Origin of the sequence: Nocardioides sp., assembly GCF_036274455.1 — a bacterium.
In the GTDB taxonomy this organism is placed as follows: domain Bacteria; phylum Actinomycetota; class Actinomycetes; order Propionibacteriales; family Nocardioidaceae; genus Nocardioides.
The window spans coordinates 1-53,770 of sequence record NZ_DASUFR010000246.1 but is presented as its reverse complement, the minus strand read 5'-3'; the positions used below and the strand labels follow the sequence as shown (position 1 = coordinate 53,770).

Here is a 53,770-nt window from a genome sequence, read left to right as displayed (position 1 = left end):
CTGCACGACGACGGCACCCAGACCTACCTGGTCATGGTCGTCACCATGACCGCCGGCACCGCGGTGATCATGTGGCTCGGCGAGCTCATCACCGAGCGCGGCGTCGGCAACGGCATGTCGATCCTGATCTTCACCCAGGTCATCGCCACCTTCCCGGCCACGCTGTGGGCGGTCGGCAAGGACAAGGGCTGGTGGACCTTCACCCTGGTCATGGTGATCGGACTGGTCATCGTGGCCGCGGTCATCTTCATCGAGCAGGCACAACGCCGGATCCCCGTCCAGTACGCCCGGCGGATGGTCGGCCGCAAGATGTTCGGCGGCAGCTCGACCTACATCCCGCTGAAGGTCAACCAGGCCGGCGTCATCCCGGTCATCTTCGCCTCGTCGCTGCTCTACCTGCCGGCGATGGCGGCCCAGTTCAACCAGAACAGCAGCTCTGAGTGGGTCAAGTTCATCAACAACTACCTCGTGCGCGGTGACCACCCGGGCTACATGGCGTTGTACTTCCTGCTCATCGTGTTCTTCACCTACTTCTACGTCTCGATCACCTTCAACCCACAAGAGGTGGCCGACAACATGAAGAAGTACGGCGGCTTCATCCCCGGGATCCGGGCGGGCAAGCCGACCGAGGACTACCTGTCCTACGTCCTGTCCCGCATCACGTTGCCGGGCTCGCTCTACCTCGGTCTGATCGCCCTGATCCCCCTGATCGCACTCGTGATCGTCAACGCGAACCAGCGCTTCCCGTTCGGAGGCACGTCGATCCTCATCATGGTCGGCGTCGCCCTCGACACCGTGAAGCAGATCGAGAGCCAGCTCCAGCAGCGGAACTACGAAGGGTTCCTCCGCTAGTGAGCTACGAATGCGCCTGCTGATCATGGGCCCGCCCGGCGCGGGCAAGGGGACCCAGGCCAAGCACGTCGCCGAACGCTTCAAGATCCCGGCCATCTCGACCGGCGACATCTTCCGGGCGAACGTCTCCCAGGGCACGCCCCTGGGGATCGAGGCCAAGCGCTACATGGACGCCGGCGAGTACGTCCCCGACGAGCTGACCAACCTCATGGTCCGCAACCGGATCGACGAACCCGACGCCGTGTCGGGCTTCCTGCTCGACGGCTACCCGCGCACGCTGGCGCAGGTCGAGGAGCTCGACGGGATGATCAAGTTCACCGGCCACCGCCTCGACGCGGTGGTGGTGCTGACCGTCGACCGTGACGAGATCGTCTCCCGGCTCCTCCAGCGGGCCCAGGTCGAGGGCCGCGCCGACGACACCGAGGACGTCATCCGGCGCCGCCAGGAGGTCTACGCCGAGGAGACCGAGCCGCTCATCGAGATCTACCGCGACCGGGGCATCGTGATCGAGGTGGACGGCATGGGCGAGGTCGCCGAGGTCACCCAGCGCATCTTCGACGCCCTCGACGCCGTCCCGGAGTCCTGAGCCCCCTACCAACGATGGGCTGGCGGGACCGGGGGGTCGAGGTCAAGGCGCCTGAGCAGGTGGCGTCGATGCGCGCGGCCGGGCTGGTCGTCTGCCGCACCCTCGAGGTGCTCCGCGGTGCCGTGCGCCCCGGGGTGACCACCCGGGAGCTCAACGAGATCGCCGACGACGCCATCCGCACGGCCGGGGCGGTCCCGTCGTTCCTCGGCTACCAGGGCTACCCCGCCTCCATCTGCACCTCGGTCAACGACGAGGTCGTGCACGGGATCCCGGGCGACCGCGAGCTGCGCGAGGGCGACCTGCTCTCCATCGACTGCGGTGCGATCGTCGACGGCTGGCACGGCGACGCGGCCGTCACGGTGCCGGTCGGAGAGGTGGGCGAGGACCTGCTCACCCTGGTCGCCGACACCGAGGCGGCGCTGTGGGCCGGGATCGCCGCGGCGCGGGTCGGCGGCCGGGTCGGTGACATCTCCGCGGCGGTGGAGGGGCGGCTGCGCGAGGAGGGCCGCTACGGGATCGTCGAGGACTACACCGGCCACGGCATCGGCACCGCGATGCACCAGCCTCCCGACGTACCCAATGTCGGCCGGCCCGGCCGCGGCGCCCGTCTGGTCCCCGGCCTGGCCCTCGCGGTCGAGCCGATGGTCACCCTCGGCGGCCACGAGACCGAGGTGCTCGCCGACGAGTGGACCGTGGTCACCGCCGACGGGTCCTGGGCCGCCCACGTCGAGCACACCTTCGCGCTCACCGAGCGAGGCGCCTGGGTCCTCACCGCTCCCGACGGCGGCGAGGAGCGGCTGAGCGCCCTGGGGATGCCCTACGGCGGTGACTAGCCCTATAGGGTGACCTTGCGGGAGGGGAGTACTCCTTCGCCGCGGGATTCGTCAGCACGAGCGCGCGCCACCGATGACGGGGTGCGCTCCGGGCCCGCGGGCCGCGCCGGACACGAGTGACCGGGGTGGTGGAAGAGACCTTCGGTGGTCCTTTCGTCCCCTCACAGGAGTGTTCTTGTGGATGTCCCTGCTTGGCTCTGGTGGGCCACGATCATCGTCCTGGTCGGGTTCCTGCTTGTCGACGTACTCATCATCGGCCGCCGGCCGCACGTGCCGACCACCCGGGAGGTCTCCCGCGACCTCGCGTTCTACATCGGCCTCGCGGTCCTCTTCGGGATCGGCGTCTGGGTGTTCGCCGGCGGGGAGTACGGCGGTGAGTTCTTCGCCGGCTGGCTGACGGAGTACTCGCTCTCGGTCGACAACCTGTTCGTCTTCATCATCATCATGACCAGGCTGCAGGTGCCCCGGCAGTACCAGCAGACCGCGCTGCTGGTCGGCATCGTCATCGCCCTGGTGATGCGCGGCATCTTCATCGCCGTCGGCGCGGCGGCGATCAACCAGTTCAGCTGGATCTTCTACCTCTTCGGGCTCTTCCTGATCTGGACGGCGTACAAGCTTGTCAAGGACGACGACCTCGACGAGACCCAGTACGACGAGCCGCGGATCGTGAAGTTCGCCCGCGACCACCTGCAGGCCACCAGCGAGTGGAACGGCGTGAAGCTGTTCGCCCGGGTCAACGGCAGCCGGGTGATCACCCCGATGTTCATCGTCGTGCTCTCTTTGGGCGTGACCGACCTGCTGTTCGCGCTCGACTCGATCCCCGCGATCTACGGCCTGACCGACGAGCCCTACCTCGTGTTCACCGCGAACGTGTTCGCCCTCATGGGGCTGCGCCAGCTCTACTTCCTGATCGGTGACCTGCTCAAGCGGCTGGTCTACCTCTCCTACGGCCTCGCGGTGCTGCTCGCGTTCATCGGCGTGAAGCTGATCCTGCACGCGCTGCACGAGAACGAGCTGCCGTTCGTCAACGGCGGGGAGCCCGTGCACCGGGCGCCCGAGCTCCCGATCTGGGTCTCGCTGATGACCATCGTCCTCATCCTCGGCGTCACCACGGTCGCGAGCCTGGCCAAGGACGCGCGGGACCGCCGGAATAGCACCGAGTCCAGCGCTGGTTGACGTGGAGTGAGCTCGTTGTCCCTCTCCGTCCTCGACCTGGTGCCGGTGCGCACCGACCAGGCGACCGCCGACTCGGTGGCGGCCACCCTCGCGCTGGCCCGGACCGCGGATGAGCTCGGCTACCGCCGCTACTGGCTGGCCGAGCACCACAACATGCCGGCCGTGGCGGCCACCAACCCGCCGGTGCTGGTCGGCCTGGTCGCCTCGGCCACCGAGCGGATCCGGGTGGGCTCGGGAGGCGTCATGCTGCCCAACCACGCCCCGCTGGTCGTGGCCGAGCAGTTCGCGCTCCTCGAGGCGGCCCACCCGGGCCGTATCGACCTCGGCATCGGTCGGGCGCCCGGGACCGACCCGGTCACGTCGTTCGCGCTCCGGCACGGCGCCGGCGGCGTCACCGACGAGGCGGTCTCCCGGTTCCCGGAGTACGTCGACAACGTGCTGGCGATGATGGAGCCCGCAGGTGTCGGGCTCACGGTGGGTGGCCGCACCCATGAGCTGCGGGCCACGCCTGCGGCCCGGAGCGTCCCGACGATCTGGCTGCTCGGCTCCTCGGACTACTCCGCCCGGCTGGCCGCCGAGAAGGGCATGCCCTACGTCTTCGCCCACCACTTCAGCGGCTCCGGCACCGCCGAGGCGCTCGAGCTCTACCGGTCCGGCTTCCGGCCCTCGCCCGAGCTGGCCGAGCCCCGGACCTTCCTGACCGTCAACGCGGTGGTGGCCGAGTCCGCGGAGGAGGCCGAGCGGCTGGCGCTGCCGAACCTGCTGATGATGGTCGCGCTGCGCACCGGGGCCCCGCTCGGCCCGCAGCTGCTGGTGGAGGAGGCCGAGAAGGCCCTGGTCGAGGGCAGCGTTCCCGACGCGCACCGGGCGCTGATGGACGCCATGCGCTCCCGCTGGGTCGTGGGTGACCCCGCTTCGGCGCGGGCCGGGCTCGAGGAGCTTGCCGCGACGTACGCCGTGGACGAGGTGATGGTGCACCCGGTCGCCGCCGCCCACGTCGGCACCGATCCGGCCCGCAGCCCGGCCCGGGAGGAGACCCTGCGGCTGCTGGCCGGCTGACGGAGCCGCTGAATTGGGGTTTGGAGGCCCGCCGCACTAGACTGGTTCGTCGGCCCAACATGGGTCTGTCCTTGTGCGCCTCGCGGCTGCCCGGACACAGCGTACGACTTCGCTCAGAGCGGGTCAGACGTGTGCCGGGAATGAGACGCCTCGGACGGCTGCATGAGGTCCACCCCGACCGGAGACGGTCAGGGAGGTTCGCGGGCCGCCGGTAGACACAGTCGGACGACAACCACCAAAGGGAGACATGCCGAAGAAAGAAGGCGTGATCGAGATCGAGGGCACCGTCGTGGAGGCCCTCCCCAACGCGATGTTCCGTGTGGAGCTGAGCAACGGGCACAAGGTTCTCGCCCACATCAGCGGCAAGATGCGCCAGCACTACATCCGGATCCTCCCCGAGGACCGCGTGGTGGTGGAGCTCTCGCCCTACGACCTCACCCGGGGTCGCATCGTCTACCGCTACAAGTAACACCCCCCTCCAGCCGACCCAGAAAGGGCTGACATGAAGGTCAACCCGAGCGTCAAGCCGATCTGTGACAAGTGCAAGGTGATCCGTCGCCACGGCCGCGTCATGGTCATCTGCGAGAACCCGCGCCACAAGCAGCGCCAGGGCTGAGCAGAGCCTCACAACTCAATAGCCACCATCGTGATCGCTAGTCCGCCGTAGGCGGATGAAGCCACCTCCGGAGCAGACGGCCGGAGCCCGCACCGACGAGGTCCGGGACGCGACACGACCGACACCGCTGCGAACCAGGCAAGGAACCCACACATGGCACGCCTCGTTGGCGTCGACCTCCCGCGCGACAAGCGCATCGAGGTCGCACTCACCTACATCTTCGGCATCGGTCGAACCCGCGCCCAGCAGGTGCTGGCCGCGACCGGGGTCAACCCCGACGCCCGCGTCCACGAGCTCGGCGACGCGGAGCTGGTCAAGCTTCGCGACGAGATCGAGGCCAACTTCAAGATCGAGGGTGACCTCCGTCGCGAGGTCCAGGCCGACATCCGGCGCAAGATCGAGATCGGCAGCTACCAGGGCCGCCGGCACCGCCAGGGCCTCCCGGTCCGCGGTCAGCGCACCAAGACCAACGCGCGCACCCGCAAGGGTCCCAAGCGCACCGTGGCCGGCAAGAAGAAGGCGAAGTGATCTAGAGATGCCCCCCAAGACTCGCGGGACCGCCAAGAAGGTCCGTCGCAAGGAGAAGAAGAACGTCGCCCAGGGCGAGGCCCACATCAAGAGCACGTTCAACAACACGATCGTCACGATCACCGACCCGACCGGTGCGGTGATCTCGTGGGCCTCCGCCGGCACCGTCGGCTTCAAGGGCTCGCGCAAGTCCACCCCGTTCGCCGCGCAGATGGCCGCCGAGGCCGCCGGCCGCCGGGCGATGGACCACGGCATGAAGAAGATCGACGTCTTCGTCAAGGGCCCGGGCTCGGGCCGCGAGACCGCGATCCGCTCCCTGGGTGCCATCGGCCTCGAGGTCGGCACCATCCAGGACGTCACGCCCACCCCGCACAACGGATGCCGCCCGCCCAAGCGCCGGCGCGTCTGACCCCGAGACCACGAGGAGTTCTTAAACCATGGCCCGCTACACCGGCCCCATGACCAAGAAGTCGCGCCGTCTCGGTGTCGACCTCGTCGGCGGCGACGCGGCTTACGAGCGTCGTCCCTACCCGCCGGGCCAGCACGGCCGCGGCCGGATCAAGGAGAGCGAGTACCTCCTGCAGCTCCGTGAGAAGCAGAAGGCCCGCTACACCTACGGCGTCCTCGAGAAGCAGTTCCACAACTACTACACCGAGGCCTCGCGCCGTCCCGGCAAGACCGGCGACAACCTGCTCCAGCTCCTGGAGTGCCGCCTGGACAACGTGGTCTACCGTGCCGGCTTCGCCCGGACCCGTCGCCACGCCCGCCAGCTGGTGACCCACGGCCACTTCAAGGTCAACGGCAAGAAGGTCGACATCCCGTCGTACCAGGTCTCCGCGCACGACGTCATCGACGTCCGGGAGAAGTCGCTGGAGATGACGCCGTTCATCGTGGCTCGCGAGACCCACGGCGAGCGCCACGTCCCGGCGTGGCTCGAGGCGCTGCCGAACCGGATGCGGATCCTCGTGCACTCGGTCCCGGTCCGCGCGCAGATCGACATCCCGGTCCAGGAGCAGCTCATCGTCGAGTACTACTCGAAGAAGTAGTCGCGACCCCCACAAAATTCAACAGCCTCAACAACTCCGCCACCGCATGTTCGGGTCCGTCAAATAGCGGTCGGACCCGGAAAGGAAAGATCCAGTGCTCATTGCACAGCGCCCCACCCTGTCGGAGGAGTCCGTCGACGAGTTCCGCTCGCGGTTCGTCATCGAGCCGCTGGAGCCCGGCTTCGGCTACACGCTCGGCAACTCGCTGCGCCGCACGCTGCTCTCCTCGATCCCGGGTGCCTCGGTCACGAGCATCCGCATCGACTCCGTGCTGCACGAGTTCTCGACCATCGAGGGCGTCAAGGAGGACGTCACCGAGATCATCCTCAACCTCAAGGGCCTCGTCGTCTCTTCCGAGCACGACGAGCCGGTCACCATGTACCTCCGCAAGTCCGGTGCCGGTGACGTGACCGCGGCCGACATCACCCCGCCGGCCGGGGTCGAGGTCCACAACCCCGACCTCAAGATCGCCACCCTGTCAGACAAGGGCAAGCTCGAGATGGAGCTGGTGGTCGAGCGCGGCCGCGGCTACGTCTCCGCGGTCCAGAACAAGGGTGCCGACAACGAGATCGGCCGGATGCCGGTCGACTCGATCTACAGCCCGGTCCTCAAGGTGACCTACAAGGTCGAGGCCACTCGTGTCGAGCAGCGCACGGACTTCGACAAGCTGGTCATCGACGTCGAGACCAAGCCGTCGATCCGTCCGCGCGACGCCATCGCGTCGGCCGGCAAGACGCTGGTCGAGCTCTTCGGCCTGGCCCGGGAGCTGAACGTCGAGGCCGAGGGCATCGACATCGGCCCGTCGCCGGTCGACGAGCAGCTGGCCGCCGACCTCGCCCTCCCGGTCGAGGACCTCCAGCTGACCGTCCGCTCCTACAACTGCCTCAAGCGCGAGGGCATCCACACCGTGGGTGAGCTCATCAGCCGCTCGGAGCAGGACCTGCTCGACATCCGCAACTTCGGTGCCAAGTCGATCGACGAGGTCAAGGCCAAGCTGGCCGAGATGGGACTCTCGCTCAAGGACAGCGCGCCGGGCTTCGACCCGCACGCGGCCCTGGCGGCCTACAGCGACGAGGACTACGACGACGCGTACGTCGAGGACGAGCAGCTGTAACTCCATCCGAAATCGGCCCGTCCGGGCCGTCTACCCCGGTACCTGACACGGCCGGAGAGAAACGAGAGACACCATGCCCACTCCCAAGAAGGGTGCCCGCCTGGGCGGCAGCCCCGCCCACCAGAAGCTGATCGTCTCGAACCTCGCCACGGCGCTGTTCGAGCACGGCCGGATCACCACCACCGAGGCGCGCGCCCGCGTGCTCCGGCCGGTCGCCGAGAAGCTGATCACCAAGGCCAAGCGGGGCGACCTGCACAACCGGCGCGAGGTCCTCAAGACCATCCGCGACAAGTCGGTGGTGCACGTGCTGTTCACCGAGATCGCGCCGAGCTTCGCCGAGCGGCCGGGTGGCTACACCAGGATCACCAAGATCGGTCCCCGCAAGGGCGACAACGCCCCCATGGCGGTCATCGAGCTGGTGACCGAGAAGTACGACCCGAAGCCGGCTCGCAGCAAGGCCAAGGCCGAGCCGGCCAAGAAGGCAGAGCCCACCAAGCAGGTCGAGCCCGAGCCCGCAGACGAGGCTCCGACCGAGCTCGCCGACGAGGCGTCTCCCGAGGAGAGCGTGATCGCCGAGGCGCAGGCCGAGGAGGCCGAGGCTCAGGAGGCCGAGACCGCCGACGAGACCCCGGCCGACGAGGCCGAGGCCGACGGGGCCCCGGCCGACGAGGCCGAGGCCACCGAGGAGTCCGACGAGGACGCCGACAAGGCCTGAGCCGCCGAGCACCCGCTGACCCGCCCGTACCGCACGGGCGGGTCAGCGCATCTCGGGGCACTTGTGACGGATCCGTGGGTGGGCGGCCGCGCGCGTAGCACGCCGCAGCCCGCCCTCAAGGATGCCTTCGGCACCGCTGCGCGGCGCCTGCGGCGTCCTTGACGGCGAGACGCGATCCGGTAGGCGCGCGGGCACCCACGGATCCGTCAGAAGAGCCCAATCCGCGGTGCAAGTCGCCGAACCCGAACCTGGCGTACGCGCGCGGCCGCCCACTCACCCACCGGTCAGTCACAAGAGTCGCGTTCGGGGGTTGTCGCGGTCCCCGTGCTGGAGCATCGTGGGGTCGAGGAGGTGAACGATGCAAGCGAAGATCGGTGACCACCTTGTCGTGGAGGGGCGGACCGACCACGATCAGCGACGGGAGGGCGAGGTTATCGAGGTGCGCGGTGAGAACGGCGCGCCGCCCTACCTCGTTCGCTGGTCGGACGGCCACGAGGGGCTGACCTATCCGGGCTCCGACGCCCACGTCGTGGCGGCTCGCTGACGCACGACCCGCTGGACCCGTTCGTTGGCCGGGGTCGGCACGCCGTGCAGCCGGCCGAGCAGCACGATCTCGCCGGCCCGGTAGTCGACCTCGGTGTCCGGCCTGCCGCGAGCCAGGCTCTGGCCCAACGAGTTCGGCCCGTCCACGTCCGGTCTCGAGTGGAGCAGATTGCCGCGGCGGGCCAGGTCGTCCTGGTGGCTGACCAGCGGTACGCCGGCCGCGGCGAGCACCGCCTCGGCCTCGGCGCGGACCAGTGGCTTCAGCTCCTCCGCCTCGTCGGGCAGCACCGCCGAGACGTCACCGACGGCGTTGGTCACGAGCTTGCGGTACTTCCACGCCATGATGTCGGCCCGCGTCACGGACTCGAAGCCCGCTGACCTGAGGTCGGCGGCGACCCGCTCGGCCACCTCGTCGGTGCCGTCCGGGTAGCGGCCGATGTCGAGGATCCCAGGCACCGGGTGGCACCCCTGGACGACGGTCCCGGGCTCGAGGTGCAGTGAGGGCAGCATCACCGTGATGCCGTAGGTCGCCGCGAAGAGCCGTAGGACGGCCGGCTCGTTGGCCACGCCGTTCTGTGCGCAGACGACCGGGGTGTCCGGAGGCGCGAACCGGGCCAGGTCGGCGAGGGCAGCCCCGGTCTGGTGCGACTTCACGGCGAGGACGACGACGGGGCCGGGCCGCCAGTCGACGCCGGCCACCGAGTCGGTGGCCGCGGCCCGGACCACGTCGACACCCTCGGCCGTGTCCAGCCGCAACCCGTCGGCACGGATCCGGGCCAGGTGCTCGCCGCGAGCGACCAGCGTGACGTCGTGACCGGCCAGGTGCAGCCGCGCGCCGATCACCCCACCGACGGCCCCGGCGCCGTAGAGGACGAAGGAGCTCATAGGGCCTCGGGCCGGCTCTTGGACCAGGCGAGGTAGGCGAGCATCCCGGCTCCGGAGATGACGAGCACTGTCCCGACGATGGCCAGGACCTGGATGTCCTGGGAGAGGCCGATCGCCGCGCACACGAGGCCGGCGACGAGGTCGCTCGCACCCATCAGGCCGAGGACCCGGGAGTTCTGCACGACTGAGCCGGACACGCGGCGATCATCCCATCCCTCGTGGTAGAGACAGCGCATGGAGCGCGGCGTGCTGGTCGTGGGGGAGTCGGTGGTCGACGTGGTGCGCACCCTCAGCGGCGACCTCCACGAGTACGCCGGCGGCAGCGCGGCCAACGTGGCCGTCGCCCTGGCGCGGCTCGGCCGGCCGACCCGGCTGGCCACCAGCTTCGCGCGCGACCGTCACGGCGAGATGATCGCCGCGCACCTCGAGCACGCCGGGGTCGACCTGGCCTGCGACCCGGCGGTGGTCGACCGCACGTCGACGGCCCAGGCGACGCTCGGGACCGAGGGCGGGGCGACCTACACCTTCGACATCGACTGGCGGCTGTCCCCGGTCCCCGACGACGAGGATCCCCTGGTCGCGCACACGTGCTCGCTGGGTGCGGTGCTGCTCCCCGGCGCCGACGACGTGCTCGCACTGCTCACCCGGCTGCGGGACCGGGCGACGATCACCTACGACGTCAACGCCCGCCCCGCGGTGACCGGGACCGGCGCCGCCGTCGCGGCCCGCGTCGAGCGGATGGCCGCCGTGGCCGACCTGGTCAAGGCCAGCGACGAGGACCTCGAGACGCTCCACCCCGGCCGGCCGCACGCTGAGTCCGCCGCCGCGCTGCTGGCGCTCGGCCCGGCCGCCGTCGTCGTCACCAGAGGCGCCGAGGGCGCGCTCTGGCTGGACCGCGTCGGGACGGTCGAGGTCGAGCCGAGGCCGGTGCAGGTGGCGGACACGATCGGGGCCGGCGACACCTTCGGCGCCGCCCTGCTCGACGCGCTCTGGGAGCGCGGCCGGCTGGGTGCTGAGGCCCGCGCGGCGCTGGCCGCGCTGCCGCGTCCCGAGGTCACCGCGGTGCTCGAGCACGCCGCCCGCGCCGCGGCCGTCACCGTGTCACGGCCCGGTGCCGACCCGCCCTACCGCCACGAGCTCTGACGAGGAGGCCCTAGGACACCGGTACGGCGGCGACGTCGTCCGCCGGGGCCGGAGCCAGGTAGGCGTGCACGAGGGGTACGACGGAGGCGCCCTCTCCACTGGCCGCGGCCACCCTCTTCATCGAGCCCGACCGGATGTCGCCGGCGGCGAAGATGCCGGGGATGGTGGTGGCGAGGTTGGCCGGCGGCAGCCCGTCCACCCACTGCGCGCGGGGCACGTCTCGGCCGGTCACGATGAAGCTGTTCTTGTCGCGGGCCAGGTCGCCGGGCAGCCAGTCGCATCGAGGTTCGGCACCGAGGAGGAGGAACAGTCCCTGCGTCGGCTTGGTGGTGCGCCGGCCGGTGTTGGTGTCCTCCAGGCAGAGCCACTCCAGGGCACCCTCGCCGCCGCCGTCGACCACCCGGGTGCACGGCAGCACCTCGATCCGCTCGTTGTAGCTGATCTCGTCGATGAGGTAGCGCGACATCGTCTCCTCGAGGCCCGGCCTGCGGACGCAGATCGTCACCGAGCGAGCGAACCTGGCCAGGTGCAGCGCCGCCTGGCCCGCCGAGTTGCCACCCCCGACCACGACGACGTCGTTCCCCTCCATCTCGCGTGCTGCGGTCATGGCGGCGCCGTAGTTGACGCCGGCACCGACCAGCTCCTCCAGGGGGCCCACGCCGAGCTTGCGGTACGCGACGCCGCTGGAGATCAGCACCGTGCGCGCCCGGACGTCGCCGCCGTCGGTGCAGACCGTGTGTGGCTCGCCGCCGCGACCGGGCTCGAGGCGGTTGACCTCCCACCCGGTGAAGAAGTCGGTGCCGAACCGGAGCGCCTGGTTGCGGGCGCGCTGGGCGAGCCGCATCCCCGAGATGCCGCGCGGGAAGCCCAGGTAGTTGCGGATCATCGAGCTGGTGCCGGCCTGGCCACCGATGGCCTCGGCCTCGAGCACGACGACCGACAGCCCCTCGGAGGCGCCGTAGACGGCCGCGGCCAACCCGGCGGGACCGCCGCCGACGATGGCCAGGTCGACCACGCCGTCGACCTTGAAGTCGCCCGGCCGACCATAGATCGAGACCGCGACGTCGCGGACGCTGGTGGCCTGGATGGGCACCCGGTTGGCGGCGTAGACCACGGGGTAGCGGAGCTCGTCGACGCCGAGCTGCTCCTTGATCATGGCGAGGTAGTCCTGGATCGCCGGGTCGGCCGGGTCCCACACCTTGTTGGGCATGCCCATCCGGTCCAGGAAGTCGCGGATGGCCATCGTGAGCGCGTCGTGGCGAGGCGAGAGGATCTTGGCGCTGACCACCTCCGGCTGGGGGACCGTGGAGCCCCAGTCGGAGAGGAGGTCCGTGATCGCGTTGTGGAACTCCTCGTCCCGGCGTCCCCGTGGCATCAGGAGGTAGGCGTCGTACTTGCCCTTGGCCATCCCGATCCGCAGCGGCGGAGCGTCCTCGACGAAGTAGTCCCAGTGCGCGGTGATGACCCGGCGCGCGGTCGGGATGACCTGTCGCCAGCGGTGGATCGCCTCGAAGATGTGGTCGGCGTCCGGGAGCCGCGAGTCGCTGACGAACAGGGCGATCAGGCCGCCGCCGTCGATGATCTCCCGAGCCGTCGCCTCGGCCTCGCCGGCGCCGTGGGCGACGCGGAGGTCGTAGTCGCGCGCGTAGCGGCTCTGGAACTCTTCGAGCAGGACCTCGGCGTGGTCGGCCGAGACGAGGATGATCGCGGGGTCTCCTTGCACGGTCTCCAGCCTAGGACGCGTCTGCCGACGGCGCCCCTGAGAAGATCTCCGGGTGCGGATCCGCCTCGACGTCGCCTACGACGGCTCCGGCTTCCACGGCTGGGCAGCCCAGCCGGGGCTGCGGACCGTCGAGGGTGAGCTCTCCGCGGCGCTGGCGACCGTGCTGCGGGTGCCGGAGGTGAGCCTGACCTGCGCCGGGCGGACCGACACCGGGGTCCACGCGCGCGGCCAGGTCGTGCACACCGACCTCGAGGAGCTGCCGGAGGGCTGTGAGCGGCTGGCCCGCCGGGTCAACGGGGTGCTCGCCGAGGACGTCCGCGTGCTGCACGCTTCGGAGGCGCCCGCAGGCTTCGACGCCCGGTTCTCCGCGCTGTGGCGGCGCTACGCCTACCGGGTGGCCGACCGGCCCTCGCTCGCCGACCCGCTGCGGCGCACGTTCGTCCTGGCGTGGCCGCGGCCGGTCGACGAAGGGCTGATGAACGCCGCGGCCCTGGCCCTCGTGGGCGAGCACGACTTCGCGGCGTTCTGCAAGCAGCGTGAGGGGGCGACCACCATCCGCACGCTGCTCGACCTGACCTGGTCCCGGGAGCCGGACGGGCTGCTCGTGGCGCACGTGCGCGCCGATGCGTTCTGCCACTCGATGGTGCGCTCGCTGGTCGGCTGCCTGCTGGCCGTCGGCGAGGGCCGCCGGCCGGTCGAGTGGGCCGCCGGGGTGCTCGACGCCGCGGTGCGCGACTCGGCCGTCGCGGTAGCGCCGGCCCACGGGCTGACCCTGGAGGAGATCGGCTACCCACCGGACGCCGAGCTCGCTGCTCGGGTGGAGATCACGAGGGCGCGACGTGGCTGACCCGTCCGACGACCACTACTTCTCCGCCGACCCGTCGGTGCCGTTCCGCCGCGAGCCGGTCACGTTCTCGGCCTGGGGCCACTCGCTCTCGATCGACTCCGGTTCGGGCGTCTTCGCCCGGGGCCGCCTCGACGCCGGGACGGCCGTGCTGTTCCGCGAGACCGAACCGCCCGAGGGCGGGCGGATCCTCGACCTGGGGTGCGGGTACGGCGCGATCGGGCTGGCCGTCGCGCGCGCCGTACCGGGTGCGACGGTGACCGGCGTCGACGTCAACGAGCGAGCGGTGCTGCTGGCCAACGACAACGCCGCCTCACTCGGCGTCGCCGAGCGGTTCCGGGCCCTGACCCCGGCCTCGGTGCCCGCCGACGCGACGTACGACGAGATCTGGTCGAACCCGCCGATCCGGGTCGGCAAGGCGGCGCTGCACGAGCTGCTGCTCACCTGGCTGGCGCGGCTGGTGCCCGGCGGGCGTGCGGTCATGGTGGTCGGCAAGAACCTCGGGGGTGACTCGCTGCAACGGTGGCTGGACGAGCAGGGCTACCCGACCGAGCGTGTCGCAAGTGCCAAGGGGTTCCGCGTGCTCGAGACTCGGCGCTCATGACCGAGGTGTGGGAGGACCCGGCCTTCCTGACCGAGGCCGTCGCGTGGGTCGACGGCCAGCTCGCGCGGCTCGACCTCGTCCGCACCGGCGAGGTGCAACAGCCGCACGTGCGCTCGTGGTCGACCGTCCTCCGGGTGGCCACCTCAGAGGGGCCGGTGTGGTTCAAGGCGAACGCGGCCGCCTTCGTGCACGAGGTGCTGGTCGTCGACCGGGTCTCCGACCGGGTGCCCGCGCGGGTCCCGCCGCTGCTGGCCCGGGACCTCGACCGGGGCTGGATGCTGATGGGCGACGCGGGGGAGCGGCTGCGGGAGGTGGTCGTCGAGGAGCAGAGCCTGGGGCGCTGGCACGACGTGCTCGAAGGGGCGGCCGACGTGGCCCGCGCCCTCGAGCCGGACGTCGACGACCTGCTGGCGGCCGGCGTCCCCGACCACCGGCTGGCGACCCTCGTCGACCGCTACGCCGAGCTCGTCCAGCGGATCGACGTCGAGCCGCGGTTCGTCTCCGCCACGGCCCACGTCCGCGACCTCGTCGACGAGCTCGCGTCCTACGGCGTCTCCGAGACGCTGCAGCACGACGACCTGCACGACGGGCAGGTGTTCGTGAAGGACGGCCGCAACCTGATCATGGACTGGGGCGACGCGGTCATCTCTCACCCGTTCTTCACCCTGTCGGTCTCGCTCGAGGGCGGGGTGGCATGGGGCCTCGACGACGTCGAGGACTCCGAGGACATCGAGCCCTACGTCGCGACCTACCTGGCGCGCTACGCCCCGGACCGCCCGGGGCTGCGCGAGGCCGTCCCGGCCGCGCTGCGGCTGGGCTGGGTGTGCCGGGCGCTCAACCAGCCCGACGTCAGCGGCGACGACCACACCCGGACCCGGTTGCGGATGTTCCTGGACGGCCGCCCCGAGTAGCCTGAGCGTGCGGGGCCGGAGATTTCCATGAGCACGCTGATCCGCACCGATGACGTTCCCGTCGGCGACCGTCTCGACTACGTTCGGGAGATCACCGCGGCGACGTGGGTACCCATGGAGTGCCGCGCGCTCGCGGGCGGGGAGGACTACTGGGGAGTCTTCCGGGCCAGCGGTCTGGGCCCGCTGCAGGTCGTGGTCATGGACGTGATGCCGATCACGGTCTCCCGGACGCCCGCGTTGATCGAGCAGGAGGACCCGAACCTGCTCAAGATGATCCTGGCGTGTGGGGAGGGCTCCACCGTGGTCACGCAGGACGGCCGGCAGGCGCGGATCTCCGCGGGCGAGTTCGCTCTCTACGACACCCGCCGGCCCTACCAGGTCGACTGCGCGGTCGACCAGGTGCGGCCCGCCCGGCTGCTGACCTTCATGTTCCCGCCGTCGCTGCTGCCGCTCTCGCGCAAGCAGCTGCCCGGGCTGACCGCGACGACCTTCTCGGCCACGACGGGTCTGGGCGACCTGACCTCGCAGTTCCTGCTGCAGCTGGCCAGCAACGTCGACCACTACAACCCGGCCGAGGCGGCGCGGCTGTCGACCGCCGCGCTCGAGGTCCTGGCGACCCGGTTGGCGCACGAGCTGGAGCTCGACACGTGGGGCACCCCCGAGGCCCGCCGCCATGCCTTGCTCACCACCGTGCAGGCCTTCATCCACCAGCACCTCGGAGATGCCGAGCTGGCGCCGCGCGACGTCGCGGCAGCCCATCACATCTCCCTGCGTTCGCTGCACCAGCTCTTCCACGACGAGGGGCTGACGGTGGCCGGCTACATCAGGCAGCGACGGCTGGAGCGGTGTCGCCGCGACCTCGCCGACCCGGCACTGGCGTCCCGCCCGGTGGCAGCCATCGCGGCCACCTGGGGCTTCACCAGCGCCGCGGAGTTCAGCCGCGCGTTCCGCGCCGCCCACGGCATACCGCCCGCGGAGTACCGCAGGTCTGCACTCCTTGCCAACACCTCTGCGCGCTAGCCCAACGACAGGGCGGCGCTGGCAGCCGATCCTTGCCGCCATGAGTACCTACGCATTCGACCAGGCGTGGCAGCAGGAACAGGGCCGGCTCACCGCGCTCGAGGTGGTGTACGACGGCGCGTCCCGCCGGCTATTGGACGGTCTCGGCCTCACGACCGGGTGGCGCTGCCTGGAGGTCGGTGGCGGCGCGGGCGGCATCGCGCGGTGGCTGGCCGACCGGGTCGGCGAGAGGGGCCACGTGCTCGCCACCGACATCGACATCCGGCATCTCGACGGGCACGGCCGGACGAACCTCGAGGTCCGCACCCATGACATCGTCAGCGACCCGCTCGACGAGGCCGCCTTCGACCTGATCCACGCCCGGGCGGTGGTGGAGCACCTGGCTGATCGGGACCTCGTGGTCAAGCGGCTGGCGGCTGCCTTGCGTCCCGGCGGCTGGCTGCTGATCGAGGAGACGGACTTCGGCGGGGTGACGGCGGGCCTGCTCGCGGCGTACGCCAACGTCCCCGAAGCGCAGCGCGGCGCCGTGGAGCGGATCTACCTCGCCGTGGCCGACGTCTTCTGCGCGATCGGCGCGGACCCCTCGTACGGCCGGCGGCTCGTCGACGTGCTGACCGATGCCGGCCTGGCGGGGGTCGCCGCGGAGCTCCACGCCCCGGTGGTGTCCGGCGGCAACGAGCAGTGGACGAGGGGCAGCGTCGAGCAGCTCGCCGGGCGGATCGTCGCGAGCGGCGAGGCGAGCGCCGAGGACGTCGACTGGTTCCTCGCCGCCACCGCGGAGGCCGGCTTCCACTACCTCCCGCCGCTGATGGTCAGCGGGTGGGGACGGCGCGATCCGGACAAGCCCTGAATCCGATGAGGCCCGGTCTGCGCGACGAGCGGACGCCGCACGGGATCCACTCCTTCGACGTGGACCGGCTCAGGTCGCACTTCGACTTCCCCGCCCGGGGGCGGATCGTCACCAACAACGCGGCGAGCACGCAGCCGCCTCGGGAGCTGGCCGCCCTGCTGACGAGGCTGACGGAGGGCTACGAGAACGTGCACCGCGGCCAGTCGGTGGCCTCGCAGCGGATGACGGCGCTGTTCGAGGAGTCCTACGACATCTTCGCCCAGTGGCTCAACGCACCGAGCAGGCGCACGATCGCGACCTACCGCAACACGACCGAGGCGGTCAACGCGGTGATGTACTCGCTGCTGACGGACTTCCGCGACGGCGACAACGTGGTCACCACGCTGGTCGAGCACAACTCCAACTTCGTGCCGTGGTGGGCAATGTGCCGCGAGATCCTCCCTCGCTTCGGGCGGCGCGTCGAGTGCCGCGTCGCCAGGTTCGACCACCGGAGCGGCGAGCTGGACGTGGACCACCTCGCCAGCCTCGTCGACCACAGGACCAAGCTCGTGTGCGTCACCGGGGCCTCGAACTTCCTGGGCACCAAGCCGCCGCTCGAGACGATCCGGTCGATCGCCTCCGGCAGCGGCTACGTCCGCGACGACGGCGGCTCGGGATCACTCCTGCTCGTCGACGCCGCCCAGCTGGTGCCCTCCAGCCACGTCGACGTGCAGCGACTCGACGTCGACTATCTGGCGTTCTCCTGCCACAAGGTGCTGGCGCCGTTCGGGGTCGGCGTCCTCTACGCCAAGGAGGCGCTGCTGGCGCGGTCCCGGCCGTTCCTCTACGGCGGCGACATGATCGCCACGGGCCGGGTGTCGCCCGACCGGGTGGAGTACAACGACCTGCCCTGGAAGTACGCCGCCGGGACCCCCAACATCCTGGGCGTGATCGTCTCCGCCCACGCGCTGCGGCTCCTGGTCGACATGGTCGGGGTGGACCGGTCAAGGTGCTGGTTCGGCTCCTCGGCGCCGCTCCCGCCCTCGATCGTTGCGCGGACGATGGAGCTGGTCCGACAGCACACCGCCGAGCTCGCCGAGCTGGCGCTGTGCGAGGCGATGGCGGTCGACGGGTTGACCTGGTACGGCCCGGGGCCCGGCCTGCCGCGCTCGCCGCTGCTCGCGTTCAACGTGGCCGGCGTCGACCCCTTCGCGCTGGCCGGGGCCCTGGGACGCGAGGGTGTCGAGGCCCGGGCCGGCTGCCACTGCGCGACCCTGGCTCACCGCGACCTCGGCCTGGACCCGCCCGCGAGCTGCCGGGTGAGCTTCGCGGCCTACAACACCCGCGACGACGTGACCCGGGCGATGGACGCCGTACGCCGGATGAGCGACCGCCTGCGGCGGTAGCTGGCTACAGCTCTTCGCGCAGGATCTCGGCCGCGCCGGCCATGGCGCGCATCTTGCCCTCCGCGCTGGCGCGGGGGAGGTACTTCATGCCGCAGTCGGTGGCGATCGTGATCCGCTCCGGTGGGGCGTAGGGAAACGCTCGGCGCACCCGGTCGGCGACGAGGTCGGCGGACTCCACCTCGTGGTCGTCGAGGTTGATGACGCCCAGGATGACGTGCTTCTCGCTGAGGTCCTTCAGCACGCCGAGGTCCAGGCCCGACTGCGCGGTCTCGATCGAGATCTGGTCGGCCGGGCAGCCGGCGAGCTCGGGCAGGAACGAGTAGCCCTCGGGCCGCTCGTGGATGATCGCGGCGTACCCGAAGCAGATGTGCACCGCGGTGGTGCCGGTGACCCCGTCGAGCGCGGCGTTGAGTGCGGTGACGCCGTAGTCGCGGGCCGCCTGGGGCCGGGCCTGCATGTACGGCTCGTCGATCTGGACCAGGTCGGCGCCGGCGGCGTGCAGGTCCTTGATCTCGGCGTTGACCGCGGCGGCGTACGCCAGCGCGGCCGACTCGAGGTCGGGGTAATAGTCGTTCTGGGCCTGCTGCGACATCGTGAAGGGGCCCGGCACGGTCATCTTGACCGTGTGGTCGGTGTGGGCCTTGAGGAACTCCACGTCGCGGACGCCGACCGGCTGGGGCCGCACGATCGGGCCGGCGATCCGCGGCACCGGGTTGGGATGCCCGCTGCGGTCCAGGGCCGTGCCCGGGTTGTCGATGTCGACGCCCTCGAGCGCCGTGGCGAAGTGGTTGCTGTAGGACTCCCGCCGCATCTCGCCATCGGTGATGATGTCGAGCCCAGCCTCCTCCTGGGCGCGGATGGCCAGGAGCGTGGCGTCGTCCTGCGCCTGGGCGAGGTGCTCGGGCTCGACCCGCCAGAGCTCCTTCGCACGGACCCGAGGCGGGAACCGGCCGGCGAGCTTGGCCCGGTCGATCAGCCAGTCGGGCTGGGCATAGCTGCCCACCAGCGAGGTCGGCAGGATCGGCAGTGAGGACGGTGTCGAGGTCACCCTCGTGACTCTAGGGCGGTCCGCTGCCGGTTGAGGAGGGGCGGTCAGTGGTTGCGCAGCGCCTTGACGAGCTCGGACTTGTTCATCCTCGACCGGCCCTCGATGCCGATCTGGCCCGCTCGCTTGCGCAGGTCGTCGACGGTCCAGTCGTCGTAGGCCTCGGACCTGCCGCCCTTGCGGCCGACGGACTTCCGGCTCGATCCGGCCGCCGCGTTGGCGATCCGCGCGGACTTCTCCTTGCTGTTGCCCTCGTCGCGGAGCTCTTCGTAGAGCTCCTTGTCCTTGACACTGGGACCGGGTGACTTCCTGCCAGGCATGCCATGCCGGTACCCGGCGCCCCATGGCCCATCCGTCACCCGGACGGGTGACCTCAGGCCAGCGCAGGCACCGGCTCGTAGCAGTCGTAGGAGCTCTGACGCAGGATCCGCCCGTCCCGGAACTCGTAGAAGATCGCCACGTGCGCGACCAGCTCGCTGCCGGCTGGGAGCGGGCCGGCGTCGAGCGCCGTGGTCGCCGTCCAGGTCAGCTGCACGGCCACCTGCGCGCCGTCGTCGACGACGTTGCGCACGTCGTAGCGCTGCTGCCGGAGCAGTCCGGAGCCGGCCTGGTAGCCGTCGAGCATCTCGGCCAGACCGCGGGTGTGGCCGCGCGGGCGCATGACGCTGGGGTACTCGATCTGCTCGGCCTCAGGGTGCCAGTACGCCGCCACCTCCTCGGCCGGGACGTCGCGGGCGATCGCGTCGAGGAGGTTGCGGACCAGGGATTCGTGTTCACTACGCATGTTGCACAACCATAGTTGTGTTTTTGGCGAAGCACAACCGGGGTTGTGTAACTATGGCGATGTGACCGACGACCCGCGGGTGCTGGACCTCGACCTTCTGACCTATATCGGAATCGTGGCGCCCGCCCTCAACGACGTGGTGGTGGAGCGGCTGGCCCAGCAGGGATTCGAGGGGGTGAAGGTCTCGCACGGCTACGTCGTGCAGCGGCTGCTGGCCGGCGAGCCCACGATCACGCTGCTGGCGACCCAGCTGGGCATGACCCAGCAAGGCGCCTCCAAGCAGGTGCTCGACCTCGAGCGGCTCGGGTACGCCGAGCGGGTGTCGGTCGTGGGCGACCAGCGCCGGCGGGCGGTGCGGCTGACCGACCGGGGCCGCCGGATGGTCGAGGCCACCCGGGCGATCCGAGCCGACCTCGAGCGGAAGGTCCTCCGGCGCGCCGGCCGCGAACGCATCGAGCACGCCAAGGACGTGCTCGCGGTCCTCTTCGACGTGCTGGACCTCTGGACGCCGGTCGCCCAGCGCGCCGTACCGCCACCCACCGAGCCGTAGCGGCACGGCGCGGGGGTGGTGCTACTCCGGCATCCCGCTGGCCGGGGGAGCGTCGTCGGCCTGGCCGGAGTCGTCCGGGGCGATGTCCGCGTCCCCGACGTCGGTGGTCAGGACGTCGGTGAGCGGCTTGCCCACGCCGTCCTCGAGCTCGACGATCTCCATCCCCGAGATGCCGAAGTGGCTGTCGGAGGAGTAGCGGTACGGCGCGAGGTTGGGTCCGGCGAAGTCGGCGCCCTTGTCCTCGATCGCCTTCACCAGGCCGTCGCGGGTCAGGTCCTTCCCGGCGGCCTGCAGCGCCTGGACGAAGGTGTAGGCGAAGGACATCCCGTAGATCCGGTAGTTGCTCAGCTCACCGTCCTTGCCGTACTGGTCCCACACCTTCTTCCACAGCTGCACCCACGGGTTGTCGGGCTGGTCGATGCCCGGGATGTACTCCGAGGTCATCACGCCGTTCAGCGAGGACGCCGAGCCCGGGACCGCACCCTTCGAGAACTGGTCGAGCAGCGCGCCCACGAGGTTGGGGTCGGAGCCGACGTTGGAGACGTACCACTTCGGCGTGTAGCCGAGCTTGAGCGAGACCAGCTGCCCGAGTGCGGTGTAGGCCGGAGTGCTGAACGACAGCACGAGGTCGGCGCCGCTGGCCTGCAACGCGGCGATCTGCGGGCCGACGTCGGTGTTGCCCGAGGTGTAGCGCTGGGTCTCGACGACCTGGGAGTCGATGTACTCCCGCACGCCCTTCTCGGCATCCGCGCCGAAGTCGTCGTCCTGGAGGAAGAGGCCGACCTTGGCGTCCGGCATGTTCTCCGATACCCACTGCCCGATGATCTTGCCCTCGATCTCGTAGTCCGGCTGCCAGCCGAAGGTGAAGGGGTGCGAGCCCGGGTCGTCGCCCCAGGCCAGCGCGCCGGACGAGACGAACAGGTCCGGCACCTCGTCGTCGTTCAGCTGGTCGACGACGGCGTTGTGCGTCGGTGTCCCGAGTGACCCGAGGGTCGCGAACACCTTGTCCTTGAGCACCAGCTCGTCGGTGAGGCTGCTGGTCTTGGTGGGGTCGTAGCCGTCGTCCTTGACCAGGAAGGTGATCTTGCGCCCGTTGACGCCGCCGTTGGCGTTGACGTAGTCGAAGTACGCCTGGGCCCCGGTCGGGATCTCGCTGTAGCCGGGGGCTGCCACCCCGGTCAGCGGGAAGGTGCCGCCGATCGTGATCGAGTCGTCGGTGACCCCGACCTCGGCGGACCCACCGCCGCTCTTGTCGTCGTCGTCCTTCCCACCGGCACCGCAGGCACCGGCCAGGACGGCGAGCGCGACGACGCTGGTCGTCGCGACCAGCCTCCGCGTGCGTGTGTTCATCTGCTGTCTCCCTTCGAGGTGGCGACGGGCGCACGCGAGGGAGCGGCGTCCGAGGTGGTGATGGAGCCCGGGGGTACGACGGGGTGCCGGTGGTGCCGCAGCCGGCGCCAGCCGGCCTCGATGCCTCCGACGAGGCCACGCGGGGCGAGCAGGATCACGAGCACGAGCACCACGCCGTAGACCAGCGGCGCGAGTTCGGCCGCCGCGATGTCGTCGAGCCCCATCGACGTGCCCGCATCGGTGATCACCGACGGGAGGAAGGTGAGCAGGGCCGCGCCCACAAGTGCGCCGGTCAGGCTGCCCAGCCCGCCCAGCACGACCGCGGTCAGCAGCCCCAGGCTGAGCGTGAGGGTGAACCCGGTGGGTGCGGTCAGCCGGACGGCCAGTGCCATCACCGAGCCGGCCGCCCCGGCCGCGGCCGCGCTGACGACGAACGCCGACACCCGGGCCCGGCCGAGGTGGATCCCGGCGAGCTCGGCGGCGACCTCGTCGTCGCGCACGGCCCGCCAGCGGCGCCCGACGCGGCTGCGGGCGAGGTTGGCCAGCAGCAGGTAGACCACGACGAGGGTGAGCCAGGCGATGTAGGCGACGTACTTGCTCCGGGTGAGGTCGTGCCCGGTGATGAAGAAGGCGGTCTCCAGCACCCATCCGGGCGTCTCCGGGACCCGCAGCCGAAGCCCCTGCTCGCCGCCCAGGGTGCCCTTGAAGTGCAGGGCGAGGCCGGGCAGCGCCACCGCGAGCGCGAGGGTGGCGCCGGCGAGGTAGGGGCCGCGCAACCGGGCCGCCGCCGCACCGATGAGGACGCCGACCGCGGTGGTGGCCGCCGTCGCGAGCACGATCGCCACGACGAGCGGCACGACCGGGTCGTCGGAGACCAGCAGCGCGGTGGTGTAGGCGCCTACGGCCATCAGCGCGCCGTGGCCGAGCGAGATCTGTCCGTTCAGGCCGGTCAGGAGGGTGAGCCCGCCGGCGGCGATGCCGAGGTAGGCCATCTCGGTCAGCTGCACGGCCCGGAAGTCGTCCACCGACTCCATCACCACGACCAGGACGAGCAGGCCGGCTGCCGCGGTCACCAGGTGTCGGGTCAGCGTGATCCGCCACGCTGCGGCGGCCAGCCTGCGCATCACACCCGCCTCTCGCGGGCCGGGGCGAACAGCCCGTCCGGCCGCAGGAAAAGGACCGCCATCAGGATCGCCAGGGCGGCGAGGGCGACCAGCTGCGAGCCGACGTACCCGGACACGAAGCTGAGCGCGATGCCCAGCGACAACCCGCCGACCACCGCGCCCACCGGGCTGTCCAGCCCGCCCAGCACGGCCGCCACGAAGCCGTAGACGACGACCGTGTCCATGTAGCTCGGTGAGACCAGGCTGCCGCCCGCGATGAGCAGCCCGGACAGCGACCCGACGACCGCGGCCAGCGCCCAGCCGAGCGTGAGCAGCCGGCCCACGCGTACGCCGAGCAGCCGGGCCACCTCCTGGTTGAACGCGGCGGCGCGCATCTTGAGGCCGAGGTCGGTGAAGCGGAACAGCAGCACGAGCAGCGCCATGACCGCGAGCACCGCCAGGATCGTGAAGATCCCGAAGCCGGTCAGCGCGATCGTCGTGTCGCCGACCTTCATGCCGCGGATGCCGAACGCCGCGGGGAAGGAGCGGTAGCGGTTGCCGAAGACCACCTCGGCCGCCGCGTGCAGCACGATGAAGAGCCCGAGGGTCAAGATCACCGCATTCAGCTCCGGGCCGCCCTCGACGGGCCGGACCACCACGCGCTCCACGACCGCGCCCAGCACGGCCCCGCTGACCAGGGCGACGACGAAGGCGAGCCAGTAGGACTGGCCGTGCTCGATGAGCTCGAGCGCGATGAACGTCGTCACCATCGCCATCGGCGCCTGCGCGAAGTTGACCACCCGGGTCGATCGCCAGATCAGCACCAGCGCCAGCGCGAACGCGGCGTAGACCATCCCGAGGGTGATGCCCCCGAGCAAGGTGTTGACGAACTGCTGCACGGCGACCTCTCAGAACCCCAGGTAGGCGTGGCGGAGCTGGTCGTCGCGGGCCAGGACGTCGGCCGGCTCGTCGACGACGACCCGCCCGAGGCTCAGCACGACCGCGCGGTGCGCGATGGAGAGGGCGCTGCGGGCGTTCTGCTCGACCAGGACGACGGTCAGGCCGTCGTCGGCGACCAGCCCGCCGAGCAGGTCGAAGATCTGGGCCACCACCCGCGGCGCGAGGCCGAGGGAGGGCTCGTCGAGCAGCAGCAGGGCGGGCGAGGCCATCAGCGCCCGGCCGATCACGAGCATCTGCCGCTCGCCGCCCGAGAGCACGTGGGCGGTGGCGCCACGCCGCTCCTCGAGCATCGGGAACAGCGAGAACACCCGGTCCAGCCGCTCGGGCCGGACCCGGTTGTCGCGGCCGAGCCCGCCGAGGCGGAGGTTCTCCTCGACCGTGAGCTCGGTGATCACACCGCGGCCCTCGGGCACGTGCGCGAGCCCCAGGCCGGGCAACCGCTCCGTCGAGGTCCTGGTCAGCTCGCGGTCGCCGAACCGGACGCTGCCGGAGTCCGCGCGGACCAGCCCGGAGATGGTCCGGAGCAGCGTGGTCTTGCCCGCGCCGTTGGCACCGAGCACCGCGGTCACCTTGCCCTCGGGAGCGGTGAAGCCGACGTCGTGCAGCGCACGGACTGCGCCGTACGACGCGGAGACTCCCGAGAGGGTCAGCATCAGGCCAGGTCTCCCGACCTGCGGGCGTCGCGAGCGGCGCATCCACGGGATGCTCCGCAAGGCGCCGGAGTGAAGCCGTACCGGGGTTGTCGTGCAGGCGACGGCAACGCCGCGGAGCGCCCGTGGGGCGCCGCGCAGCAGGTCGCAGTGGCGGGAGTCATGGCCTAATCCACGGCCTCACCCAGGTAGGCGGCGAGGACGGCGGGGTCGTCGCGCACGTCGTCCGGCGCGCCCGAGGCGATGACCTTGCCGAAGTCGAGGACGGTGATGTCGTCGCAGACCGACATGACCAGATCGACGTGGTGTTCCACCAGCATCACCGACATCCGGTCGGTCAGCCGGCGCAGCAATCCGGCGAGGTCGTCCAGCTCGGCGTCGGACAGGCCGCTGGCCGGCTCGTCCAGCATCACCAGCTCGGGCTCGCAGACCAGGGCCCGGGCCAGCGCCACCCGCTTGCGGCTCGCATAGGGGAGCGCGCCCGGGTGGCGGTCGGCGTACGCCGCGACGCCGAGCTCGTCGAGGACGGCCAGGGCTCGCTCGCGCAGCCGCTCCTCTTCCCGCCACGAGCGCCGCAGTCCGAGCAGGCCGGCCACGAAGCCGGCCCGGGCGTCCACGTCGCAGCCCACCAGCACGTTCTCGAGGACGGTCATCCGGTCGAAGAGGCCGAGCCCCTGGAGCGTGCGCCCGATGCCGAGGCCGGCCAGCTGGTGCGGACGCAGGCCGCGCAGCTCGCACCCGCCCCACGTGATGGTCCCGGAATCGGGACGGACGAAGCCGCAGGCGACGTTGAACAGCGTTGTCTTGCCGGCTCCGTTCGGCCCGATCACCCCGAGCACCCGGCCGGGCCGGGCAGTCAGTGAGACCTCCGAGAGCGCCGCGATCCCCCCGAACCGGACGCTCACGTCCTGGAGCTCCAGACTCCGCGTCGAGGTCCCCACGTCAAACACTTTGGTGTCGGCGCACAGTGGCTCGCGATGGGCTCTGCGCCCAACATCGATGGGGCTTTGAGCCACGGTCCCGCGAGAGGGTCTGGTCATCCCTGTGCTCAAGTGCCATCGTGCGAGACATGCGTGCGCCGGCCGACACGCCGGAGCGGGACCTCGACGCCCGGGTCGCCGCCGCCTGGCTGACCCTGCTGGACCAGGCCGACGAGATCGCCGACAGCATCTCGCTGGCGCTGCTCGAGAAGGACGCGGAGGTCTACGAGCGGGCCGGCCCGGAGTTCAAGGCCGACGTCCGGGCCAGCACCCGCGAGCACATCCGCCGCGGTATCGAGGCGATGGCCGGCCTGGAAGGTGCCACCCACGTGACCGCCCAGCTGTGGCGGGAGACCGGCCGGCGGCGGGCCCGGCAGGGGATCGCGATGGAGCTGGTGCTCAACGCCTACACGCTGGGCACCCGGGTGCTGTGGGAGGCGCTGCTGGCCCAGGGGGAGCGCGGGAGGCTCGACGACCAGGTGCTGCTGGTGGCCGGCCAGCGCGTCTGGTCGGCCCTCGACGTGCAGAACGCCGTCTTCATCGACGCCTACCGCCGGGAGAGCGTGCGGCTCCAGCGCCGGGACCTGCAGCGGCAGCAGAGCACGCTCGACGCCCTGGTCGAGGGCCGTGGGACGGACCCGGCGTTCGCCGCGGAGGCCCGCGAGGTGCTCGGGATCGGCGCCGAGATGCAGGTGGCCTGCGTGGTGGCGCCCTACGACGGCTCTCTGGACGAGCCGCTGACCCCGCCGGGCGAGCGGCTCGGCCGGCACGGGATCGTCTCGCACTGGCACGTGCGGGGCGGGGTCTCGTTCGGGCTGCTCGCCGGCGAGCTGCCGGACGTCGAGGAGCTGGTGCGGCTGCTGCAGCCCCACGCGATCGGCCGGGTCGGGGTCGCGACCTCACACGACGGCGTGACCGGCTTCGCGACGGCCTTCCAGCTCGCCAGCCGTGCCGCCGAGACGGTGCCGCGCGACGAGCGTAGGGCGGTGGCGGTCTCGCAGCGGCTGCCGGAGGTGCTGCTGGCGGCCAGCCCGGAGGTCACCGCGCTGCTCGTGCACGAGACACTGGCGCCGATCCTGGCCCAGCCCCCGCACGTGGCCGAGGTGCTCGTGCAGACCCTGAGCGCCCTGCTCGAGCACAACGGCTCCGCCAAGCACGCTGCCGAGTCGCTGTTCTGCCACCGCAACACGGTGATCTACCGGGCCCGGCAGATCGAGGAGCTGACCGGGCGCAGCCTCGGCGACGCACGGGACCGGATGCTGCTGGGGCTCGGCCTCCTGGCTCGCCACCAGGTGACCGCCAGCTCCTAGTCGGCCCGCGCCTGGTCGGCCAGGGCCGGCTCGGCGTCGTGGGCCAGGTGCCGCTCGGCCGCGCGGGCGGCCGGGTGGATGGCCACGGCCGCGGCGACGATGATCGCGGCGATGACGATCCAGCCCGGCGTGCCCCAGTCCATCGCCAGGAAGGTGTAGACCGCCGGGGCCCACACCGAGCCGAGGGTGTAGCCGAGCTGGGTGACGCCTTGGTACTCGCCGCGCCGCGCCGGGTCGGACAGCTCTGCCTGCAGCCCCCACTCGCCCGCGGAGTCGAACAGCTCGGCGCCGGTCACGGTGACGTGGCCGACCCAGACCAGGACGATGGTGACCCAGCCGATGGTGTCGTGGGTGACCATCACGATGCCGCAGGAGAGGACGAAGAACGCCGCGCCCCGACGGATCGCCCGCAGGGAGTCCTCCACCGTGACGACACCGCGCGCGGCCGCCACCTGGAGGAGCACGGCCAGCACCGTGTTGGTGCCGAACAGCCAGGCGAGCAGCACCCGCGGCGCATCGGTCTCCTCCACCAGCCAGAGCGGGATCACCACGTTGAGCAGGACCTGGTGGGTGCCCAGCACGCCGCCCAGGATCGACATGACCAGGAAGCCGCGGTTGCGCATCGCGCTGGTCCTGCTCCGGTCGCCGAGCGCGGCCTCGAGCGCAGCCTCCTCCTCGGCGTGCTGGGTGGTCCGGGGCAGCCGGGCCACGAGCGTCGCGTTGGCCAGCAGAAGCGCGGCCGTGGCCACCGGGACCAGCCGGACCACGTCGTCGCTGTTGGTGGCCAGTGCGACACCGGCCAGCAGGGCGCCGAGGGTGTAGCCGACGTTGCGCGCCGCGCGGAAGTACGCGTTGGACGACACCCGTTGCTCGCGTGGGAAGACGTCGAACCGGTAGGCGTTGCGGGCCGAGCGGCTCGCGCTGCTCACCACCTGGATCGCGATCATCACCGCCACGAAGCCGATCCAGCCGCCGACCTCGAGCCACGCGAGGTAGAGCACCGCCTCGACCGCCGAGGCTGCGGCCCACACCCGCTTGGCGCCGAGCCGGTCGCTGAGCTTGCCGAGTGGTACGGCGAGGACGAACGTCACGATGCCGGTGATGGTCAGGCCGAGGCCGACCTGCGAGGCGGAGAGCCCGACGATCTGGGTGAAGAAGACCGCGCTGCCGGTGAGGAAGACGCCGTCGCCGAAGGCCGACAGGACCGACTGGGTCGAGAGCCGCCTGACCAGCGGGGTGGGTCCGGCGATCCGGAGCACGGCGGCTGGCAGGTCTCTCGACATCGAGACGAACCGTACCCGCCGCCCTCGGCCGTCGTCGCGTGGATTATCCCCGGCGCGGGCGCACCAGCAGCGTGACCGACGTGGCCAGCAGCCAGACCAGGAGCAGGACCGTGCCGACCGGTCCGGTGACACCGTCCGGGGTCCCCGTGGCGGCCAGCTGCACCGGCAGCTCCACCACCTTGAAGACGCCCAGGAGCACGCCGAGCCAGGCGACCGTCCGCGGCAGCACCGAGGCGCGCAGACAGAGCGCCGACGCCACGGCGGCCGAGACCCCGAACAGGAAGCCGTCGCAGAACGTCATCTGGCGGACCAGGCTGAACAGCGCCATCACCGCTCCGTCACCACCGCCGCGCTGTCCCGCGTCGGCGAGGCCGAAGTAGGTCCCGACCTCGGCCCACGCGACGCCCACGTTGGCAACGATGGCACCGAGCGCGATGGTCCGGAGGGCGCCGCGGTCACCGCTCAGCCAGACCAGGCGGCCGAGCACGAGCGCCATGACGCACATCTGCAGACCGATCTGGAGCCCGTTGACCGCGATCTGGGTGGGGTGTGCCTGCACCCATGCAACGACCTCCTTCGGGGTGTCGTCGGAGAAGAACTCGCCGCCGAGCGTGACGAAGGCTGTCGCGATGAAGGCGAGGCCTCCCAGCCCGGTCAGCCGGTTCAGCTGGATGCTGGTGCGGTCCGGCACCTCGGTCTGCGGTGTCGCGAGGGTCGTCATGCGGTTCCTCCCGTGTCGTGGGTCAGGTCGTGACCTCGACGTTAGGAACCGGCAGCCGCACTGCGCGTCCGTCGCCCGACGGGACCTTCGTGGCCCTGCGGAGTCCTCCTGAAGGAGGACCCGCGAGGCCCGGGTCGCGGCGTACCGTCCCAGCCGTGTCAGCGCGAAGCACGCGGCTCCTGCCATCGGCGGACACCGCCCTGGCGCTGGGCTTCGTGCTGGCCGCGGCCGTCGAGTTCGCGTGGCGGAGGGACGGTCGGCTGTGGCTGGCGGTGCCGGGGGCGTGCCTGATGCTCGTCCTCGTCGTGCGCCGGACGCATCCGTTGCTCGCGGTCACCGTGTTCACCGCGGCCAACTGCCTGGCGGTCGTCGTGCAGCATGCTCTGGACGACGGGGACGGCCAGGACTCCGGTGCGTTCGTGGCGATCTTCGCGCTCGTGGTGATGATGTACTCGCTCGGCGCCCATGCGGACACCCGACAGCTGCTGGCCGGCTGCTGGCAGCCCGTCCTGATCGTCGTGGTCGAGGACCTGCTCGAGCCGGGGGGCAACTCGCTGGCCAGCGGGCTGGCGTTCTTCTCGCTGCTCGTCGTCGGGTTGCCCGTCGCGGCCGGCCGGCTCGTCCGGGGCCACCGCCTCCTGGTGTCCCGGCTGCGCCACCAGGAGGCGCTGCTGGCCGCGGCGCACCACGACCGGCTGGCGGCCGCCCGGGCGGCGGAGTCGCTGCGGCTGGGCCATGCCTTGGAGGCGATGCTGAGCGCCGGGCTGGGGCGGCTCGAGGACCTGGCGTTGAGCGGTGGTCCGGACACGGCCGCCAGGGTCGAGGCCGAGGCGCGGGAATTGCTGGCCCGCACCCGGACGGTCGTCGTGGGGCTCAGCCAGCCGCTCCCCGAGCGGGCGGACCCGGCACCAGACGTCGACGCGCGCCCGCCGACGCCGGTCGTCGTCCTCGGCGCCGAGGTGGTGGCCTGGACCGCCGTGGTCGTCGGGGGCCGGCTGCTCGACCCGCTGGCCCATGGCATCGTCGGCGCGGTCGTCGCCGTCGCGCTCGCGTTCACCGGTGGTGCCCTCCTGCGGCTGCGCCCCGCAATCGTGGCGCTGGGGGTGTGCCTGGCCGGGGTCGCTGCTGCGTACGGCCCCGACGACGCCCCCGGGATCGCGGTGTTCGCCGTGCTGGCGTGGCTCGCCGGCTGGTTGACGGGCAGCCAGGCGCGGCTGGCTGCCAGGCTGCGGCATACGACGGCGGAGCTGGCCGAGCTGCAGCGCGGCGAGGTGGAACGGGCCCGGCTCGAGGAGCGGGCGACCGCTGCCCACGAGCTCCACGACTCCGTCGGCCACGCGTTGACCGCCATCACCCTCCAGGCCGAGGCGGCCCGGCGATGGTGCGACGCCCGACCCGAGCGCACCCGCGAGGTGCTGGCCACGGTCGCGCAGGTCGCCGCGGCTGCACGCACGGACCTGCGCTCCGGCTTCGCCGGCGGCGACGACCTCGCCGGGCTGGTGGACGGCGCCCGCGCTGCCGGGCTGCAGCTGGCCGCGGAGCTGGACGAGTCGTGCGTCCCACCGGCGCTGCGCCGGGTCGTCTATCGGGTGCTCCAGGAGGCGCTGACCAACGTGCTCCGCCACGCCCCGGGCGCCGCCGCGGAGGTTCGGCTGGGCAACCGGGACGGAGCGGTTGCCCTCGTGGTGCGAAACGGGCCGGGCGCCCGGCCCGGCGAGCCCAGCACCGCCGTGGGCCTGGCCGGCATGCAGCGGCGGATCGAGGACGTCGGCGGACGGCTGGCCTGGGAGCAGCGGCAGGACGGCGGCTTCGAGCTGCGGGCGAGCTTCGCCGGGGTGGTCGTCGGATGATCTCGGTGGCCGTCGTCGACGACCAGGACCTCGTCCGGGGTGGGGTCCGCATGATCCTCGAGACCGAGCCCGATCTCCTCGTGGCGGGTGAGGGCGCCGACGCCGACACGGCGGTCCGGCTCGTGGCCGAGTGCCGCCCCGACGTGCTCCTGCTCGACATCCGGATGCCCGGGGAGGACGGCCTGGCCGCCCTGGGGCGGATCCTCGCGCTCGACGCACCGACGCGGGTGCTGATGTTGACCACCTTCGACCTCGACGAGTACGTCTACCAGGCACTGCGCGCGGGAGCGTCCGGGTTCTTGCTCAAGGACATGGCCGGGGACGAGATCGTGCACGCCGTACGGCGCGCCGCCTCCGGAGCCGACAACGTGCTCGCCCCCGCCGTTGTGGGCAGGCTCGTCGACCGCTTCACCCGCACCGGTCTGCCGGGCGCCGGTCCGGAGTCGCTCTCCGCGCTGACCCCTCGCGAGGTGGAGGTGCTCCAGCGCATCGCGAGCGGGCTCTCGAACGCCGAGATCGCGCGCGACCTCTGGATCGGCGAGACCACGGTCAAGACCCACGTGGCGCGCATCCTGATGAAGCTGGGACTGCGCGACCGGGTCCAGGCCGTGATCGTCGCCTACCAGTCGGGGCTGGTCTCCTGACCGGACCGGCGACTAGCGGTCGAGACGGTAACTGTGCTCGACCACGTCCCTTCTGACGCCGTCGGCATGGGCTGTCTCGGACCCGATGTGGACGAAACCCGCACGGGCGAGCACCGTGGCGGAGCCGATGTTGTGCGAGGCGACCCGACCGAACAGCGGCCGCGCCGGCTCGATCCGGAGGAGCGCTTCGAGGGCCGCCGAGGCCAGCCCGCGACCCCACTGCGACGGGTCGATCCAGTAGGTGACCTCGCGCTGACCCTCCATCGTGAAGCTGCCGATCGTGCCCACGAGGACACCGTCGTCGTCGATCGCGAGCAGCGTGCAGTCCGGGTCGGCGCGGATGCGCCGGTAGTGAGCGTCGAAGGCGTCACGGTCGGACGGGTCGCGACTCGTGAACGCCGCCATCGCGACAGCAGTGGGATCTCGCTGCCACTCGAAGATGTGGTCGAGGTCGGCGTCCTCGACGCTCCGCAGGCTGATGCTCATGGGGCCACGCTAGGGATCACGACCGACGGGCCGGCGGCCGCCCGGACGCACGGAGCACCGCCGGGTGACGTCCTGCGGACGACCACGAGCCCGGGACGGCGATCACGGCAGCTGCCGAGGTCGGCATCGGTGCCCACTGACCGGTCAGGCGCGCGACCAGGTCCTCGAGCCCGGGGTTGTGACCGACCACGACTGCTGTCCGGACGTCGTCGGAGAGCTCCCGCACGACAGCGAGGAGCTCGTGGTCCGACGCGGCGTACACGCGGTCGTCGACCAGCGTCGGAGGGCGCACGGCGAGCTCGGCCGAGACGAGCTCCCAGGTGCTTCGAGCACGGCTGGCGGGCGAGACGACCGCGAGGTCGATCCGGTTGACGTTGCTGGCCAGCCATCTCCCGGTCTCGGGCGCCTGACGGCGGCCGCGGTTCGCCAGGGGCCGGTCGATGTCGGCCTCGCCGCCGGACCAGTCCGACTTCGCGTGCCGGAGCAGGATCAGGGTGCGCTCAGACATCGGGTCCCGATCGGGTAGGGGCTGCCTCAGCCCGGAAGCGCGGCAGCTGCCTCTCCAGACGTACGCGCGTCCGCGGCGGGGTGCTCCACGAGCGCCAGCACCCGGCTCGCCATGAAGCGCGCCGTGCGGACCGGGTTGCCGGACCGGGTCACCTCGGTCACGGTGACCAGTCCGCGGCCGGTCTCGACCTCCACGCGGCGGCCGTTGCGGGTGGCGACGATGTCATAGGTGCGGACCTCGTCGCCCGCGTCGATGACGATCTCCACGCGATCACCGCGCATGGCTGCACGCTACTCCCGGCTCGATCTAGTCTCCGCCCGTGGACGACGACCAGCGGCGGGCCAGTGGTCAGTGCCTGTGCGGGGCCGTGACGTACGACGTCCGCGGTCCGCTGCGCGACGTCGTCGACTGTCACTGCCACCGCTGCCGGCGGTTCACCGGTCATTTCATGGCGGCGAGCAGCGCCCGGGTCGAGGACGTCGAGATCACCGATGTCGAAGGTCACCTGACGTGGTTCCAGCCTGTCGACGAGGCGGCGTACGCCTTCTGCGGCCGGTGCGGGTCGTCGCTGTTCTGGGCGGCGACCAGCTCGCCGGACCGGCTCTCGATCTGCGCAGGGACGCTGGACCCGCCCACCGGCCTGCGCACCGTCGAGGCGTGGTGGGTCGGCGAGGCCAGCGACTACTTCGAGCGCCCGGACCTGCCGGAGCGCGAGACCGAGTAGCTCACACGAACGCCGAGACGCCGGTCTCGGCGCGGCCGATCAGCAGCTTCTGCACCTGGCTGGTGCCCTCGTAGAGCGTCATGACGCGGGCGTCGCGGAGGTACTTCGCGGCGGGGTACTCATCGACGTAGCCCGCACCGCCGTAGACCTGGATGCAGTGGTTGGCGGCGCGCACCGCGGCCTCGGAGGCGTAGAGCTTGGCCTTGGAGGCGGCCACGCGGAAGTCGAGGCCGCGGTCGATGAGGTCGGCGGCGCGCCAGACGAGGAGCCTGGCCGCGTCGGCGTCGAGCGAGATGTCGGCGATCATCTCCTGCACGAGCTGGAAGCCCGCGATCTCGCGGCCGAACTGGGTGCGGCTCTTGGCGTAGTCGACCGACGACTCCAGGCAGGCCTGCACGAGCCCGACGCAGCCGGCCGCCACCGACACCCGCCCCTTGTCGAGGGAGGACATCGCGATCTTGAAGCCCTGGCCCTCCTCGCCCAGCCTGGCCGACTCGGGCAGCCGGACGTCCTCGAGGAACAGCTCGGCGGTGGCCTGGCCGCGCAGCCCGAGCTTGCCCTTGATCTCGCGCGCCTCGAAGCCCTCGGTGTCGGTCGGCACGAGGAACGCCGTCACCCCCCGCGGCCCGTCGTCCGACGTGCGGGCGAAGACCAGCGCCACCTGCGCCCAGGTGCCGTTGGTGATGAACAGCTTCTGACCGTTGAGGACGTAGTCGGTGCCGTCCCGCGTGGCCCGGGAGGTGAGGTTGCCGGCGTCGGAGCCGGTACCCGGCTCGGTGAGCCCGAAGCAGCCGAGCTTCTCGGCGCTCGCGATGCCGGGCAGCCACTCGTGCTTCTGCTCCTCGGTGCCGAAGCCGAGGATCGACTTGCCGACCAGTCCGTTGGACACCGAGACGATCCCGCGGAGCGCGGAGTCGGCACGGCCGAGCTCCTCCATGCCGATGGCGTAGGTGACGTAGTCGCCGCCCAGGCCGCCGTACTCCTCGGGGATGGTGAGCCCGAAGAAGCCGATCTCGGCCATCTTCGGGATGATCCCGAGGTCGACCGACTCGGCCCGGTCCCACTCGACGCGGTGGGGAACGGCCTCCTTCTCGAGGAAGTCGCGGGCGAGCGACCGGAACGACTCCTGCTCCTCGGTGAGCGAGAGGTCGACCATCAGCTGTCCTTCCCGGCCGCCTGGCGGGCCAGCTCGGCCCGCGCCAGCGACGCCTTGTGCACCTCGTCCGGGCCGTCGGCGAAGCGGAGCGTCCGGACCGCGGCGTACGACGCCGCGAGGGGAAAGTCCTGGGAGAGCCCGCCGGCGCCGTGGACCTGGATGGCGCGGTCGAGGATCTCCTGGACCACCTTGGGTGTCGCGATCTTGATCGCCTGGATCTCGGTGTGGGCGCCGCGGTTGCCGACGGTGTCCATCAGCCAGGCGGTCTTGAGCACGAGCAGTCGCAGCTGCTCGACGGAGACCCGCGCCTCGGCGATCCACTCGCGGATGACGCCCTGGCGGGCCAGCGGCTTGCCGAAGGCGACGCGGCTCTCGACCCGGTCGCACATCAGCTCGATGGCCTTCTCGGCCACGCCGATCGCCCGCATGCAGTGGTGGATCCGTCCGGGACCGAGCCTGGCCTGGGCGATGGCGAAGCCGAGCCCCTCCTCGGCCACGAGGTTGGTCGCCGGGACCCGGACGTCCTCGAAGCGCAGCTCGGCGTGGCCGCCGTGCTCGTGGTCGTCGTAGCCGAGCACGGTCATCGGACGGACGACGGTGAGCCCGGGGGTGTCGCGGGGGACCAGCACCATCGACTGCTGCTTGTGCCGGTCGGCCGACGGGTCGGTCTTGCCCATCACGATGAAGATCTCGCACTCGGGGTTCATCGCCCCGGTGATCCACCACTTGCGGCCGTTGATGACGTACTCGTCGCCGTCACGAACGATCGAGGTCTCGATGTTGGTGGCGTCGGACGAGGCGACGTCGGGCTCGGTCATCGCGAACGCCGAGCGGATGGTGCCGTCGAGCAGCGGGGCGAGCCAGCGCTCCTTCTGCACGGGGCTGCCGAACATCGCCAGCACCTCCATGTTGCCGGTGTCCGGAGCCGCACAGTTGAGGGCCGGCGGCGCGAGGTGACCGCTGCGGCCGGTGATCTCGGCCAGCGGGGCGTACTGGAGGTTGGTCAGCCCCGCGCCGTACTCCTCCCCGGGCAGGAAGAGGTTCCACAGCCCGCGCTCGCGGGCCTCGGCCCGCAGCTCCTGCAGCACCGGCGCGGTCGACCACGCGAACCGGTCCTCCATCGCCTCGAGCTGGTCGCGGAAGACCTGCTCGGACGGCTCGATCCGCGTGGTCATGAAGTCGAGCAGCTGCTCCTGCAGCTCCTGGGTGCGGGCGTCGAGTGCGAAGTCCATCAGCTGTCCTCCATTGCGTGCAGCCCGGCGGCGATGATCAGGTCGAACCCCTCGCCGATCCGGTCGAACCCCTCGCCGACCGTCTGCCCCTGGAGGTAGCGGTAGTGGATCCCCTCCAGGATCACGGCGAGCTTGAAGTAGGCGAGCGCGAGATGGAAGCCCATGTTGCCGGGCTCCCGTCCGCTGGCCGAGGTGTACGCCGCGAGCTGCTGCTCGTTGGTGGGCCACCCCTGCGCCCTGGCCACGTCGGACACGAGGTCGCCGCCGGCGGTGGCACCGAGCGTCTCGTAGACCAACATCAGCGCCAGGTCGGTCCGGGTGTCGCCGAGGGTGGCCATCTCCCAGTCGACCACGGCGTTGATCTCGTCGCCGCCCCGCCCGTCGCCGCCGACCAGGCAGTTGTCGAGCCGGTAGTCGCCGTGCACGACCCCGACGACCGACGGGTCACCGGCCACCTCGGCCACCTTCTCGGTGAGCCGCCGGTGCAGCTCGTCGGCGTCCGGGTGCTCACGGGTCCTGGAGCCCTCGAGCTGCTTGCCCCACCTGCGGACCTGCCGCGCCAGGAACCCGTCCGGCCGACCGAACTCGTGCAGCCCCACGGCGGCGGGGTCGACGGCGTGCAGCCTCGCCAGGACCTCGACGAGCCGGCCCGCGATCTTGCTCGCGCGCTCGGCCCCGAGCTCGTCCAGCTCACGGGCCCGCCGGTAGGCACGGCCCTCGACCTTCTCCATGACGTAGAACGGCGCACCCAGGACATCGGGGTCGTCGCAGTGCGCGTAGGTGCGGGGGACGGGTACGTCGGTGCCGGCCAGCGCGGACATCGCGGTGTACTCGCGGCCCATGTCGTGGGCAGTGGCCTGGACGTGCCCGAGCGGCGGCCGGCGCACGATCCACCAGCGGGTGCCGTCGGTGACCTGGTAGGTCAGGTTGGACTTCCCGCCCGCGACCAGCTCGGCGCGGAGCTCGCCGTCGATCTCGCCGGGCCGCTGCGCGTCGTACCACGCGCGGAACCGGCCGAGGTCGAGGCCGGGGACGTCGTCACTCATGGCCGACCCCCGTCAGCTCGTCGACCTTGGCCTGCAGCCTCCGCATCCCGGCCAGCCAGGCGTCGGTGTCCGTCGCGCGGGCCGCGTAGTAGCCGGCCACCTCGGGGTGGGGCAGCACCAGGAACCTGTCCTCGTCCAGGGACGCCACCCACGCGTCCGCCACCTCCTCGGGCGTGAGCGCCGCGTCCCGCGTCAGCAGGTCCTTGAGCGGGCCCGCCTGCTCGAGCATCCGGGTCTGCACGCCCTGGGGGCAGATGGCCTGGACGGCGATCCCGCGGTGCCCGTAGGTGACCGACAGCCACTCGGCGAAGCCGACAGCGGCGTGCTTGGTGACCGAGTAGGGCGCGGCGCCGATCATGGTGAGGAGCCCGGCCGCACTCGCCGTCACCACGAACCGGCCCCCGCGACCGTCCTCCAGCCAGCGCGGGACCAGCACCCGCGCGGCGCGGATGTGCGCCATCACGTTGGTGTCGATCATCCGGGCCCAGTCCTCGTCGGAGGCCTGGAGACTGTCCGGCTGAGTGCGGTCGATGCCGGCGTTCGCCAGGTAGACGTCGATCCGGCCGAGTGTCTCGGTCGCGGAGCCGATCAGCGATCGGACCCCCGCGTCGGACGAGCAGTCGCCCGGCACCGCGGCCGCGCCGAGCTCCTGCGCCACCGCTTTGCAGGCGTCCTCGTCGAGGTCGTTGACCACGACCCGCGCGCCCTCGGCGACCAGCCGGCTCGCGAGCGCCCTCCCGATCCCGTGCCCGGCACCGGTGACGACCGCGCCGGCGTCCCGCAGGTTCGTCATGGGAGCACACTGGCATGTCAACTACGGTTGACACCATCGGTGTCTGTCAACTACAGTTGACACCGTGACCGAGCTGAGAGAGCTGACCGACGCCGCCACCGCCGCGGACCCGCGCGCCGGGCTGCGCGCCGTCCGGGCACTCGGGCGGCTGCTCGAGCACCTCGAGCGGACCCAGGTCGACCGCGCCCGCGCGGCCGGCTGGTCGTGGCAGGAGATCGCGGACGTGCTCGGCGTGAGCCGCCAGGCCGTCCACAAGAAGCACGCGCGCCGATAGGAGCCAGGAAGATGTTCGAGCGGTTCACCCGCAACGCCCGCACCGTCGTCATCGGCGCGCAGGAGGCCGCCCACCGCCACGGCGCCTCCGAGATCAGGCCCGCACACCTGCTGGAGTCGCTGACCGTCCGCGACGGGATCCTCGCCATGCAGGTGCTCGCAGACCTCGGCGCGCCTGGCGACGAGGTGCGCCGGGTCGTCGGTGGCCTCCGCTCGCGCTACGCCGACGACCTCGATGCCGAGGACGCCGAGGCGCTCAAGCTGCTCGGGATCGACCTCGACGACGTGCTCAGCCGCATCGAGGGCGACCTCGGTGAGCGCGCCGGGCGGGGTCGGGGAGGTCACACGCGGTTCACGAAGCAGAGCAAGAAGGTCCTGGAGCTGTCGCTGCGCGAGGCGCTGCGCCTCGGCGACGGCTTCATCGGGAGCGAGCACATCCTGCTGGGGCTGATGCGCAGCGGCGACCACACGCTGCTGCGGGTGCTGGCGGCCTTCGACCTCGACCCCGACGACGTACGCCGGGCGATCGACGAGGCGGACCGCCGGGCCGGCTGACCCTCGACAGATGGATAGCGAGTACCTATTCTCGCTATCCATGCGAGAGGTGTTCATGGCGCTGCTCTCCGGGGGCAGCGGCCACGGGTACGAGCTGAAGCAGACGATCCAGCAGGAGTTCGGCACCCTGCTGCCGGAGCTCAACAGCGGGCAGATCTACTCGACGCTGAGCCGCCTCGAGCGCGACGGCCTGGTCGAGAGCGAGCCGGTGCCGGACGACAACCGCGGCAAGCGGGTCTACCGGCTGACCGGGCGCGGTCGGAAGCTGATCGAGCGATGGGTCGAGGCGCCGGTGCCGGGCGCCCGGCTCAAGGACGAGTTCTTCGTGAAGTTCGTCGTCGCCACGTCGGTCGGGCTGGCCGACCCCGCCGAGCTGATCGAACGCCAGCGCGACGAGTACCTCCAGTCGCTTCGCGACCTGGATGCCCGCATCTCGTCGGCCGAGCACGGTCCGACCGCCGAGCTGCTCGTCGAGGGGGCGGTTCTCCACCTCAAGGCCGACCTGGAGTGGCTCGACCTCATCGAGCAGCGGATGGGGAGACGGTCGGCATGACCGCGCTGCTGGAGGCGCGGGGACTGTCCCGGACCTACGGCGAGGGCGAGGCGGCTGTCGCCGCGCTCCACGACGTCGACCTCACGATCGAGCGCGGAGAGTTCGTCGCGGTCATGGGACCGAGCGGGTGCGGCAAGTCGACCCTGCTCAACCTGTTGGCCGGGCTGGACCGGCCGAGCGCCGGCGAGGTCTGGCTGGACGGCGCCCGCGTCGACCGGCTGAGCGAGACCGCCCTGGCGCGGCTGCGTCGGCGGCGGCTCGGCTTCGTCTTCCAGTTCTTCAACCTGCTGCCGACGATGACGGCGGCGGAGAACGTCGAGCTCCCGTTGCTCCTCGCGGGTCGCCGACGCCGGGCCGCTCGGCGTACGGCGCGCCGGGTGCTGGCCGACCTGGGCATCGCCGACAAGGCGGACGCCGCCCCGCGCGAGCTCTCCGGCGGCCAGCAGCAGCGGGTCGCCTTGGCCCGGGCGCTCGCCAACCAGCCGGACCTGGTCCTGGGCGACGAGCCCACGGGCAGCCTCGACTCGGCGGCCGCGGGCGAGGTGCTCGGCCTGCTGCGGGCCGCGCACGCCCGGGGCCAGACCCTCCTGCTGGCGACCCACGACGCCCGCGTGGCCGCGGCCGCGGACCGCGTGGTCACCATGCGCGACGGCGAGGTCACCCGGGAGCGGACCCTGGCCCCGTCGCGACCGGTCACCCTGCCCTTCGACCCCGACCCGGCATGACCACCACGCTGGTCCGGCTCGCGTTCGCCGGGATCCGGTCGCGGCTGCTCGCCACCACGCTCACCATCCTGCTGGCGGGGGCAGCGGCCGCCACGATCGTCCTGGTCCTCGAGGTCCGGGCCACCGGCAGCGACCCGTGGCAGCGGACCTTCGACGCCGCGCACGGAGCCCATGTCCTGGCCAACGTGCCGACCCGCGAGGCAGCGGAAGCCCTCCGCGGGCTCGACGGCGTCACCGAGTCGGCCGACCCCGTGCCGGAGGCCACGCTCGACCTGCGGACCGGCGGCGGCCGAGAGCCGTTGCGCGTCGCCGGGCTCTCGGGCCCGCCGGCCGTCAACCACCCCATCGCGACGGCGGGCAGCGCCGACCCACGCGACGGCGTCGTCCTCGAGCGCAGCCTGGCGCGGGTCCTGGGCCTGGACGTGGGAGACCGGCTGGTCCTGGACGGACCGGGAGGCCGCAGCACCCTCGTCGTCGTGGGCACCGCGATCGTGCCGAACCAGGGGCGCTACCCGCGCTCCAACCCGGGCTTCGCGTGGGTCGGCCTCGGGACGCTGGACCGGCTGCAGCCGGACCAGGGCACCTGGCGGTGGGACGAGGCGCTGCGGGTCGACGACCCGGCCACGGCAGGAGCGGTGGCCGACTCCGTCGTACGCGGTGCCCCGCCCGGCACGGTCTCGGCAGAGACCTGGCGGGAGCAGCGTGACCTGGCGCTGCAGGAAGCCGCGCCCCTACAGCTGGTCCTGTCGATGTACACCGGGGTGCTGCTCGTGGTCGTGTTCGTCGTCGTGGGGATCCTGGTCGGAGCCCGCGTGCTGGAGCAGAACCGCGAGATCGGACTGCTGAAGGCGGTCGGGCTCACGCCCCGGCAGGTGACGTCGGTGTTCGTGATCGAGTCGGCAGGGCTCGGGGTGGTCGCGACCGGGCTCGGGTACGTCGTCGGCAGCGCCACCGCACCGCTCGTGGCCGGCGCCATGGCGGAGACGATGGTCGACGGGCCGGTGTCGGCCGCGGACCCGGTGCACCTCCTGGTGGCCGGCGGGCCGGTACTCATGGTGCTGGTCGCGAGCACGTGGGCTGCGGCGCGCCGCCGGACCCGGATGTCGGTGCTGAACGCGCTGTCCTCGGGGCAGCCAATGCCCCCGAGGCGGTCCACGCTGGTCGGTCTGGTCCGGCTGCTGCCGCTGGGCATCTCCCTCGACGTGGGGGTCCGCGCCTTCCTGGCTCGCCGGGGCCGGCTGCTGCTGCTCACCGCGGCGATCTCGCTCACCGGTGCCGCGGGCGTCTTCGCACTGTCCATGCAGACCGCGCTCGACGACCGGCCTGCCGGCGAGCCGAGCGATGTACCGGTCGAGCTCCCGGCCCTCGTCTACGCCCTCGACGCGGTGCTGCTGCTGATCGCCCTCACCTCGCTGGTGGCCGTCGCGCTGCTCTCGGTGCGGGAGCGACTCCGCGAGCTCGGCGTCCTCAAGGCGGTCGGCCTGACCCCGCGCCAGGTCGCGGCGTCACTGGTGTCCCCCTTCGGGGTGCTGGCAGGCGTGGCGGGCGTGGTCTCGGTGCCGCTCGGCCTGGTGCTGTACGCCGCGGTCTACGCCGTCTCCGGCGGAGAGGGCAGGCCCGCGGTCGCGCCGTGGTCGTGGCTGCTCCTGGTCCCGGTCGTCACCGTCGCCCTGGTGGTCATCGCAACGTCCGTCCCCGCCCGGGTGGCCACCAGGTCGCCCGCCGCGGCGGCGCTACGAATGGAGTGACGCAGGCGCCGAGGTGTCCTCGTCCACCCGGGTCGCCTCGGCGAGCAGAGTGACCACGAACAGCAGGAAGACGGCGACGTGCACGCCGGTGCAGTAGACGCAGATCGCATCGAGCCGGTAGAGCTCGGCCCACACCAGGTAGATCGTGAAGACCAGGCCGCCGGTGACGAGCGCGACCCGGCCCCAGCGCACTGCCGGCGAGCGGCTCGCCCACGCCCACGGGCTCATGACCACGACCAGCACGACGAAGAAGGCCAGCCCCAGGTAGGCGACGGGGATGCCCTGGAGCTCGGAGTAGGTGCTGGTCGTGACCTTCGCGCAGTTGATGTGGCCGGTCTCGGGGCAGGCGAAGCTGTTGGAGCCGGAGGCGTGCTCGTAGGCGAGGTAGACCGCGTCGAGCAGCCCCGCGATCGCGATGACGAACGACGCCCACACCAGGGGCCGGGGCACCACGGTCACGACGTCGGGAGCTTCGCAGCCGCGGCCTGCACCCCGGACGAGGTGCACACGTTGCCGGGCTGGCCGTCGGTCGCCTTGCAGATGATCGCGGAGAAGAAGTTGGCCATCGCGTCGACGTTCTTGGCGATGTCGGTGCTCGGGTCCTGCATCGCCTCCGCCACCTCGGCGTGCGTCTTGCCCTTGAACAGGTCGGGTGAGTAGCTCGCCCCCTGCGACGCGTAACTGCCGAACATGGCGATGAACGGGATCGACCCGGCGGTGTCACTCGTCCCGACGTAGGGCGGAGCGTTGTACTTCTCGAACAGCGCCTCGTCGTCCGCCGACAGCGTGTCGAGCGGGTTTCCGTTGGTGTCCTGGGTCTCGTAGCCGGTGAACGAGATGTAGTCGCTGGTGTAGGACGACCCGTGGAAGCTCAGGGTCGGGGTGTCGGGGAAGACGTCCTTCGGCGTGGACGCCGTCTGTCCGAGGCCGCTGAAGGAGCCGAACCTGCCGAGGGCGGCCACCAGCGACCAGCGCTCGGCTGCGCAGAACGGGCAGTACTCCGCGCCGACGTACACGATGCGCGGCTTGCCGTTGGCGGTGAGCGGATCGGCCGTGATGGGGTTCGGCAGTGTCTTGATGCTGCCCGCGCCGACCTTGTCGAAGGTCTCGGCCGGGATCGACGTCACGCCGCTGATCACGTCGTCGCTGGCGGCGGTCGTCTTGGCCCCCTCCTGGTTGTGCATGAGCCCGACGGCCACCACGATCGCCAGGACCACGACCACGGCCGCGATGATCGCACCGACGCCCATCAGCCGGCTGCGCCGCTGGCGCGCGGCCAGCTCGCGCCGGGCCTGCTCTGCGGCCGCGAGCCGCTTGGTGCGGCGCTCCTCGGCCTTCGACCGGCTCGCGGACGCGGACGCGGATGCGGGGGCGGACAGGTTGGCGGGGGTCCCCGTGGGGCGCCGTTTGGATGCCACGCATCCGTTCTACAGGGCGCCGGCTGACAATGCGCGGGACCTCAGTAACTTCTCAGCAGTGACTATGGTCGCAGGAAGATGCCGGCGCAGGGCTTGGGCTCGAAGTAGGTCGTCTTGGGTGGCATCACCTCGTTGGCGTCCGCCAGCCTGGTCAGGGTCGCGATCGGGGGTGGCGCCAGCGTGAACAGCACGCCCCCGTCCGCGTCGCAGCGGCGGGTCAGCTCGTCGACGGGCGTCCGGGCGGGTGCGATCTCGACGGGCTGCGGCACCTGGTCGAGGACCTGGGCGCGGAGCACCTCGACGTCGAGCAGCGCACCCGGAGCGGTGCGCGCGACGTCGTACCACCGGCCCTCGGCGTAGAGCCCCAGGCGTCCGGGGCCCGGCGCAGGAGCCGCGGCCGCGGCGCTCACCCGGAACGCCGGCTCGAGCAGCCGCAGTACGTCGGCGAGGTCGACCGACCCCATCAGGCGGCGGTGGAACGCGGAGAGCCGCAGGCCGTCCATCGCGTGGACCACGCACAGGACGCCCGCCTCGCCGGGTTCGCCGCTGCGGCGCCACTCCGTGAGCGCGGCCGCGACGCGGTGGTGGCCGTCGGCGATGTAGTGGTCGGAGGCGGTGAGCTCCTCGACCAGGTTCGCGGTGGGCGCTCCCGCGGGCACCCGCCACACCGTCTGCCGCCACCCGCCGGGGCCTCCGAACTCCAGGATCGGCGGCGTGGCGCACACCTCGTCGAGGGTGCGGGCGTAGGTCGGCCCGGCATCGTGCAGCAGTGCCACCAGGGCGGGTGGCGTGTCGGTCGTCGCGTAGTGGTGGACCAGGCTCTCGACCCGTTGGGTCTGCACCGCCTCGTGGCCGCGCACCTGGCCGCCGACGAACGCGCGCAGCGAGACGTCGCAGACCACGCCCGCGCTGGAGAACCCACCGCGCTCCTGCCGGTAGACGTAGAGCGCCGGCTCCGCGTGGTCGTAGGCCGCCGGGTCGACGGGAGCCACGGGCGGGAGCGTGCCGGTGTCCTCGGGCAGCTCGGACAGGCCCGTGACCAGTCGCCTGGTCCACTCAGGCCGGACCACGCGCGCCGGAAAAGGGCCGACCACGCTCGATTCCGGTGACGGGTCCTTGCTCAGCGTCACCTCGGTCACGCTCAGCACGTGCGGGAGCTCGCGGAGGGCCTCCAGCAGCGACTCGCTCGCGCTCCCTGCCACGTCGATGGACGCGACCGCGGCGTGACCGCCTCTGAAGATCCGGTTCTCCATGTGCTCGACGTTCAGGCCCGCGGCACTGAGCCGGTCGAGCACCTGGGCGAGCACGCCGACCCGGTCGAGGTGACGGATCGTCAGGGTGACCGACCCGAGCCGCGTGGGCGCGAGGTTGACGCAGTCGCGCACCTCCCCGGCCATGAAGGCGTCGACGACCTCGGTGACGCCCGCGGCGATGGCCAGCTGCGCCTGCTCGGTCGAGGCACCGATGTGGTGGGTCGCGACCACCGCCGGGTGCCGGGCCAGCGGCGAGTCCCAGGCGGTGCGGCCGGTGCTGGGCTCGTCGACGAAGACGTCCAGGCCGGCGCGCACCTCGCCGGCGTCGAGGGCCTTGAGCAGCGCGCCCTCGTCGACGACGTCGCCCCGCGAGGTGTTGAGGAGGATCGCGCCGGGCCGCATCAGCCGGAGGAAGCTGTCGTCGACCAGGTGCCGGGTGTCGTCCGACGAGGGGACGTGCAGGCTCACGATGTCCGACGACGAGACGAGCTCGTGCAGGGAGCCGCACATCGTGATGCCGAGCTCCTCGGCCCGGCTGACGACATGCTCGGACCGGCCCGGCTTGGCCAGGGTCTGCACCTTGATGCCGAACGCCGTCGCGCGCTCGGCGACCAGCAGGCCGATCGAGCCGAGGCCGATGATGCCCATCGTGGAGCCGAGCAGCCCCTGGGCCTTGCTGTAGCCCTTCTTGTCCCACTGTCCGCTGCGCAGGTCCGCCACGTTGTCGGGGATCCGCCGGTCGATCGCCAGCAGCAGCCCCATGGTGAGCTCCGCGACCGCCGCGGCGTTGCGGCCGGGGACGTTGGAGACGAACACGCCCGCCGCCGCGGCGGCGTCGGTGTCGATGGTGTTGGTGCCGGCGCCGGCGCGGACCACCAGGGCCAGCCGGTCGGCGGCCTCGAACACCGCGGCCCTGACCTTGGTGCTGCGCACCACCAGCCCGTCGAAGCCGGCGATCCGCCCCGGGAGGTCGTCGGCGGTCAGCTCCGGCTCCATCACACAGACGTGGCCGCGCGCCTCGAGGTCCACGACCGTCTGCTCGGGGAGCCGGTCGGCGAACAAAAGGTGCATCGCACGACCTCCGCGACGTGCCCGCGCCGGGTCGGCGGGATCTCCGGTCACGCTAGCCCGAGCTGGAGCCGGAGCGCCATCGCCGGCCCGGCCTACCCTTCGACGGCCACGCGCTGACGCGACCTGCGGCGCTCCCAGAGGCCACAGCCGACCATGACCAGCGCAGCGAGCACCGCACCGGCCAGCACGTCGACGACGTAGTGCTCGCCGTAGTAGACGAGCGCGGTGGACATCGCCAGCGGGTAGAGGACGAGCAGCCAGCGGAAGGGCGAACGAAGCCGCCAGATGCCGTACATCGCGACGAGGAAGGTGATGCCGGCGTGGAGCGACGGCATCGCGGCGACCGGGTTGCCCACGCCCTGCAGGACCAGGTCGAAGCGGCCGAGCCCGATGTCGCGCCAGCCGCGGCCGGTGAGCCTCGGGATGGCCTCGTGGATGTAGCCCTCCTCGGAGGCCATCCACGGCGGCGCCATCGGGTAGAGGATGTAGACCGCGAGCGCACCGAAGTTGATGGCGACGTAGCGCCGCATCCACCGCAGCCACTCCTCGCGGTTGCGCACCCACAGGACCGCCGCGATCGTCAGGCCGGTCAGGAAGTGGCTGGCGTAGACGGTGGTGAAGAAGACGTCGTACCAGCGCGGGTCGCTCTCCCGCAGGCACGGGTTGCCGCACAACGCGTGCTGCAGGTGCACCGTCGGCAGGGTGTTGCCGCCGCCGAAGACCCCCGAGAGCCACTCGTCGAAGCGGATCGGGAAGGTGTAGTGCACCGAGGCCAGCCCGAGGTTGTCGGTGAGGCCACGGCTGTAGAAGTAGATGACCAGCCCGACCATCGGGATCGACCAGTCCCGCACGAAGCGCAGGTGGTAGCGCCACGGCGCCTCGATGTTCCACGCGATGGTGCCGAACCACAGCCACACGAACACCGAGATCGTGTCGTTGGGGATGCCGAGGAGCTTCGTGTACGCCGCCAGCAGGCCGGCGTAGACGACCATCGCCAGCGCCCGCGACCGGCGTCTCGTGACTGCCGGGAGGACGGCGGTCTCGGGCAGCGGCGCGGTTGCTGCGTCCTGCTCGAGCCCCTGTGCCACGGGCGAACTTTACGTGACCGGTCCCGCGCCGGGTCGAGGGGATTCTGCGCTCAGCCGAGGGGGTCGAGGGCGCCGTAGGTCGTGACCGCGCCGGCCAGCTCGCGCAGGTGGTGGCCACCGTCGCCGAGGAGGTGGTCGAGCGCAGTGAGGTGGGCGGTGTACATGCCGACGGAGTACTCCATCGTCATCGCGATGCCCCCGTGCAGCTGGATCGCCTCCTGGCCGATGTGCCGGCCGGACCGGGAGACCTGGAGCGACACCCGGCGGGCGGCGTCGGCCACGGCAGCCGGGTCGCCCCCGTCGTTCGCGGCCCGCGCGACGACCAAGGTCGCCCAGTCGACCATCGAGTGGGCGAGCTGCAGCGAGACGTACATGTCGGCGGCGCGGAAGGTGAGCGTCTGGAAGCTGCTGAGCGGCACGCCGAACTGCTTGCGGCTGCGGAGGTAGTCACACGTGGTCGGCAGCAGGAACTGCATCGCGCCCAGCGCCTGGTTGGCCGCCATCACCCGGGTGATGTCCTGGACCGTCGAGATGCTGCTGGTCAGGTCGGCGCCCGGCTCGCCCAGCGGGGTGGCGGCGGTGGCGTCGAAGGAGACCCGTGCGGTGCGGGTGCCGTCGTAGGTCGCGTAGCCGGTGCGGTCCGCGTCCGAGCCGTCGACGACGAACAGGCCCGTGCCCCGCTCTGCCGAATCCGACGCGGGCAGCTTCGCGCTCACCACGAGCACATCCGCGCGGGCGCCGTGTGCGACCGGCTCCTTGACGCCGCTGATCGTCCACGAGTCGCCGTCCTGGGATGCCTCGACCTGGTCCGCGGTCGGGGTCCAGCCCCGGCCCGGCTCGTTGTGCGCGAAGGCAGGCACGGACTCGCCGGCGGACAGCGCGCCGAGGAGCTCCTGGCGCTGCTCGGCGGTGCCGCAGGCGGAGATCAGGCCGCCGGCCAGCACCACCGAGGTGAGGTAGGGCTCAGGCGCCAGGACGCGGCCGAGCTCCTGGCAGACGATGCCGATCTCGACCGGGCCGGCCCCCACGCCGCCGTCCTCCTCGGCGAAGGGCAGCCCGAGCAGCCCCATCTCGGCCATCCGGACCCAGAGCTTCTCGTCGAAGCCGGGGTCGCTCCCGCCTTCTGCGGGAGCCACCGTCCTGCGGCGGTTCTCGTAGTCGCCGTATGCCTTGCCGACCAGCCCCTTCACGGCATCGCGCAGCGCGTCCTGCTCGTCGTCGTACAGGAAGTCCACGGCTGCCCCTCAGAGTCCCAGGATGTTGCGGGCGATGATCTGGCGCTGCACCTCGTTGGAGCCGCCGTAGATGGAGGCCTTGCGGAGGTTGAGGTACTGCGGGCCGGCCAGCCGCTCCCACTCCTCGGAGCCGCCGGGGCCGGCCAGGTCGAGCACCAGCTCGCTGACCGCCTGCTGGAGCTCGCTGCCCTTGAGCTTGAGCACCGACGAGGCGGGGTCGGGCCTGCCCTCGACGGAGTTCGCCGCCACCCGCATGGCCGTCAGCTCGAGCGCGAGCAGCTCGTTCTCGAGCCCGGCGATCCGGGCCCGCAGCAGCGGGTCATGGGCGAACCGGTCCGCGGCCAGCGCCTTGATCCGCGCGATCACCCGCTTGACGACCCCGGGCGGCGCGACGCCGACCCGCTCGTTGCCGAGCAGGAACTTGGCGATCGCCCAGCCGCCGTTGAGCTCCCCGACCAGGTGGTCACCGGGGACGCGGACGTCCTCGAACCAGACCTCGTTGACCTCGTGGCCGCCGTCGATCAGCTGGATCGGCCGGATCTCCAGCCCCTCGCTCCGCATGTCGATGAGCAGCATCGAGATGCCGGCCTGCTTCTTGGCCTCGGGGTCGGTGCGGACCAGCGTGAAGATCCAGTCGCCGTACTGGCCGAGCGTGGTCCAGGTCTTCTGGCCGTTGACCACCCAGTCGTCGCCGTCCCTGACCGCGGACGTGCGCAGCCCGGCCAGGTCGGAGCCGGCGTCGGGCTCGGAGAAGCCCTGGCTCCACCAGATGTCGAGGTTCGCCGTCTTGGGGAGGAACCCCTTCTTCTGCTCCTCGGTGCCGAAGTGGGCGATGACCGGGCCGATCATCCCGGCGTTGAACGCCAGCGGCGTGGGCACGCAGGCGCGCTCCATCTCGGCGTGCCAGATGTGGTGCTGCACCTCGGTCCAGTCCTGGCCGCCCCACTCGACCGGCCAGCGGGGTACGGCGTAGCCGGCCGCGTTGAGCGTCTGCATGCTCTCGACCATCTGGTCCCGGGTCAGCTCCCGGCCGGCGGCGACGGTGTCCCTGATCTCCTCGGGGACCTTGGTCGTGAAGAAGTCGCGGAGCTCGTCCCGGAACGCGCGCTCCTCCTCGGTCAGCTCGAGCTGCATGGTGTTCCTCGCTGTTCGGCCGTGGTCTCGCAGAGGCTACTGGCCAGTACACACCATCGCGCCAGCCGCGTCGTTGGGCGCGGTGAACAATGCTGCTCAGCGCGTGGTGAAGGCCCCGCCGTTGACGTGCAGCACCTGTCCGGTGATGTGCCGCGCGCCGGAGGAGGCCAGGAAGAAGACCGCCTCCGCGATGTCGTCGACGGTCCCGGCGCGTCCGTCATGGGTGGCCGCGATCAGCCGGGCGCGACGCTCGTCGCTGAGCCGGCCGTGGAAGAACTCCGTCCCCTCGGTCAGCCCCGGAGAGACCGTGTTGGCGGAGACTCCGGCCGGGCCGAGCTCCGCCGAGACCCCGGCGGTCCAGGCCGCGAGTGCCGCCTTGGTCGCGCCGTAGGACGAGCCGGCGTACTCCGCCCCGATAGAGCCCACCGTCACCACCGAGCCGCCCGCACGGAGGACGGGCTGGAGCGCCGCGGTGGTGATCACGGCGCTGACCACGTTGAGGTCCCAGTTGGCCCGCCAGCGCTCCGCCTGCTGCTCCAGCGACGCGTGGTCGGGGAGTGGACTGGCCATGTCGAGGTTGCCGCCGGCGCAGTGGACGAGGACGTCCAGCCCGTCGGTGATCGTGGCGGCCAGGCCTCGCACGTCGCCCGGGTCCGTGTGGTCGCACCGCACCGCCCGGGCGCCGATCTCGTCGGCGGTCCGGCCGAGTGCGACCTCGTCCCGGCCGGTGACCACCACCTCGTCCCCGTCGGCGCGGAACCGGGCGGCGACCGCCTTCCCGATCCCGCGGCTCGCCCCGGTCACCACGACGACGCGTCCGGCCATGCGGACTCCTCCCGAGAGCTGTCGGCCCTCCTCCATGCAACACGATCGGCCAAGCGAGCGTTCATGATGCGTGCAGGCGATGGTGCAGGAGGGAGCGTGGGTGGACACCGGTGCGCCTGGCCAGGAATCGACACCGTTCGATGGATGGGTCGCGGCCCGCGGCCCGGCGCTGCTCAAGCTCGCCTACACGCTGACCGGCAACGCCGCGGACGCCGAGGACGTCGTGCAGGAGGCGCTGGCCCGCGCACTGCCGCGCTGGGAGCGGATCTCCAGGGTGGACAACGTCGACGCCTACGTCCGCCGGATGGTGGTGAACGCGCACACGTCGTGGTGGCGGAGGTTCCGGCGCCGCGAAGCGCCGGTCGAGCTGGTGCGCGAGCAGGTCGTCGTCGCGGAGGCGGTGCCGCCCGACGAGCGTGCGCGCCTGTGGCGGGCCTGCCAGCGGCTGCCCGAGGCGCAGCGGACCGCCATCGTGCTGCGTTACTACGAGCAGCTGGAGTACGCCGAGATCGCCGAGCTGACCGGCGTGCGGGAGGGGTCGGTCCGGTCGCGGGTCTCGCGCGGGCTCTCGGCCCTTCGAGAGGCGATGGGAGAAGCAGATGAATGACCTCGAGCAGCGGCTGACCGACGCCCTCGTCGGCGGGGCGCAGGAGGCTCCGGCCCCGGTGGGGCTGGCCGACGCTGCGCGGGCCCGGGCCCGCAGCAGGCGACGAGCGAGGATGACCGGAGCCGCGGCGCTCGTCGCGCTGTGCATCGGCGTACCGACCGCGGTGGTGGCGGTCCGGGGCTCCGACTCCGCCCACCCCGGCCCGTCGAGGGTGACCGACAACCCCACCGGTGTGCCGAGTGTCCCCGAGGGTCAGCGGGTCGAGAGCTGGCACGGCGTCACGGCTCTCGTGCCGGACTCGTGGGGTCACGGCAGCCTCGAGGACTGGTGTGCGGACGGCGGGCGGCTCGAGCCGCGCGTCGAACGGCCGGGCGGCCTCAGGCTCGACATCAAGTGCGAAACATCGACGTACGGCTTGAGCTTCCAGCAGCTGCCCCCCGGCCAGGACCGCGACCAGGTCTTCGACTGGCCGGTCACCCTCCAGACGAGCAAGGGATGGCCGCCGGACGCCGAAGTCGGAGCGCACGGCATCGGCGACGTCCTCGTCGAGGTGACTGCACCGACGTCCGAGCAGGCACAGGCGATCCTGGGCACCGTGCGCCCGATCGGCCCCGAGGGTGACCCCAACGGCTGCATGTCCTCGCGCGGTGAGGCCCCGCCCGCGGTGCCCAACGGCCTGCTGCGGATCTGCCGCTACGACGCGGAGGGGCTGCTCGAGCAGAGCGAGACCCTCACCGGGTCGGACCCCGGTGCGGTGATCGCGGCCCTGGAGGCCGCTCCGGCCATCGACGCGAAGGCGAGCTGTCCCGACGCGGCGAACGGCCCCCAGCCGGTCGTCCGGCTGCTGGCTCCCACGATCCACGCCGACGTCGACCTCGGGGGCGACTGCGCCCGGATCCACGGGCTCGGCACGGATCGCGCGCTGACCAGCGACGTCCTCTACTGGTCGCTCTCGCCCGGGTGGAGCGGTTCCGTCCCGGCCAACGTCCCACTACCGTCGGAGCTGCGCACGGAGTAGTCGGGGGAGGTGGCCGTGCTCGCCAAGGTACGCGCGGCCGTCGTCGTCCTCCTCATCGCGGGCCTCGTCCTCGCCGGGGTCGTCGGCTACCGGCTCTTCACCGAGGAGCCCCCGGAGCACGAGCCGCCGGTCTCGCGCAGCACGGGCACGACCGACGACGGCTGGCAGGTGGTGACCTACCGCGGGGTGGACGTCGAGGTGCCGCCGGACTGGAGACGCCTGGAGGCCGCGAGCTGCGACGGCACCCCGGAGCGCTGGGGACCCGGCGGCCTCGACCCGTGCGCCCCGGACGCGGGCCTGTGGTTCAGGGACGCCACCACCTTCGACACCGGCTTCGATCCCGGCGTGCACGTCGCACCCGTGTCCGCGAACCTGCCCGAGGGAGGCTGGGCGGGGTACGTCACCCGCGGCGACGTGGTCATCGACGTCGCGGACCCCGACCAGGCCGTCGTACGCCGGATCCTGCAGTCGGTCGGCGCGACCATCTGAGGCCGGAGGAGCCTGGCGGCCGCGCGCGTAGCACGCCGCCGACTCCCGGCGGCGGTGACCTACCAACCCTTCTCAGCGGCCCAAGCGTTCCAAGGCCACCGCCGCCCCGGCGAGTCCCGCCGACACGACGCGATCCGGTAGGCGCGCGCACCAGCTGTCACGAGGCCGCTTAACCCGGTGCGGCCGGGCCGAGCGATCGAGCACAATGCTGCGACGTGGGACACGTCGACGTCGCCGGAGTGCGCTACGACCTGCCCGACGGGCGGGTGCTGCTCGACGACGTGTCGTTCCGCGTGGGCGACGGCGCCAAGGTCGCGCTGGTCGGGGCCAACGGCGCCGGCAAGACCACGCTGCTGCGGATCATCACCGGCGAGCTGGCGCCGCACGCCGGGGTCGTGACCCGCAGCGGGGGCCTCGGCGTGATGCGTCAGATGGTCGGCGCCGGCCTCGGGCCTGACGCCACCGTCGGCGACCTCCTGCTCAGCGTCAGCCCGCCCAGGGTGCGCGACGCCGCGGAGGCGGTGCACCGGTGCGAGCTCGCGCTCATGGAGCACGACGACGAGAAGACCCAGATGACCTACGCCGAGGCGCTGGCCGAGTACGCCGACGCGGGCGGCTACGAGGTCGAGGTGGTCTGGGACGTGTGCACGGTCGCGGGGCTCGGGGTCCCTTACGAGCGGGCCAAGTACCGCGAGCTCCGCACGCTCTCCGGTGGCGAGCAGAAGCGGCTGGTGCTGGAGTTCCTGCTCCGCGGCCCCGACCAGGTGCTGCTCCTCGATGAGCCGGACAACTTCCTCGACGTACCGGGCAAGATCTGGCTCGAGCAGCGGATCCGCGAGTCCGACAAGACGATCCTGTTCATCAGCCACGACCGGGAGCTGCTCAACAACACCGCGACCAGGGTCGTGACCATCGAGCTCGGCGCGTCGGGAGCCGGCAACAGCGCCTGGACCCATCCCGGCGGCTTCGCGTCCTACCACGAGGCCCGCACCGACCGGTTCCTCCGCTTCGAGGAACAGCGCCGCCGCTGGGACGAGGAGCACGCCAAGATCAAGGCGCTGGTCCTGCGGCTGAAGATCAAGGCGGAGTACAACGACGGCATGGCGAGCCAGTACAAGGCCGCCCAGACCCGGCTCCGGAAGTTCGAGGAGGCCGGGCCGCCCACCGAGCAGCCGCGCGAGCAGGCCGTGCAGATGCGGCTCAAGGGCGGCCGCACCGGCAAGCGCGCTGTGGTCTGCGAGCAGCTCGAGCTCTCTGCTGATGACGGTGGGGGGCTGATGAAGCCGTTCGACCTCGAGGTCTGGTACGGCGAGCGGGTGGCCGTGCTCGGCTCCAACGGCTCGGGCAAGTCGCACTTCCTGCGGCTGCTGGCGCGGGGCGGCAGCGATCCCGACGTCGAGCACCAGCCGGTCGGCGTACCTCCCGCGCCGGTCCCGCACACCGGGACGGCCAAGCTCGGCGCGCGGGTGCGGCCGGGCTGGTTCGTGCAGACGCACGAGCACCCCGAGCTGGTCGGACGGACGCTGCTGGAGATCCTGCACCGCGGTGACGACCACCGCGACGGGATGGGCCGGGAGGCCGCGAGCCGGGTGCTCGACCGCTATGAGCTCGCGCACGCCGGTGAGCAGAAGTTCGAGTCGCTCAGCGGCGGGCAGCAGGCGCGCTTCCAGATCCTGCTGCTGGAGCTGTCGGGCGCCACGCTGCTGCTGCTCGACGAGCCGACCGACAACCTCGACGTGCAGTCGGCCGAGGCACTGGAGGCGGGGCTCGAGGCCTTCGAGGGCACCGTGCTGGCGGTGACCCACGACCGCTGGTTCGCCCGCAGCTTCGACCGGTTCCTCGTCTACGGCGCCGACGGCGAGGTCTACGAGTCCGACGGGCCGGTCTGGGACGAGGGCCGGGTGAGCCGCGCGCGATGACTCCGCCCTCGAGCTCCTCGGCGCCCGTCGAGCTCGTCGCGCTCGACCCCTTCGACCACGCCGCCCTCGACGCCTGGCACGAGGTGTACCTCGTCGCCGAGCGCCGCGAGCTCGGCGAGGTGGCGACACCCCTCCAGCTCGAGGAGGTGCGGGCGATCATGCAGGACACCGGCTCGCGCGCCCGCAACCTCGGCTGGTCGGCGATCGTCGCCGGCGAGACGGTCGGTGCCGGCTGGATGCGCATGCCGCTG

Annotated in this window: 61 protein-coding genes and 1 pseudogene (1 of these 62 cut by a window edge); 35 read left to right on the top strand and 27 right to left on the bottom strand. The window is 71.7% G+C overall.

Going from position 1 to position 53,770, the window contains the following annotated elements; translation table 11 throughout:
- The 13 genes from secY to VFV89_RS23730 form a co-directional block, all read left to right on the top strand.
- Positions 1–852, top strand: the 3' portion of a protein-coding gene (gene secY, locus VFV89_RS23790; protein ID WP_329708475.1) for a preprotein translocase subunit SecY. Its footprint begins 444 nt before the window's first position; the window shows 852 of its 1,296 coding nt (coding positions 445–1,296); its start codon lies beyond the left edge, outside the window; the stop codon is at positions 850–852.
- A gap of 10 nt (positions 853–862) precedes the next feature.
- A complete protein-coding gene (locus VFV89_RS23785) occupies positions 863–1,438 on the top strand; it encodes an adenylate kinase (protein ID WP_329708474.1) in 576 nt (191 codons plus the stop codon).
- A gap of 14 nt (positions 1,439–1,452) precedes the next feature.
- Positions 1,453–2,271, top strand: coding sequence for a type I methionyl aminopeptidase (gene map, locus VFV89_RS23780; RefSeq protein ID WP_329708473.1), 819 nt, complete (start codon positions 1,453–1,455; stop codon positions 2,269–2,271).
- Positions 2,272–2,448: 177 nt separating this feature from the next.
- Entirely contained in the window at positions 2,449–3,447 is a 999-nt protein-coding gene (locus VFV89_RS23775; protein ID WP_329708472.1) for a TerC family protein, read from the top strand.
- Between the two features lie 6 nt (positions 3,448–3,453).
- Positions 3,454–4,506 carry an LLM class flavin-dependent oxidoreductase gene (locus VFV89_RS23770; protein WP_329708471.1) on the top strand — a complete coding sequence of 351 codons (1,053 nt, stop codon included), beginning with the start codon at positions 3,454–3,456 and terminating at the stop codon, positions 4,504–4,506.
- A gap of 247 nt (positions 4,507–4,753) precedes the next feature.
- Positions 4,754–4,975 (top strand): translation initiation factor IF-1, encoded by a 222-nt coding sequence (gene infA / locus VFV89_RS23765; RefSeq protein ID WP_011757309.1) that lies wholly within the window; start codon positions 4,754–4,756, stop codon positions 4,973–4,975.
- 33 nt (positions 4,976–5,008) lie between these two features.
- The gene (rpmJ, locus tag VFV89_RS23760; RefSeq protein ID WP_004008316.1) at positions 5,009–5,122 is read left to right on the top strand and encodes a 50S ribosomal protein L36; all 114 of its coding nucleotides are present in this window, start codon (positions 5,009–5,011) and stop codon (positions 5,120–5,122) included.
- Between the two features lie 153 nt (positions 5,123–5,275).
- A complete protein-coding gene (gene rpsM, locus VFV89_RS23755) occupies positions 5,276–5,650 on the top strand; it encodes a 30S ribosomal protein S13 (protein WP_329708470.1) in 375 nt (124 codons plus the stop codon).
- A 7-nt stretch (positions 5,651–5,657) separates the two neighbouring features.
- Positions 5,658–6,059: a 30S ribosomal protein S11 gene (rpsK, locus tag VFV89_RS23750; RefSeq protein WP_298510109.1), complete on the top strand. Its 402-nt coding sequence runs from the start codon at positions 5,658–5,660 to the stop codon at positions 6,057–6,059.
- Between the two features lie 28 nt (positions 6,060–6,087).
- Entirely contained in the window at positions 6,088–6,696 is a 609-nt protein-coding gene (rpsD, locus tag VFV89_RS23745; protein WP_329708469.1) for a 30S ribosomal protein S4, read from the top strand.
- Positions 6,697–6,790: 94 nt separating this feature from the next.
- Entirely contained in the window at positions 6,791–7,810 is a 1,020-nt protein-coding gene (locus tag VFV89_RS23740; protein ID WP_329708468.1) for a DNA-directed RNA polymerase subunit alpha, read from the top strand.
- 73 nt (positions 7,811–7,883) lie between these two features.
- On the top strand, positions 7,884–8,525 hold the full coding sequence (gene rplQ, locus VFV89_RS23735; RefSeq protein WP_329708467.1) for a 50S ribosomal protein L17: 642 nt from the start codon (positions 7,884–7,886) through the stop codon (positions 8,523–8,525).
- Between the two features lie 358 nt (positions 8,526–8,883).
- Positions 8,884–9,069 (top strand): DUF1918 domain-containing protein, encoded by a 186-nt coding sequence (locus VFV89_RS23730; protein WP_329708466.1) that lies wholly within the window; start codon positions 8,884–8,886, stop codon positions 9,067–9,069.
- Here VFV89_RS23730 and VFV89_RS23725 read toward each other — a convergent pair.
- Entirely contained in the window at positions 9,030–9,953 is a 924-nt protein-coding gene (locus tag VFV89_RS23725; protein ID WP_329708465.1) for a 2-dehydropantoate 2-reductase, read from the bottom strand. The genes VFV89_RS23730 and VFV89_RS23725 overlap by 40 nt on opposite strands.
- Complete coding sequence (locus tag VFV89_RS23720) at positions 9,950–10,150, bottom strand: hypothetical protein (protein WP_329708464.1); 201 nt, start codon at positions 10,148–10,150, stop codon at positions 9,950–9,952. The genes VFV89_RS23725 and VFV89_RS23720 overlap by 4 nt, the downstream gene beginning before the upstream one ends.
- 37 nt (positions 10,151–10,187) lie before the next feature.
- On the opposite strand from VFV89_RS23720, the gene VFV89_RS23715 reads away from it, so the two are divergent.
- Positions 10,188–11,096 carry a PfkB family carbohydrate kinase gene (locus VFV89_RS23715; protein WP_329708463.1) on the top strand — a complete coding sequence of 303 codons (909 nt, stop codon included), beginning with the start codon at positions 10,188–10,190 and terminating at the stop codon, positions 11,094–11,096.
- 10 nt (positions 11,097–11,106) lie between these two features.
- Here VFV89_RS23715 and VFV89_RS23710 read toward each other — a convergent pair whose 3' ends face one another.
- A complete protein-coding gene (locus VFV89_RS23710) occupies positions 11,107–12,819 on the bottom strand; it encodes an FAD-dependent oxidoreductase (protein WP_329708462.1) in 1,713 nt (570 codons plus the stop codon).
- A 52-nt stretch (positions 12,820–12,871) separates the two neighbouring features.
- On the opposite strand from VFV89_RS23710, the gene truA reads away from it, so the two are divergent.
- Genes truA through VFV89_RS23680 form a run of 6 tightly spaced genes read left to right on the top strand, consistent with a single transcriptional unit; the run spans position 12,872 to position 18,433 of the window.
- Positions 12,872–13,666 carry a tRNA pseudouridine(38-40) synthase TruA gene (gene truA, locus VFV89_RS23705; RefSeq protein WP_329708461.1) on the top strand — a complete coding sequence of 265 codons (795 nt, stop codon included), beginning with the start codon at positions 12,872–12,874 and terminating at the stop codon, positions 13,664–13,666.
- A complete protein-coding gene (locus VFV89_RS23700; RefSeq protein WP_329708460.1) occupies positions 13,659–14,267 on the top strand; it encodes a class I SAM-dependent methyltransferase in 609 nt (202 codons plus the stop codon). Before truA ends, VFV89_RS23700 begins: the two co-directional genes overlap by 8 nt.
- Positions 14,264–15,178 carry a hypothetical protein gene (locus VFV89_RS23695; protein ID WP_329708459.1) on the top strand — a complete coding sequence of 305 codons (915 nt, stop codon included), beginning with the start codon at positions 14,264–14,266 and terminating at the stop codon, positions 15,176–15,178. The genes VFV89_RS23700 and VFV89_RS23695 overlap by 4 nt, the downstream gene beginning before the upstream one ends.
- Positions 15,179–15,205: 27 nt before the next feature.
- Positions 15,206–16,198: a helix-turn-helix domain-containing protein gene (locus VFV89_RS23690; protein WP_329708458.1), complete on the top strand. Its 993-nt coding sequence runs from the start codon at positions 15,206–15,208 to the stop codon at positions 16,196–16,198.
- A gap of 40 nt (positions 16,199–16,238) precedes the next feature.
- Complete coding sequence (locus VFV89_RS23685) at positions 16,239–17,048, top strand: class I SAM-dependent methyltransferase (protein ID WP_329708457.1); 810 nt, start codon at positions 16,239–16,241, stop codon at positions 17,046–17,048.
- 5 nt (positions 17,049–17,053) lie between these two features.
- The gene (locus tag VFV89_RS23680) at positions 17,054–18,433 is read left to right on the top strand and encodes an aminotransferase class V-fold PLP-dependent enzyme (RefSeq protein ID WP_329708456.1); all 1,380 of its coding nucleotides are present in this window, start codon (positions 17,054–17,056) and stop codon (positions 18,431–18,433) included.
- A 4-nt stretch (positions 18,434–18,437) separates the two neighbouring features.
- On the opposite strand, the gene VFV89_RS23675 is transcribed toward VFV89_RS23680, so the two are convergent.
- From VFV89_RS23675 to VFV89_RS23665, 3 genes are read right to left on the bottom strand one after another with little or no spacing between them, the layout of a single operon-like run.
- A complete protein-coding gene (locus tag VFV89_RS23675; protein WP_329708455.1) occupies positions 18,438–19,481 on the bottom strand; it encodes a hypothetical protein in 1,044 nt (347 codons plus the stop codon).
- Positions 19,482–19,525: 44 nt separating this feature from the next.
- Positions 19,526–19,798: a DUF7218 family protein gene (locus tag VFV89_RS23670; RefSeq protein ID WP_329708454.1), complete on the bottom strand. Its 273-nt coding sequence runs from the start codon at positions 19,796–19,798 to the stop codon at positions 19,526–19,528.
- 53 nt (positions 19,799–19,851) lie between these two features.
- Positions 19,852–20,262, bottom strand: coding sequence for a nuclear transport factor 2 family protein (locus VFV89_RS23665; RefSeq protein WP_329708453.1), 411 nt, complete (start codon positions 20,260–20,262; stop codon positions 19,852–19,854).
- Positions 20,263–20,323: 61 nt separating this feature from the next.
- Between VFV89_RS23665 and VFV89_RS23660 the strand changes: the two genes are divergently transcribed.
- Entirely contained in the window at positions 20,324–20,812 is a 489-nt protein-coding gene (locus VFV89_RS23660) for a MarR family winged helix-turn-helix transcriptional regulator (RefSeq protein WP_329708452.1), read from the top strand.
- Positions 20,813–20,833: 21 nt separating this feature from the next.
- Here VFV89_RS23660 and VFV89_RS23655 read toward each other — a convergent pair whose 3' ends face one another.
- The 5 genes from VFV89_RS23655 to VFV89_RS23635 all read right to left on the bottom strand — a co-directional run bounded on the left by VFV89_RS23655 (position 20,834) and on the right by VFV89_RS23635 (position 25,816).
- Positions 20,834–22,162 carry an ABC transporter substrate-binding protein gene (locus VFV89_RS23655; RefSeq protein ID WP_329708451.1) on the bottom strand — a complete coding sequence of 443 codons (1,329 nt, stop codon included), beginning with the start codon at positions 22,160–22,162 and terminating at the stop codon, positions 20,834–20,836.
- Positions 22,159–23,286, bottom strand: a complete 1,128-nt coding sequence (locus VFV89_RS23650; RefSeq protein WP_329708450.1) for a branched-chain amino acid ABC transporter permease — start codon at positions 23,284–23,286, stop codon at positions 22,159–22,161. The genes VFV89_RS23655 and VFV89_RS23650 overlap by 4 nt, the downstream gene beginning before the upstream one ends.
- Positions 23,286–24,164, bottom strand: coding sequence for a branched-chain amino acid ABC transporter permease (locus VFV89_RS23645; RefSeq protein WP_329708449.1), 879 nt, complete (start codon positions 24,162–24,164; stop codon positions 23,286–23,288). The genes VFV89_RS23650 and VFV89_RS23645 overlap by 1 nt, the downstream gene beginning before the upstream one ends.
- Positions 24,165–24,173: 9 nt before the next feature.
- Complete coding sequence (locus VFV89_RS23640) at positions 24,174–24,878, bottom strand: ABC transporter ATP-binding protein (RefSeq protein WP_349256875.1); 705 nt, start codon at positions 24,876–24,878, stop codon at positions 24,174–24,176.
- A gap of 164 nt (positions 24,879–25,042) precedes the next feature.
- Positions 25,043–25,816, bottom strand: coding sequence for an ABC transporter ATP-binding protein (locus tag VFV89_RS23635; RefSeq protein WP_329708447.1), 774 nt, complete (start codon positions 25,814–25,816; stop codon positions 25,043–25,045).
- A 128-nt stretch (positions 25,817–25,944) separates the two neighbouring features.
- Between VFV89_RS23635 and VFV89_RS23630 the strand changes: the two genes are divergently transcribed.
- Positions 25,945–27,165: a helix-turn-helix domain-containing protein gene (locus tag VFV89_RS23630; RefSeq protein WP_329708446.1), complete on the top strand. Its 1,221-nt coding sequence runs from the start codon at positions 25,945–25,947 to the stop codon at positions 27,163–27,165.
- Here the strand turns inward: VFV89_RS23630 and VFV89_RS23625 are convergent.
- Positions 27,162–28,448, bottom strand: a complete 1,287-nt coding sequence (locus VFV89_RS23625; protein WP_329708445.1) for an MFS transporter — start codon at positions 28,446–28,448, stop codon at positions 27,162–27,164. The genes VFV89_RS23630 and VFV89_RS23625 overlap by 4 nt on opposite strands.
- A 43-nt stretch (positions 28,449–28,491) precedes the next feature.
- On the bottom strand, positions 28,492–29,169 hold the full coding sequence (locus VFV89_RS23620) for a hypothetical protein (protein WP_329708444.1): 678 nt from the start codon (positions 29,167–29,169) through the stop codon (positions 28,492–28,494).
- 155 nt (positions 29,170–29,324) lie between these two features.
- On the opposite strand from VFV89_RS23620, the gene VFV89_RS23615 reads away from it, so the two are divergent.
- Positions 29,325–31,019, top strand: coding sequence for a histidine kinase (locus VFV89_RS23615; protein ID WP_329708443.1), 1,695 nt, complete (start codon positions 29,325–29,327; stop codon positions 31,017–31,019).
- Entirely contained in the window at positions 31,016–31,663 is a 648-nt protein-coding gene (locus tag VFV89_RS23610) for a response regulator transcription factor (RefSeq protein ID WP_329708442.1), read from the top strand. Before VFV89_RS23615 ends, VFV89_RS23610 begins: the two co-directional genes overlap by 4 nt.
- Positions 31,664–31,675: 12 nt before the next feature.
- Here VFV89_RS23610 and VFV89_RS23605 read toward each other — a convergent pair whose 3' ends face one another.
- From VFV89_RS23605 to VFV89_RS23595, 3 genes are read right to left on the bottom strand one after another with little or no spacing between them, the layout of a single operon-like run.
- Positions 31,676–32,149 (bottom strand): GNAT family N-acetyltransferase, encoded by a 474-nt coding sequence (locus tag VFV89_RS23605; RefSeq protein WP_329708441.1) that lies wholly within the window; start codon positions 32,147–32,149, stop codon positions 31,676–31,678.
- A gap of 16 nt (positions 32,150–32,165) precedes the next feature.
- On the bottom strand, positions 32,166–32,657 hold the full coding sequence (locus VFV89_RS23600; protein WP_329708440.1) for a histidine phosphatase family protein: 492 nt from the start codon (positions 32,655–32,657) through the stop codon (positions 32,166–32,168).
- Positions 32,658–32,683: 26 nt separating this feature from the next.
- The gene (locus tag VFV89_RS23595; protein ID WP_329708439.1) at positions 32,684–32,938 is read right to left on the bottom strand and encodes a hypothetical protein; all 255 of its coding nucleotides are present in this window, start codon (positions 32,936–32,938) and stop codon (positions 32,684–32,686) included.
- 38 nt (positions 32,939–32,976) lie between these two features.
- Between VFV89_RS23595 and VFV89_RS23590 the strand changes: the two genes are divergently transcribed.
- Positions 32,977–33,381, top strand: coding sequence for a GFA family protein (locus VFV89_RS23590; protein WP_329708438.1), 405 nt, complete (start codon positions 32,977–32,979; stop codon positions 33,379–33,381).
- 1 nt (position 33,382) lies between these two features.
- Here VFV89_RS23590 and VFV89_RS23585 read toward each other — a convergent pair whose 3' ends face one another.
- Genes VFV89_RS23585 through VFV89_RS23570 form a run of 4 tightly spaced genes read right to left on the bottom strand, consistent with a single transcriptional unit; the run spans position 33,383 to position 37,608 of the window.
- Positions 33,383–34,537, bottom strand: coding sequence for an acyl-CoA dehydrogenase family protein (locus tag VFV89_RS23585; RefSeq protein ID WP_329708437.1), 1,155 nt, complete (start codon positions 34,535–34,537; stop codon positions 33,383–33,385).
- Positions 34,537–35,769 carry an acyl-CoA dehydrogenase family protein gene (locus VFV89_RS23580; RefSeq protein WP_329708436.1) on the bottom strand — a complete coding sequence of 411 codons (1,233 nt, stop codon included), beginning with the start codon at positions 35,767–35,769 and terminating at the stop codon, positions 34,537–34,539. Before VFV89_RS23580 ends, VFV89_RS23585 begins: the two co-directional genes overlap by 1 nt.
- Positions 35,769–36,815, bottom strand: coding sequence for a phosphotransferase family protein (locus tag VFV89_RS23575; protein WP_329708435.1), 1,047 nt, complete (start codon positions 36,813–36,815; stop codon positions 35,769–35,771). The genes VFV89_RS23580 and VFV89_RS23575 overlap by 1 nt, the downstream gene beginning before the upstream one ends.
- Entirely contained in the window at positions 36,808–37,608 is an 801-nt protein-coding gene (locus tag VFV89_RS23570) for an SDR family oxidoreductase (protein ID WP_329708434.1), read from the bottom strand. Before VFV89_RS23570 ends, VFV89_RS23575 begins: the two co-directional genes overlap by 8 nt.
- A 64-nt stretch (positions 37,609–37,672) precedes the next feature.
- Between VFV89_RS23570 and VFV89_RS23565 the strand changes: the two genes are divergently transcribed.
- From VFV89_RS23565 to VFV89_RS23545, 5 genes are read left to right on the top strand one after another with little or no spacing between them, the layout of a single operon-like run.
- On the top strand, positions 37,673–37,882 hold the full coding sequence (locus tag VFV89_RS23565) for a helix-turn-helix domain-containing protein (RefSeq protein WP_329708433.1): 210 nt from the start codon (positions 37,673–37,675) through the stop codon (positions 37,880–37,882).
- An 11-nt stretch (positions 37,883–37,893) separates the two neighbouring features.
- A complete protein-coding gene (locus tag VFV89_RS23560; protein WP_329708432.1) occupies positions 37,894–38,436 on the top strand; it encodes a Clp protease N-terminal domain-containing protein in 543 nt (180 codons plus the stop codon).
- A gap of 40 nt (positions 38,437–38,476) precedes the next feature.
- The gene (locus VFV89_RS23555) at positions 38,477–38,989 is read left to right on the top strand and encodes a PadR family transcriptional regulator (RefSeq protein ID WP_329708431.1); all 513 of its coding nucleotides are present in this window, start codon (positions 38,477–38,479) and stop codon (positions 38,987–38,989) included.
- Positions 38,986–39,714: an ABC transporter ATP-binding protein gene (locus VFV89_RS23550; protein ID WP_329708430.1), complete on the top strand. Its 729-nt coding sequence runs from the start codon at positions 38,986–38,988 to the stop codon at positions 39,712–39,714. The genes VFV89_RS23555 and VFV89_RS23550 overlap by 4 nt, the downstream gene beginning before the upstream one ends.
- Positions 39,711–41,462: an ABC transporter permease gene (locus VFV89_RS23545; protein WP_329708429.1), complete on the top strand. Its 1,752-nt coding sequence runs from the start codon at positions 39,711–39,713 to the stop codon at positions 41,460–41,462. The genes VFV89_RS23550 and VFV89_RS23545 overlap by 4 nt, the downstream gene beginning before the upstream one ends.
- Here VFV89_RS23545 and VFV89_RS23540 read toward each other — a convergent pair.
- The 7 genes from VFV89_RS23540 to VFV89_RS23510 form a co-directional block, all read right to left on the bottom strand.
- Positions 41,448–41,921, bottom strand: coding sequence for a vitamin K epoxide reductase family protein (locus VFV89_RS23540; RefSeq protein WP_329708428.1), 474 nt, complete (start codon positions 41,919–41,921; stop codon positions 41,448–41,450). The two genes, VFV89_RS23545 and VFV89_RS23540, sit on opposite strands and share 15 nt — an antisense overlap.
- Positions 41,918–42,880 (bottom strand): DUF929 family protein, encoded by a 963-nt coding sequence (locus VFV89_RS23535; RefSeq protein ID WP_329708427.1) that lies wholly within the window; start codon positions 42,878–42,880, stop codon positions 41,918–41,920. The genes VFV89_RS23540 and VFV89_RS23535 overlap by 4 nt, the downstream gene beginning before the upstream one ends.
- 62 nt (positions 42,881–42,942) lie before the next feature.
- Positions 42,943–45,204: a DUF1015 family protein gene (locus VFV89_RS23530; RefSeq protein WP_329708426.1), complete on the bottom strand. Its 2,262-nt coding sequence runs from the start codon at positions 45,202–45,204 to the stop codon at positions 42,943–42,945.
- A 92-nt stretch (positions 45,205–45,296) separates the two neighbouring features.
- Entirely contained in the window at positions 45,297–46,292 is a 996-nt protein-coding gene (locus tag VFV89_RS23525) for a phosphatase PAP2 family protein (RefSeq protein WP_329708425.1), read from the bottom strand.
- A gap of 50 nt (positions 46,293–46,342) precedes the next feature.
- Positions 46,343–47,527, bottom strand: coding sequence for an acyl-CoA dehydrogenase family protein (locus VFV89_RS23520; RefSeq protein ID WP_329708424.1), 1,185 nt, complete (start codon positions 47,525–47,527; stop codon positions 46,343–46,345).
- A gap of 9 nt (positions 47,528–47,536) precedes the next feature.
- On the bottom strand, positions 47,537–48,661 hold the full coding sequence (locus VFV89_RS23515; RefSeq protein WP_329708423.1) for an acyl-CoA dehydrogenase family protein: 1,125 nt from the start codon (positions 48,659–48,661) through the stop codon (positions 47,537–47,539).
- Between the two features lie 96 nt (positions 48,662–48,757).
- Positions 48,758–49,486, bottom strand: a complete 729-nt coding sequence (locus VFV89_RS23510) for an SDR family oxidoreductase (protein ID WP_329708422.1) — start codon at positions 49,484–49,486, stop codon at positions 48,758–48,760.
- Between the two features lie 100 nt (positions 49,487–49,586).
- On the opposite strand from VFV89_RS23510, the gene VFV89_RS23505 reads away from it, so the two are divergent.
- From VFV89_RS23505 to VFV89_RS23485, 5 genes and pseudogenes are all read left to right on the top strand, one after another.
- Positions 49,587–50,093, top strand: a complete 507-nt coding sequence (locus VFV89_RS23505; protein ID WP_329708421.1) for a SigE family RNA polymerase sigma factor — start codon at positions 49,587–49,589, stop codon at positions 50,091–50,093.
- A complete protein-coding gene (locus tag VFV89_RS23500; RefSeq protein ID WP_329708420.1) occupies positions 50,086–51,111 on the top strand; it encodes a hypothetical protein in 1,026 nt (341 codons plus the stop codon). Before VFV89_RS23505 ends, VFV89_RS23500 begins: the two co-directional genes overlap by 8 nt.
- 9 nt (positions 51,112–51,120) lie before the next feature.
- Positions 51,121–51,600 (top strand): hypothetical protein, encoded by a 480-nt coding sequence (locus VFV89_RS23495; RefSeq protein ID WP_329708419.1) that lies wholly within the window; start codon positions 51,121–51,123, stop codon positions 51,598–51,600.
- A gap of 215 nt (positions 51,601–51,815) precedes the next feature.
- Positions 51,816–53,519, top strand: a complete 1,704-nt coding sequence (locus VFV89_RS23490) for an ABC-F family ATP-binding cassette domain-containing protein (RefSeq protein ID WP_329708418.1) — start codon at positions 51,816–51,818, stop codon at positions 53,517–53,519.
- Positions 53,516–53,770 (top strand): annotated as a pseudogene (locus tag VFV89_RS23485) (hypothetical protein); the annotation flags it as partial. The gene VFV89_RS23490 and the pseudogene VFV89_RS23485, both read left to right, overlap by 4 nt.

Excerpts from the sequence above, each read along its gene's own strand:
- VFV89_RS23785 (WP_329708474.1), top strand. The coding sequence starts at position 863 with ATGCGCCTGCTGATCATGGGCCCGCCCGGCGCGGGCAAGGGGACCCAG.
- map (WP_329708473.1), top strand. The coding sequence starts at position 1,453 with ATGGGCTGGCGGGACCGGGGGGTCGAGGTCAAGGCGCCTGAGCAGGTG.
- infA (WP_011757309.1), top strand. The coding sequence starts at position 4,754 with ATGCCGAAGAAAGAAGGCGTGATCGAGATCGAGGGCACCGTCGTGGAG.
- rpmJ (WP_004008316.1), top strand. The coding sequence starts at position 5,009 with ATGAAGGTCAACCCGAGCGTCAAGCCGATCTGTGACAAGTGCAAGGTG.
- rpsM (WP_329708470.1), top strand. The coding sequence starts at position 5,276 with ATGGCACGCCTCGTTGGCGTCGACCTCCCGCGCGACAAGCGCATCGAG.
- rpsK (WP_298510109.1), top strand. The coding sequence starts at position 5,658 with ATGCCCCCCAAGACTCGCGGGACCGCCAAGAAGGTCCGTCGCAAGGAG.
- rpsD (WP_329708469.1), top strand. The coding sequence starts at position 6,088 with ATGGCCCGCTACACCGGCCCCATGACCAAGAAGTCGCGCCGTCTCGGT.
- rplQ (WP_329708467.1), top strand. The coding sequence starts at position 7,884 with ATGCCCACTCCCAAGAAGGGTGCCCGCCTGGGCGGCAGCCCCGCCCAC.
- VFV89_RS23730 (WP_329708466.1), top strand. The coding sequence starts at position 8,884 with ATGCAAGCGAAGATCGGTGACCACCTTGTCGTGGAGGGGCGGACCGAC.
- VFV89_RS23725 (WP_329708465.1), bottom strand. The coding sequence starts at position 9,953 with ATGAGCTCCTTCGTCCTCTACGGCGCCGGGGCCGTCGGTGGGGTGATC.
- VFV89_RS23715 (WP_329708463.1), top strand. The coding sequence starts at position 10,188 with ATGGAGCGCGGCGTGCTGGTCGTGGGGGAGTCGGTGGTCGACGTGGTG.
- VFV89_RS23695 (WP_329708459.1), top strand. The coding sequence starts at position 14,264 with ATGACCGAGGTGTGGGAGGACCCGGCCTTCCTGACCGAGGCCGTCGCG.
- VFV89_RS23690 (WP_329708458.1), top strand. The coding sequence starts at position 15,206 with ATGAGCACGCTGATCCGCACCGATGACGTTCCCGTCGGCGACCGTCTC.
- VFV89_RS23685 (WP_329708457.1), top strand. The coding sequence starts at position 16,239 with ATGAGTACCTACGCATTCGACCAGGCGTGGCAGCAGGAACAGGGCCGG.
- VFV89_RS23680 (WP_329708456.1), top strand. The coding sequence starts at position 17,054 with ATGAGGCCCGGTCTGCGCGACGAGCGGACGCCGCACGGGATCCACTCC.
- VFV89_RS23670 (WP_329708454.1), bottom strand. The coding sequence starts at position 19,798 with ATGCCTGGCAGGAAGTCACCCGGTCCCAGTGTCAAGGACAAGGAGCTC.
- VFV89_RS23665 (WP_329708453.1), bottom strand. The coding sequence starts at position 20,262 with ATGCGTAGTGAACACGAATCCCTGGTCCGCAACCTCCTCGACGCGATC.
- VFV89_RS23655 (WP_329708451.1), bottom strand. The coding sequence starts at position 22,162 with ATGAACACACGCACGCGGAGGCTGGTCGCGACGACCAGCGTCGTCGCG.
- VFV89_RS23650 (WP_329708450.1), bottom strand. The coding sequence starts at position 23,286 with ATGCGCAGGCTGGCCGCCGCAGCGTGGCGGATCACGCTGACCCGACAC.
- VFV89_RS23640 (WP_349256875.1), bottom strand. The coding sequence starts at position 24,878 with ATGCTGACCCTCTCGGGAGTCTCCGCGTCGTACGGCGCAGTCCGTGCG.
- VFV89_RS23630 (WP_329708446.1), top strand. The coding sequence starts at position 25,945 with ATGCGTGCGCCGGCCGACACGCCGGAGCGGGACCTCGACGCCCGGGTC.
- VFV89_RS23625 (WP_329708445.1), bottom strand. The coding sequence starts at position 28,448 with ATGTCGAGAGACCTGCCAGCCGCCGTGCTCCGGATCGCCGGACCCACC.
- VFV89_RS23620 (WP_329708444.1), bottom strand. The coding sequence starts at position 29,169 with ATGACGACCCTCGCGACACCGCAGACCGAGGTGCCGGACCGCACCAGC.
- VFV89_RS23610 (WP_329708442.1), top strand. The coding sequence starts at position 31,016 with ATGATCTCGGTGGCCGTCGTCGACGACCAGGACCTCGTCCGGGGTGGG.
- VFV89_RS23605 (WP_329708441.1), bottom strand. The coding sequence starts at position 32,149 with ATGAGCATCAGCCTGCGGAGCGTCGAGGACGCCGACCTCGACCACATC.
- VFV89_RS23600 (WP_329708440.1), bottom strand. The coding sequence starts at position 32,657 with ATGTCTGAGCGCACCCTGATCCTGCTCCGGCACGCGAAGTCGGACTGG.
- VFV89_RS23595 (WP_329708439.1), bottom strand. The coding sequence starts at position 32,938 with ATGCGCGGTGATCGCGTGGAGATCGTCATCGACGCGGGCGACGAGGTC.
- VFV89_RS23585 (WP_329708437.1), bottom strand. The coding sequence starts at position 34,537 with ATGGTCGACCTCTCGCTCACCGAGGAGCAGGAGTCGTTCCGGTCGCTC.
- VFV89_RS23580 (WP_329708436.1), bottom strand. The coding sequence starts at position 35,769 with ATGGACTTCGCACTCGACGCCCGCACCCAGGAGCTGCAGGAGCAGCTG.
- VFV89_RS23575 (WP_329708435.1), bottom strand. The coding sequence starts at position 36,815 with ATGAGTGACGACGTCCCCGGCCTCGACCTCGGCCGGTTCCGCGCGTGG.
- VFV89_RS23570 (WP_329708434.1), bottom strand. The coding sequence starts at position 37,608 with ATGACGAACCTGCGGGACGCCGGCGCGGTCGTCACCGGTGCCGGGCAC.
- VFV89_RS23560 (WP_329708432.1), top strand. The coding sequence starts at position 37,894 with ATGTTCGAGCGGTTCACCCGCAACGCCCGCACCGTCGTCATCGGCGCG.
- VFV89_RS23555 (WP_329708431.1), top strand. The coding sequence starts at position 38,477 with ATGCGAGAGGTGTTCATGGCGCTGCTCTCCGGGGGCAGCGGCCACGGG.
- VFV89_RS23550 (WP_329708430.1), top strand. The coding sequence starts at position 38,986 with ATGACCGCGCTGCTGGAGGCGCGGGGACTGTCCCGGACCTACGGCGAG.
- VFV89_RS23545 (WP_329708429.1), top strand. The coding sequence starts at position 39,711 with ATGACCACCACGCTGGTCCGGCTCGCGTTCGCCGGGATCCGGTCGCGG.
- VFV89_RS23530 (WP_329708426.1), bottom strand. The coding sequence starts at position 45,204 with ATGCACCTTTTGTTCGCCGACCGGCTCCCCGAGCAGACGGTCGTGGAC.
- VFV89_RS23515 (WP_329708423.1), bottom strand. The coding sequence starts at position 48,661 with ATGCAGCTCGAGCTGACCGAGGAGGAGCGCGCGTTCCGGGACGAGCTC.
- VFV89_RS23510 (WP_329708422.1), bottom strand. The coding sequence starts at position 49,486 with ATGGCCGGACGCGTCGTCGTGGTGACCGGGGCGAGCCGCGGGATCGGG.
- VFV89_RS23500 (WP_329708420.1), top strand. The coding sequence starts at position 50,086 with ATGAATGACCTCGAGCAGCGGCTGACCGACGCCCTCGTCGGCGGGGCG.